Source organism: Neobacillus muris, from assembly GCF_943193175.1.
Classification (GTDB): Bacteria; Bacillota; Bacilli; order Bacillales; family Cytobacillaceae; genus Neobacillus; species Neobacillus muris.
Genome location: NZ_CALPDF010000018.1, coordinates 1 through 57,671, shown reverse-complemented (window position 1 = coordinate 57,671; position 57,671 = coordinate 1). Strand labels below are relative to the sequence as shown.

Annotated in this window: 43 protein-coding genes, 2 pseudogenes and 2 riboswitches (1 of these 47 running past the window's edge); all 45 genes and pseudogenes read left to right on the top strand. The window is 42.5% G+C overall.

Going from position 1 to position 57,671, the window contains the following annotated elements; translation table 11 throughout:
- Positions 1–596, top strand: the 3' portion of a protein-coding gene (locus tag NFS43_RS13225; protein WP_251552145.1) for a dimethyl sulfoxide reductase anchor subunit family protein. Its footprint begins 238 nt before the window's first position; only the last 596 of its 834 coding nucleotides appear in the window; its start codon lies beyond the left edge, outside the window; the stop codon is at positions 594–596.
- 31 nt (positions 597–627) lie between these two features.
- Entirely contained in the window at positions 628–1,548 is a 921-nt protein-coding gene (locus tag NFS43_RS13220; RefSeq protein ID WP_251552144.1) for a 4Fe-4S dicluster domain-containing protein, read from the top strand.
- A 151-nt stretch (positions 1,549–1,699) separates the two neighbouring features.
- Complete coding sequence (locus NFS43_RS13215; protein WP_251552143.1) at positions 1,700–2,941, top strand: molybdopterin molybdotransferase MoeA; 1,242 nt, start codon at positions 1,700–1,702, stop codon at positions 2,939–2,941.
- 549 nt (positions 2,942–3,490) lie between these two features.
- The gene (locus NFS43_RS13210) at positions 3,491–5,458 is read left to right on the top strand and encodes an oxidoreductase (RefSeq protein ID WP_251552142.1); all 1,968 of its coding nucleotides are present in this window, start codon (positions 3,491–3,493) and stop codon (positions 5,456–5,458) included.
- A 26-nt stretch (positions 5,459–5,484) separates the two neighbouring features.
- Entirely contained in the window at positions 5,485–6,627 is a 1,143-nt protein-coding gene (locus NFS43_RS13205; protein ID WP_251552141.1) for an iron-containing alcohol dehydrogenase, read from the top strand.
- 109 nt (positions 6,628–6,736) lie between these two features.
- Positions 6,737–7,663, top strand: coding sequence for a LysR family transcriptional regulator (locus NFS43_RS13200; RefSeq protein ID WP_251552140.1), 927 nt, complete (start codon positions 6,737–6,739; stop codon positions 7,661–7,663).
- Between the two features lie 82 nt (positions 7,664–7,745).
- Positions 7,746–8,117, top strand: coding sequence for a DUF956 family protein (locus tag NFS43_RS13195; protein ID WP_251552139.1), 372 nt, complete (start codon positions 7,746–7,748; stop codon positions 8,115–8,117).
- Positions 8,118–8,545: 428 nt separating this feature from the next.
- Positions 8,546–9,517, top strand: a complete 972-nt coding sequence (locus NFS43_RS13190; RefSeq protein WP_251552138.1) for a mannose/fructose/sorbose PTS transporter subunit IIA — start codon at positions 8,546–8,548, stop codon at positions 9,515–9,517.
- A 28-nt stretch (positions 9,518–9,545) separates the two neighbouring features.
- A complete protein-coding gene (locus NFS43_RS13185; RefSeq protein ID WP_251552137.1) occupies positions 9,546–10,352 on the top strand; it encodes a PTS mannose/fructose/sorbose transporter subunit IIC in 807 nt (268 codons plus the stop codon).
- 18 nt (positions 10,353–10,370) lie between these two features.
- Complete coding sequence (locus NFS43_RS13180; protein ID WP_251552136.1) at positions 10,371–11,282, top strand: PTS system mannose/fructose/sorbose family transporter subunit IID; 912 nt, start codon at positions 10,371–10,373, stop codon at positions 11,280–11,282.
- An 87-nt stretch (positions 11,283–11,369) separates the two neighbouring features.
- Positions 11,370–12,386, top strand: a complete 1,017-nt coding sequence (locus tag NFS43_RS13175; RefSeq protein ID WP_251552135.1) for an oxidoreductase — start codon at positions 11,370–11,372, stop codon at positions 12,384–12,386.
- A 596-nt stretch (positions 12,387–12,982) separates the two neighbouring features.
- Complete coding sequence (locus NFS43_RS24395; protein ID WP_277613942.1) at positions 12,983–19,912, top strand: 5'-nucleotidase C-terminal domain-containing protein; 6,930 nt, start codon at positions 12,983–12,985, stop codon at positions 19,910–19,912.
- Positions 19,913–20,176: 264 nt separating this feature from the next.
- Positions 20,177–20,524, top strand: a complete 348-nt coding sequence (locus NFS43_RS13160; protein WP_251552134.1) for an ArsR/SmtB family transcription factor — start codon at positions 20,177–20,179, stop codon at positions 20,522–20,524.
- Between the two features lie 26 nt (positions 20,525–20,550).
- Positions 20,551–21,606 (top strand): ACR3 family arsenite efflux transporter, encoded by a 1,056-nt coding sequence (gene arsB, locus NFS43_RS13155; RefSeq protein WP_251552133.1) that lies wholly within the window; start codon positions 20,551–20,553, stop codon positions 21,604–21,606.
- A gap of 27 nt (positions 21,607–21,633) precedes the next feature.
- The gene (gene arsC / locus NFS43_RS13150; RefSeq protein ID WP_251552132.1) at positions 21,634–22,056 is read left to right on the top strand and encodes an arsenate reductase (thioredoxin); all 423 of its coding nucleotides are present in this window, start codon (positions 21,634–21,636) and stop codon (positions 22,054–22,056) included.
- A gap of 72 nt (positions 22,057–22,128) precedes the next feature.
- Positions 22,129–22,245: pseudogene (locus NFS43_RS13145) on the top strand (SulP family inorganic anion transporter); the annotation flags it as partial.
- Positions 22,244–22,485, top strand: a pseudogene (locus NFS43_RS13140) (SulP family inorganic anion transporter); the annotation flags it as partial. The pseudogenes NFS43_RS13145 and NFS43_RS13140, both read left to right, overlap by 2 nt.
- A 542-nt stretch (positions 22,486–23,027) precedes the next feature.
- Complete coding sequence (locus NFS43_RS13135; RefSeq protein WP_251552130.1) at positions 23,028–23,447, top strand: MarR family winged helix-turn-helix transcriptional regulator; 420 nt, start codon at positions 23,028–23,030, stop codon at positions 23,445–23,447.
- 12 nt (positions 23,448–23,459) lie between these two features.
- A complete protein-coding gene (locus tag NFS43_RS13130; protein ID WP_251552129.1) occupies positions 23,460–24,659 on the top strand; it encodes an MFS transporter in 1,200 nt (399 codons plus the stop codon).
- A 332-nt stretch (positions 24,660–24,991) separates the two neighbouring features.
- Positions 24,992–26,323: a sigma 54-interacting transcriptional regulator gene (locus tag NFS43_RS13125; RefSeq protein WP_251552128.1), complete on the top strand. Its 1,332-nt coding sequence runs from the start codon at positions 24,992–24,994 to the stop codon at positions 26,321–26,323.
- Positions 26,324–26,411: 88 nt separating this feature from the next.
- Positions 26,412–27,767: an FAD-binding oxidoreductase gene (locus NFS43_RS13120; protein WP_251552127.1), complete on the top strand. Its 1,356-nt coding sequence runs from the start codon at positions 26,412–26,414 to the stop codon at positions 27,765–27,767.
- Positions 27,768–28,061: 294 nt separating this feature from the next.
- Positions 28,062–29,366, top strand: coding sequence for an aspartate aminotransferase family protein (locus tag NFS43_RS13115; RefSeq protein ID WP_251552126.1), 1,305 nt, complete (start codon positions 28,062–28,064; stop codon positions 29,364–29,366).
- Between the two features lie 62 nt (positions 29,367–29,428).
- Positions 29,429–31,003 carry an ABC transporter substrate-binding protein gene (locus NFS43_RS13110; RefSeq protein ID WP_251552125.1) on the top strand — a complete coding sequence of 525 codons (1,575 nt, stop codon included), beginning with the start codon at positions 29,429–29,431 and terminating at the stop codon, positions 31,001–31,003.
- Between the two features lie 80 nt (positions 31,004–31,083).
- Entirely contained in the window at positions 31,084–32,025 is a 942-nt protein-coding gene (locus NFS43_RS13105; RefSeq protein ID WP_251552124.1) for an ABC transporter permease, read from the top strand.
- Between the two features lie 21 nt (positions 32,026–32,046).
- Positions 32,047–32,940, top strand: coding sequence for an ABC transporter permease (locus NFS43_RS13100; protein ID WP_251552123.1), 894 nt, complete (start codon positions 32,047–32,049; stop codon positions 32,938–32,940).
- 42 nt (positions 32,941–32,982) lie between these two features.
- Positions 32,983–33,999, top strand: coding sequence for an ABC transporter ATP-binding protein (locus NFS43_RS13095; protein ID WP_251552122.1), 1,017 nt, complete (start codon positions 32,983–32,985; stop codon positions 33,997–33,999).
- Positions 33,980–34,960 carry an ABC transporter ATP-binding protein gene (locus NFS43_RS13090; RefSeq protein ID WP_251552121.1) on the top strand — a complete coding sequence of 327 codons (981 nt, stop codon included), beginning with the start codon at positions 33,980–33,982 and terminating at the stop codon, positions 34,958–34,960. Before NFS43_RS13095 ends, NFS43_RS13090 begins: the two co-directional genes overlap by 20 nt.
- Before the next feature lie 28 nt (positions 34,961–34,988).
- Positions 34,989–36,401 carry a dipeptidase PepV gene (gene pepV, locus NFS43_RS13085; protein WP_251552120.1) on the top strand — a complete coding sequence of 471 codons (1,413 nt, stop codon included), beginning with the start codon at positions 34,989–34,991 and terminating at the stop codon, positions 36,399–36,401.
- A gap of 204 nt (positions 36,402–36,605) precedes the next feature.
- Positions 36,606–38,456 carry a CocE/NonD family hydrolase gene (locus NFS43_RS13080; protein ID WP_251552119.1) on the top strand — a complete coding sequence of 617 codons (1,851 nt, stop codon included), beginning with the start codon at positions 36,606–36,608 and terminating at the stop codon, positions 38,454–38,456.
- Between the two features lie 129 nt (positions 38,457–38,585).
- On the top strand, positions 38,586–39,785 hold the full coding sequence (locus NFS43_RS13075) for a CynX/NimT family MFS transporter (protein ID WP_251552118.1): 1,200 nt from the start codon (positions 38,586–38,588) through the stop codon (positions 39,783–39,785).
- Between the two features lie 140 nt (positions 39,786–39,925).
- Positions 39,926–40,753, top strand: coding sequence for a globin domain-containing protein (locus NFS43_RS13070; RefSeq protein ID WP_338150609.1), 828 nt, complete (start codon positions 39,926–39,928; stop codon positions 40,751–40,753).
- A 58-nt stretch (positions 40,754–40,811) separates the two neighbouring features.
- A complete protein-coding gene (locus tag NFS43_RS13065) occupies positions 40,812–41,240 on the top strand; it encodes an RrF2 family transcriptional regulator (RefSeq protein ID WP_251552117.1) in 429 nt (142 codons plus the stop codon).
- A 114-nt stretch (positions 41,241–41,354) separates the two neighbouring features.
- Complete coding sequence (locus tag NFS43_RS13060; protein WP_251552116.1) at positions 41,355–41,753, top strand: IDEAL domain-containing protein; 399 nt, start codon at positions 41,355–41,357, stop codon at positions 41,751–41,753.
- An 80-nt stretch (positions 41,754–41,833) separates the two neighbouring features.
- Positions 41,834–42,238 (top strand): transcriptional regulator SpxA, encoded by a 405-nt coding sequence (spxA, locus tag NFS43_RS13055; protein ID WP_251552115.1) that lies wholly within the window; start codon positions 41,834–41,836, stop codon positions 42,236–42,238.
- A gap of 28 nt (positions 42,239–42,266) precedes the next feature.
- Complete coding sequence (locus NFS43_RS13050) at positions 42,267–42,401, top strand: BA3454 family stress response protein (RefSeq protein WP_251552114.1); 135 nt, start codon at positions 42,267–42,269, stop codon at positions 42,399–42,401.
- Between the two features lie 346 nt (positions 42,402–42,747).
- On the top strand, positions 42,748–43,689 hold the full coding sequence (locus NFS43_RS13045) for an AAA family ATPase (protein ID WP_251552166.1): 942 nt from the start codon (positions 42,748–42,750) through the stop codon (positions 43,687–43,689).
- Positions 43,690–44,907, top strand: coding sequence for a DUF58 domain-containing protein (locus tag NFS43_RS13040; RefSeq protein ID WP_251552113.1), 1,218 nt, complete (start codon positions 43,690–43,692; stop codon positions 44,905–44,907).
- Positions 44,904–47,108 (top strand): transglutaminase TgpA family protein, encoded by a 2,205-nt coding sequence (locus NFS43_RS13035; RefSeq protein ID WP_251552112.1) that lies wholly within the window; start codon positions 44,904–44,906, stop codon positions 47,106–47,108. The genes NFS43_RS13040 and NFS43_RS13035 overlap by 4 nt, the downstream gene beginning before the upstream one ends.
- Positions 47,109–47,147: 39 nt before the next feature.
- A riboswitch (purine riboswitch) is annotated at positions 47,148–47,249 on the top strand.
- Positions 47,250–47,386: 137 nt separating this feature from the next.
- Positions 47,387–48,907, top strand: coding sequence for a glutamine-hydrolyzing GMP synthase (gene guaA, locus NFS43_RS13030; protein ID WP_251552111.1), 1,521 nt, complete (start codon positions 47,387–47,389; stop codon positions 48,905–48,907).
- Positions 48,908–49,130: 223 nt separating this feature from the next.
- Positions 49,131–49,232: riboswitch (purine riboswitch) on the top strand.
- Positions 49,233–49,333: 101 nt separating this feature from the next.
- Positions 49,334–50,662, top strand: coding sequence for an NCS2 family permease (locus NFS43_RS13025; RefSeq protein WP_251552110.1), 1,329 nt, complete (start codon positions 49,334–49,336; stop codon positions 50,660–50,662).
- A gap of 143 nt (positions 50,663–50,805) precedes the next feature.
- Positions 50,806–51,756 carry an ABC transporter ATP-binding protein gene (locus NFS43_RS13020; RefSeq protein ID WP_251552109.1) on the top strand — a complete coding sequence of 317 codons (951 nt, stop codon included), beginning with the start codon at positions 50,806–50,808 and terminating at the stop codon, positions 51,754–51,756.
- A gap of 11 nt (positions 51,757–51,767) precedes the next feature.
- A complete protein-coding gene (locus tag NFS43_RS13015) occupies positions 51,768–52,964 on the top strand; it encodes an ABC transporter permease (RefSeq protein WP_251552108.1) in 1,197 nt (398 codons plus the stop codon).
- Positions 52,957–54,084, top strand: coding sequence for an ABC-2 transporter permease (locus tag NFS43_RS13010; RefSeq protein ID WP_251552107.1), 1,128 nt, complete (start codon positions 52,957–52,959; stop codon positions 54,082–54,084). The genes NFS43_RS13015 and NFS43_RS13010 overlap by 8 nt, the downstream gene beginning before the upstream one ends.
- Before the next feature lie 103 nt (positions 54,085–54,187).
- Complete coding sequence (gene glcT, locus NFS43_RS13005) at positions 54,188–55,030, top strand: glucose PTS transporter transcription antiterminator GlcT (RefSeq protein WP_251552106.1); 843 nt, start codon at positions 54,188–54,190, stop codon at positions 55,028–55,030.
- Between the two features lie 177 nt (positions 55,031–55,207).
- Positions 55,208–57,283, top strand: a complete 2,076-nt coding sequence (ptsG, locus tag NFS43_RS13000) for a glucose-specific PTS transporter subunit IIBC (RefSeq protein WP_251552105.1) — start codon at positions 55,208–55,210, stop codon at positions 57,281–57,283.
- Positions 57,284–57,671 lie beyond the last annotated feature (388 nt).

The following is a 57,671-nucleotide window of genomic DNA, read 5'->3' as shown; positions in this document are numbered from 1 at the left end:
GGATGAGTAATGAAATTGTTGTTACCGGTGCTTTCATTGCACTCATTTGTTTGACGGCCGGCTTGATGATGATTCAAAAGAAAGTAACGCCCATTTTGTTGGTTTTGACCGGAGTGATTGGGCTAGTTGACATTTACTGTATGGCAACCGCCTATGCGGTAACCCGAGTAAATGGCTGGCATCATATCAATACCTATGTGGTATTTTACGGAACTGCGTTTGCATTAGGACCTATCTTAGGTACAAGCTTAATCTTGCCGAAGGTTAAAGGGGACCAGATTAATAGTATTGTAAAAAGGGCCTTCTCCATGGTCTTGTTCGGAGTCGCGATTCAAATAATTGGTTCGTCCATGCTGGCTGGTTATAATCCGGAAGTCCAAATGATAGAGGGGCAGACTGCAATTAATAAGCTGGCTCCCTATAACAGCTTGATTGGAATCCGATGGGTAATCGAATTATTGGGTCTCAGTATCTTAGGGTATATGTCAATGACAACCAATAAGAAGATCAGTTATTCACTTGTTTACGCCGCATTGCTTGTTTTTGCTGCAGCAGAGGGAATGAGCAGATATGTATTCTACGTGTTAGGATCCTAAGCTTAATAGATTTTGAAAGAGGTGGAGAAAAATGGGGTTCCTTGGAAAATGGGTTGAGAGTTTGGATTACCAATATAACATTACCGATGCATGCCTTATGCATCGTAGTCCAAGGGCCTCCTGCACCGCCTGTGTCGAATCGTGCAACTATGATGCTCTTACATTTAAAAATCAAAAACCTGTTATTAATAGCGAAAAATGTGTGGAGTGTGGTCATTGTATTGCAGCTTGTCCGGTTCAGGCGATTGAGGGGATTATTCCGAAAAGAAACCTATCCGGCAACAGGTTAGCTGCAGATGATGCGAGCGTACCAAGCTTAAAGGAACTCCTGGTGTATCATGCAAAAGGAATAACCTCCATTATTGCTAGTAAAGGAGAATTATCTCAAGCTTGGAAAGATCAAGTTTGTACCGTTAATTCGATGCTGCAGCAACTAGACAAGAATCCTTTCCAAGTAAAAGTAGAGGAAGGTTTTTCGGAAGAAATGAGTTCTTGCACCAGAAGGGATTTATTTTCACTATTGGGGAAAGAAGGGACATCGCTTGTTAAACAAGTGACTCCTGCTAAATGGAGATTTAATCATAAAAGTTTAGATTTATCCGCCTATTACCCTGAGTATCAATTCTATGAACTTGATGTCAAATTGGAAAAATGCTCCATGTGCAAGGCTTGTGAAACCTTATGTCCTAAGCAGTGTTTTCAGATAACAGCACAATCCTTTAGAATTGAATCCCAGACATGCTCTGGCTGTCAGCTTTGCAGCAGGATTTGTCCTGAGAATGCCATTACTGTAACGGATCACATATCAAGGGCCGTTACACAGACATTTGATGTTTACACAAAAGTTTGTAAGGTTTGTAAAAGTTCCTATCAAACGTGTAAGCCGAACTATGAAAGATGTCCAGTATGTGCAAGGAGAAAGAGTGGATATTTGGATAGTAATGTGTGTTAAACAATAACTAATTCCAAAATGGAATTGTGAGAGCCCATTTCTTCGGGCTTTTTTTCATAATCAGCTTTATGCGCTTTAGGGATGAGATAAAAGAATTCATTCTGTAATCGTGTTTTTTGCTGGTTGCAGTAACAAAATGAGGTGAGTATAAATGTTGGAAAAGAGAACACCCTTACAGATAAATCAAGCTGTTGAAAAAATAATGGAACAAGAAATGATTGGGAAAACGGAGATTATTTCAATTAACGACTGTGACAACCGCTATCTTGGTGAAGACATTTTAGCAACAAATGATGTCCCTTTATTTACCCGTTCAGGATTTGATGGCTATGCACTTCGATCAAAGGATACTGAAGACGTATCATCAGAAAATCCTCTTAAACTAAAAATAGTAGAAGAGCTTGGTGCTGGCATGGTAGCCTCAAAGGAGATTGGGTGTTATGAAGCATCGAGAATCATGACAGGAGCAATGGTCCCAGAGGGCTGTGATGCCATTATTATGCTTGAGGCAGTGAAGGAAATTGAGGAAAATGCCGAAAAATATATTGTCATTAAACGTAAAGTAAATAAAGGAGAACATATTTCCTGCCAAGGTGAAGAAGCCAAAAAAGGAGATGTCATACTTAAAAAGGGGACGAAGATCAATCCTGGTGTTATGGCCGTTTTAGCAACCTTCGGTTATAACGAGGTTCGGGTTGCCGTTAAACCTAAAGTAGGAATAGTCGCAACAGGTTCTGAATTAGTAGATGTTCATGAACCATTAGAAAATGGGAAAATCAGAAATAGCAACTCCTTTATGTTATCAACGCAAATTAAAAGAGCTGGCGGAGAACCTGTCTATCTAGGCAAAATACCGGATGCTTTAGATGCATGTACAGATGCCATTGGGGAGGCGATAAAGAAGGTAGATATGCTGATAACCACTGGTGGGGTTTCGGTAGGAGACTATGATTTAATGCCAGCTGTATATAAAGAGCTTAATTGCAAGGTTTTATTTAATAAAGTGGCTATGCGTCCTGGAAGTGTCTCAACCGTTGCAGTTTTAGATGGTAAATTTCTTTTTGGTCTCTCTGGAAACCCATCTGCCTGTTATGTGGGCTTCGAGTTGTTTACTAGACCAGTAATTAGGAAAATGCTTTCCTGCGAGAATGCACATCTTAAGGCTGGGATTGCAAAGTTTGCGGTTGACTTTCCAAAAGCGAATCCTCTAACAAGATTTATACGAAGTAAACTATATGTAGAAAATGGAGAACTAATAGCGGAGCCTGCTGGTATGGACAAATCCAATGCCGTTCTTAGTTTAGCTCTTACAGATTCACTTGCTGTATTACCGGGTGGGAATAGTAGTTTTAAAAGAGGAGATCGTGTACAAGTACTTTTTCTCGAAAACTAGATTAAATGGATGAAATTGAAGCAGAGGGACGGTTCTTCTGCTTCACTCGGGAGAATGTTTTATTGATGTCAATTTGATTGTACTGGCTGCGTGAGAAATGTTTCAACGGGTGCAGTTTAGTTTCAGTGTGATATTCACAATCTGTATATTTATTGGTACGGATGAATTACAATTTTCCTAGTGAAAGAAATTAGGAAAAACATTACATCCTTTGACACAGGACTTATATCCATGCATTGCCAAAGCGAAAGGCTTTGATACTGTTCCGATGAGCCGTCTTAATAAATTACGGAATAACAAAAAGATCTCCCCGAAGTTCGAGGAGATCTTTTTATTTTAAGGGCTACGATCCATGTTACTACAAATAGTTGTACCTCATACAAAGGAAAAGTGTTTTTTTATTCCTATAGAAGATTTTATTATAAAAGGAGAATCCCTAATGCCGATCAAGATATCTATTAAATGGATAAAGGGAAATATTTTTTTCATATATTATGTGAAATAATTCACAAACCTGCTTAGGTTATTCAAAAAGAGGTGGTTATGGGTATGTTAACACATTTATTTTCACCAGGAAAAATTGGAACAATGGTCCCCAAAAACAGAATTGTCATGACGGCTATGGGAAACTATTTAGCCAATACAGACGGTAGCGTTTCCGAGAAGGATCTTGCTTTTTACGGCGCAAGAGCCAAAGGCGGCGTCGGGACCATTATTACCGAATGCGCATCGGTCGATTGGGAGAGAGGAAAAGGAAATACTCATCAAATATCCGTATCGGATGACAAACACATCCCAGGACTTAAACGCCTGGCAGACGAAGTCCATCAATATGATGGAAAAATCGTTGTCCAAATCTATCATCCAGGAAGACAAGGAATAAGCGTTATCAACGGTAACCTGCCGATGATGGCACCGAGTGCGGTGGAATGTCCTGCCGTGCATCAGCCGGCAGCTGCCATGACAGAAGAAGAGATTAGCGAAATGGCAGAAAAGTTTATTAGAGCTGCTGTCAGACTGAAAAAAGCTGGGATCGATGGTGTCGAGGTACATGCTGCCCATGGATATTTAGTACATGAGTTTTTAAGCCCGCGCGCAAACAAGAGAACAGACCAATACGGCGGAAGCTTAGAAAATAGAATGAGATTTTTAGAAGAAATCGTCACAGGCATCAGGGAACAGTGTGGAAAAGAGTATCCCTTGCTCGTCCGTCTATCGGTGGAGGAATTCGCAGATACAGTTGGACATCCTGAAGATGGTCTCAAGCTTCCTGAAGGTGTGGAGATTGCCAAACGCCTCGAAGAATTAGGCGTAGATGCCATCGACGTAAGTTCAGGAACCTATGAAACCATGAATACAGCGTGGGAGCCTGCCTCTTTTGAGCAGGGCTGGAAGGTTCGCCTGTCGGAGGCTGTAAAAAAAGCAGTCAAGATCCCAGTCATTGGGGTGGCGGTCATTCGAGACCCTGAGTTTGCTGACCAAGTCATTGCCGAAGGGAAGATGGACTTCGCAGGTTCAGCCAGGCAGCATTTTGCCGATGCAGAATGGTCGAATAAAGCGAAAGAGGGCCGGTTTGACGAAATCCGAAAATGCATTTCTTGTCTTTACTGCATGGAGACGCTGATGGGAGCCGATCAGTCTCCAACCCCTTGCCAATGCGGCATCAACATCGAGGCTGGAAGAGAGCTTGAATTTAGCAGCCTAAAGGAAGACGGGGAAGGACGTACGGTTGCTGTGATCGGAGCTGGTCCAGCAGGACTTGAGGCTGCGAGAATATTAGCAATGCGCAAGTTTAAGCCAGTCATTTTTGAAAAAAGCGATCGGATCGGCGGCCAGTTATACTTTGCCAGCCAGCCGCCGAATAAAGGAAAAATCACGTGGCTGATTGATTATTTAAAGGGACAGATAGAAAAATTGGCCATCGAAGTGCGGCTGAATACAGTCCCGACATTGGAAGCTTTAAAAGAGTTAAATCCGTATGCGGTCTTTGTGGCACAAGGCTCCTCACCTGTTATCCCGCGTTCTATACCAGGCTCTGATGGGGCAGAAGTACTGACGCCGATTGATATATTAAGTGGAAAAATAAAGCTGGAAAATAAAAAAGTAGGCGTTGTCGGATCCGGAATGACAGGTATAGAAGTAGCTCATTTATTAGCAGAAGAAGGAAATGAGGTCAGCTTATTTGAAATGGGTGATCAGATAGGATCTGGCATCTTTTTTCAAAATCTGATTGATGTGATGACCCATATGGGACCATTGCATGTTCCTATGTATACAAAGTATCGGTTAATGGGTCTAGATAACGGAAAAGCAAGCTTTGAAGCACTGGAGACTGGGGAAAGAAAAGAATTTATGTTTGATTATGTCATCCTTTCCCTTGGAACAGCCTCTAACAAAGATTTCATAGAGGAAATTCAATCAACCTTTAAGATGGTGAAGATTCTTGGAGATGCGGCAAAGCCAGGAAGAATCAGAGATGCTATGGAATCAGGCTATTTAACTGCCTATAATCTATAAAATTTGGTGGATAAGGAGTAGATAGTATGGAAAGATATGCGCAATTAAGCCCGATTATATTTGGAAGTGGCTCCATTAGGGTAGTAGGTGAGGAAGTAAAAAACCTTGGTTGTACCAAGGTGATGCTTGTATCGGATGAAACGATTTCTAAATTAGATGCTTATAAGAATTGTAAAAAAAGTTTAATCGATCAAGGGATGGAAATAGTGCCATTTAATAAAGTGGTTGCAGACCCGCCAGATTATATGATCAATCAAGGCGGGGAGCTCGCAAAGGCGGAAAAAATTGATGGTATTGTGGCTCTTGGCGGAGGAAGCGTGATGGATGCGGCCAAAGCCATCAATGTTCTAGTGAACAATCCTCTTCCAGTAAATCAGTATTTAGGAAACCCTGTTTACAACCCAGGCGTTCCAGTTGTCGTCATCCCAACAACAGCGGGAACAGGCAGTGAGGTTACGATCATGGGTGTCATTACCGATACAGTGAATCATATAAAAAGTGCTGTCCTTTGCCCGGCAACACTAGGGGTGTTGGATCCGGAGGTTACTATCGATGTCCCGCCTAGTGTCACAGCCTATACGGGTATGGATGCATTCGCCCATGCGGCGGAAGCCATTACGACGAAATTTCCCAATCCTAAATCTGAGGTTTTAGCCTTAGAGGCGATCAAGAAAGTGAGCAGCTATCTTCCGATTGCCGTTTCTGATGGGAAAAATATCAAAGCGCGAGAAGAACTTTTGTTGGCCAGCAATTTTGCCGGTATGGCTTTTAATGATGCCTTAGTTCACCTTGGGCATGCCATCTCTCATACGGCAGGGGCTGCATTCCACAAAGCACATGGAATCGTTTGTGCGCTTGCCTTGCCAGAAGTCATGAAATATTCAGCTAGTGCCAGGGCGGATAAAGTGCAACTAATCGGAGCAGCGATGGGTGTAAGCTTTGCTGGAGATGAATCCTCGGAAGAAATAGGTGAAAAGGTAGCGGAAGCTATCCGCCAATTAATCAAGAAAATAGGAATTCCATCTGTAAATGAGCTGGGACTTTCGAAAGAGGAGTTTACTGGTTTAGCCAGCAAAGTCATGGAGGACGTTTGTTATCAATATGTACCAAGGGAGCTATCATTAGAAGAGGTAACGGGCATTCTTGAAGCCATCTATGAAAATTATTAGTTTCAAAGCTGTAATTGTTGTTTAATGTTCACGATTCACTAGCTATTCTCTTTTTTTAGAGCTTGTATAATAGAGATACAAGCTCTTATTTATGTTTGAGGTGGCACACATGGAAATTGCGGAGTTAAAGTGCTTTAGCAAGGTATGTCAAACAAAAAATTTAACAAAGGCAGCCAAGGAGCTTTTTATCACACAGCAGGCCCTTAGCAGAACGATCAATAATTTAGAAAAGCAAATGGGAACAAAGCTTTTTTATCGGAATTCACGCGGAGTGACCCTAACCGATTTTGGCGAATATTTTTACAAAAAGGCAGAAGAGCTGCTTAAAGAATTTGATGCGTTTAACGCGGACATCTCTCATAAGGTAGAAGGAGAAAAGAAAAAACTGAAAATAGGTTTTTCTCCAGGAACCTTAAGAATACTAGGCGGTAAGGATGTTTTAGAGCTTGCGAAGAATCATCTAGGAATCGATATCGAAATTTTTGAATATGCGGATAAAGTGTGCGAAGCAAATGTTTTGGATGAAACCCTTGACATGGCCGTAACCGTTAACCCGAAGAATGAATCGAATTTTTCCTATTATCCTTTGATGAAACATCACCTGGTAGCAGTAGTCAATAAAGAGAATCCTATTTCTCATAATGAGAGCCTGACGTTTATTGATTTGAAGGACGAAAAGCTCATTTTAATAGATGACACATTTCGAATGCCGCAAGTTGTCCTTAAACATTTTCAAGATGAGGGAATTACCCCCAATATTTATAGCAAACTCAGCCATGATCTAAATCTTGCTTATGAGTTTGTTACCTTAAATAAAGGGGTATTTATTTTTATCGGCAGCTTAACGGATATAACCGCATACAATGACATCGTCAGTATTCCGATCCATGTCCCAACTGCTGCATGGGAAGTTGGATTTATTATTAAAAAGGATATAAAAATAAATCAGACCATGATTTCATTTATGAACTTGATACTTTCATTCTATAAATCCCTGGATATAAGGGGCTTGGATTCTGTTTTAGTAAAAAAATAAACCTGTATATAGTATTTTTTGCTTAAAGTGAAAAAAATAGTATAATAATGATTCATTAAAAGAAAGAAATGGAGTAAATCAAATGGTCCAATCAATCAATACAAAAGTCGATTTAGTGATCGATGCTACCTCACATATGGGAATTGCAGAATATGGAAAAATTATGATCGGAGACAAAGGATTTGAATTCTACAATAGCCGTGATGCCCGGAAGTTTATTCAAATTCCTTGGGAAGAAGTTGATCACGTAATCGCTTCTATCATGTTCAAAGGGAAATGGATTCCACGATATGCGATCAAAACGAAGCGGAATGGGAATTTTACATTCTCTTCTAAGGATCCAAAGAGAGTTTTGCGAGCCATACGTGAGTACGTTGATCCGAATCATATGGTCCAATCGTTAAGTTTCTTTGATGTCATCAAACGCGGCTTGAAGAGTATAATTAAAAAGTAATATTTACTTAACCTTGTCTTTTTTTGTCGAAATTAATCTAGATTTGTTAAATTCCCTCTTGTCAGAGTAATATCATGGTGCTATAATCCTAATGTAAGCTCATTAAAGTGATGCAGCAAGCATTGAAAAGGCTTTTATTTGATTAAGAAGCTGTTTACTTAAATCCATTAATAGCGTTTGCAAAATAAATTTAACTAGCCATTATTTTTTACGTGTTACTGATTCGATCAGGCATGAGTGAAAAGTATTGATTGAAATGAAGAATAAGGGGCACTCTATACCCATATCTTCATTTAATCGACTTTTTGCTCATGCCTTTTTTATTGTTTTTTGTTGAAACTGTAACCGCTTTAGATGGGCTGAAAGAATACTTTAGGAGTTTACCATGTTAATTTAAGCCGCACCATTAATATATAGGAGGTAAAAAGATGGTAGGAATTATCATTGCTAGTCACGGTGAATTTGCCAATGGTATCTTGCAATCTGGAGAGATGATCTTTGGAAAACAAGAAAATGTAAAAGCTGTTACATTGATGCCGAGCGAAGGACCTGAAAATGTAAAGGCCAAAATGCAAGAAGCAATCGCCTCTTTCGACAACCAAGACGAAGTATTATTCTTAGTTGATCTTTGGGGTGGAACTCCTTTCAACCAAGCCAACAGCTTGTTTGAAGAACACAAAGACAAATGGGCAATCGTTGCTGGTATGAACTTGCCAATGCTGATTGAAGCTTTTGCATCGCGCTTCTCCATGAACACAGCGCGTGAAATTGCCGCGAATATTTTGGGTTCAGCTAAAGATGGGGTTAAAGTAAAACCTGAAGAATTAGAACCAGAAGCACCTGCCACTGCAGCAGCAGCCGGGCCATCAAATGCAGGGGCGCCTGGCAAATTTGAATACGTATTAGCACGTATTGACTCACGACTTCTTCACGGACAGGTAGCGACAGCTTGGACAAAAACTACACAGCCTACACGCATCATCGTAGTATCGGATACGGTAGCTAAGGACGATCTTCGTAAGAAGTTGATCCAACAAGCGGCTCCTCCGGGTGTAAAGGCACACGTTGTTCCGATCAAAAAAATGATCGAACTTGCTAAAGATGATCAACATTTCGGCGGCCAGCGCGCGCTGCTTCTATTCGAAAACCCGCAAGATGCGCTTAGAGCGGTTGAAGGAGGCGTTCCACTTACGACCATCAACGTTGGTTCTATGGCACACTCACCTGGTAAAGTTCAGCCGAATAAAGTGCTGGCCTTCAGCCAAGAGGATATTGATACTTTTAAAAAGTTAAAAGAAGCTGGCTTGAACTTCGATGTACGTAAAGTGCCGAACGATTCAAAAGGCGACATGGACGAAATTATCAAGAAGGCTCAAGAAGAGTTAAACAAACAAAAATAAATCCAGAGAAAACGGAGGATTAATAAACATGGATTTGAATGTGATTCAAATAATATTAGTCTTTATCGTAGCATTTTTAGCTGGTATGGAAGGGATTCTGGATGAATTCCAATTCCATCAGCCGCTTATTGCTTGTACGTTAATTGGCTTGGTTACAGGAAACTTAGTGCCGTGTCTTATCTTAGGCGGTACTCTTCAACTAATCGCATTAGGTTGGGCAAACATTGGAGCTGCTGTAGCACCGGATGCTGCGTTAGCCTCAGTTGCCTCTGCCATTATTTTAGTTTTAAGTGGACAAGGTAAAGCTGGTGTGGCTTCTGCGATTGCGATTGCTGTTCCGCTTGCAGTTGCTGGACTTTTATTAACTATCATCGTTCGTACACTTGCAACAGCAATCGTTCACTTTATGGATGCTGCAGCTCAAGAAGGAAACATGAAAAAAGTTGAACTATGGCACATCATTGCAATCTGCTTGCAAGGATTACGTATTGCCATCCCAGCTGCTTTAATTGTAGCAGTTGGTGCAGGTCCGGTTAGAGATTTACTTACATCTATGCCAACTTGGCTGACAGAAGGTTTAGCAATCGGCGGTGGAATGGTCGTAGCCGTTGGTTATGCAATGGTTATTAACATGATGGCTACAAAAGAAGTATGGCCATTTTTCGCGATTGGTTTCGTATTAGCGACTGTTTCACAAATCACACTTATCGGTCTAGGTGCTATCGGTGTGGCTCTTGCACTTATCTACTTAGCGCTTTCTAAACAAGGCGGTTCAGGTAATGGCGGAAGCGGTAATACTGGTGATCCACTAGGCGATATTATTGATAGTTACTAAGAAGGAGGGCGCATAAAAATGGCAAATGAATTAAGATTATCAAAAAAAGATCGTATTTCTGTTTGGTGGCGTTCCACTTTCCTTCAAGGTTCTTGGAACTATGAACGTATGCAAAACGGCGGTTGGGCATATACGATGATTCCGGCCATCAAAAAATTATATAAATCAAAAGAAGATCGTTCGGCTGCACTAAAGCGTCATTTAGAATTCTTCAATACTCACCCATATGTAGCTTCGCCTATTATTGGTGTAACGTTAGCGCTTGAAGAAGAACGGGCAAATGGTGCGCCGGTTGACGATACAGCCATTCAAGGGGTTAAAGTTGGGATGATGGGACCTTTAGCAGGAATCGGAGATCCAGTTTTCTGGTTCACGGTTCGCCCGATCCTTGGTGCATTAGGTGCTTCTCTCGCTTTGACAGGAAACATCCTTGGGCCGATTATTTTCTTCGTTTTATGGAACCTTATTCGAATGGGATTCACGTGGTATACACAGGAATTTGGTTACAAAGCGGGCTCTAAAATTACGGACGACTTATCTGGCGGATTACTTCAAGATATTACAAAGGGAGCATCCATTCTAGGAATGTTCATCCTTGGTTCACTCGTTAACCGTTGGGTTTCTGTAAAATTTACACCAGTTGTATCAGAAGTTGATCTTTCCAAAGGTGCTTATATTGACTGGGATAATTTGCCTGCTGGAGCAGAGGGGATTAAAACTGCCTTACAACAGCAAGCTGCTGGTCTTTCATTAGAACCTGTTAAAGTCACTACTTTACAAGCCAACTTAGACAGCTTGATTCCTGGTTTAGCTGGACTCTTAATCACACTCCTTTGCATGTGGCTGCTTAAGAAAAAAGTTTCTCCAATCATTATGATTCTTGGATTGTTCGTGGTAGGTATCGTCTTCCACTTAATCCACTTAATGTAATAAATAGACGCGAGGGCACCTATCTCTGACTTGAACATGGATAGGTGCTCTTTGTATTAAAAAATACATACATTTTAGGAGGCTGCTATGCTTACTATTGGCTATATTGGAAATGGAAAAAGCACGAACCGATACCATCTGCCGTTCGTACTGCAAAGAGAGAATATAAAGGTAAAAACTATTTATCAAAGAAATCCCAAGCGTGAAAGCTGGGATCGAATTGCAGGCGTAAATTATACTTCTGATTTAGATGAACTATTAAATGATAAGGATATTCAACTGATTGTGGTTTGCACAAGAACGGACAGCCACTTTGAATACGCAAAATCAGTATTAGAACATAATAAACACTGTTTGGTTGAAAAGCCTTTTATGGAAACCTCAGACCAGGCAAAAGAAATATTTGCAATCGCAAGAGAAAAAGGATTAATCGTTCAAGCCTATCAAAACAGACGTTTTGATAGTGATTTCTTAACCGTTCAAAAGGTCATTGCAGAAGGGAAACTAGGGGACTTGCTGGAAGTGGAAATGCATTATGACTATTATCGTCCCGAAGTGCCAGAGTCTGTCCATTCTTTTGATCCTGCTTCGTCATTTTTATATGGACATGGCTGCCATACATTGGATCAGGTCATCAGCTATTTTGGCAAGCCGGATCATATCCATTATGATGTAAGGCAATTATTAGGACAAGGAAGAATGAATGATTATTTTGATTTAGATTTATATTACGGCGGGTTAAAAGTATCTGTAAAATCCAGTTATTTTAGGCTTAAAGAAAGACCAAGCTTCGTCGTTTATGGCAAAAAAGGATGTTTTGTAAAAGAAACCAAAGATCGTCAGGAAGAACATTTAAAGTTATTTTATATGCCTGATAACAAAGATTTTGGTATCGATACAATCAAACATTATGGTTTACTGACCTATATGGATGAAGAGGGTACCATCCACGAAGAAACAGTGAAATCTGTTAATGGTGATTATGGACGCGTATATGATGATTTATATGAAGCCATCATAAACGGTAAAGAAAAAACCATTACAGATGAACAAACCTTGCTGCAAATGGAAATACTAGAAACGGGAGTTAAAAACCTAAAATAATATTTGAGGAGGCCTTTCATCAGTTCGTTACTGCTGGAAGGCTTTTTTTTTAATTAAGCAAACTATTATGGTTAGCAGCAAAAGGTGAAGGCAGTATCAACAATGAAAATTTATGTAAGAAAATTTGACATTTGAGAAGAAATATTCAAAAAACATTTGCAATTCTACAATTTTTTACATTAAATTAATAGTAGGTTAATAGTAGGACCATATAATTTTATCGGGGAAGCGTTTGCTGAATACATAAAATGGGTGGACCAAGATTTTGTGATTTTTACAGTAAAAGGTTTACTAACTCCGTAGAGATGTGCCTCATTAACACAAATATTAAATAGAAAGGAGATTAGGATAAAAATAGACTTGTTTATTTAGAAAAGCCATTCCGTATGTGTAAACTCTAGTATTCTATGGTGAATAGAAAAACCGTTCCTCTGACCCATCACTGTTCCTGCAACAAATCCATCCAAAAAATGTGAATTCAAGTATTAATGGTTATCACTTCCTTGTTTTGTCCTGCGAGAACCTAGGAGAAACACGCAAATCATTCCAAACGCTACTCTACATCTGTGCCTATTAACTCAAAATGGAGGGGAAATATGAAAAAGAGACATAAGAAGAGCCTGAATATGGTCACGCTGGCTGTCTTGTTAATCAGCTTACTTTCGCCAGTGGCTAATAGCAATGTCAAGGCAGAAGCTCCTGTAGCGGCAGATTTGATTATCTCAGAATATATAGAGGGTTCCAGTTTTAATAAGGCGATTGAGCTTTATAACGGAACCGGTGCAGATGTTGACTTGACCCAGTACAGCCTTGAACTTCACACCAATGGTGCTGTCGACGCTGCAAACAAGGTGGCCTTAACAGGTACATTAAAAAGCGGTGACACGTACGTTGTATACCATAAACAAGCTGTTGCAGATATCAAAAACAAAGGTCAGCTTGAAAATTCAACTGTCATAAATTTCAATGGGAACGACCCTGTTGTTCTAAAAAAGGGAGAAACAGTCATTGATTCCATCGGCCAAGTTGGAACAGATGTAACTGTTCTCGCTGATGTAACTCTTGTTCGAAATGGTAATGTTACAACAGGAGATACGATTATTGATGATGCTTTTGATAAAAATAAGGAATGGACGAACCTAGGTAAGGATGTTTTCACAAATATTGGCACACATACCTTTGGAAGCACCGATCCTGGAGAGCCGGAAACACCAGTCCCAGCTATCTCCATTGCTGATGCCCGCGAAAAGGCTGTTGGTGAAACCGTAACGATTGAAGGGGTTGCAACAACTAATTCAGGTCTTTGGGGCAGCGAAACCTTCTATATGCAAGATGATACTGCTGGGATGTTTGTCTATAGCAGCCCAAAATCAGTAAAATCGGGAGATAAAGTCAAACTGACTGGAAAATTGCAGACATATAACGGCGAACTGGAAATGAAACCAGATAGTCTTGACATCGTTTCCTCCGGTAATGACCTTCCGGCGGCACAGGTTGTGACAGAAGTAACCGATGCTGCCCAAGGTGAGCTTCTCAAATTAGAGAATGTTACCATCACGGATATGAGTAAAGATAGCTATGGAACTGCTACATTCCAGGCTGTATTTGAAAGCGGAGCAAAAGTAAGGGTGGTCCACGATAATCGTACAGGCTCTAATTATGATGAACTCATTAAGCATTATAAAGAGGGCGATAAGGTTCATATCACCGGAATTGGATCTGTGGATGGAACGGGGTTCCATTTAAAAACGACTGGTCTTAATAGCTATGATTTGGTTAACAAACCAGCCGTTTATGCCACTCAGACAACTGGTGTTGTACCAGCTGGAACAGAAATCGAGTTGAAATCAGGCCTTGAGGGTGCAGACATCTATTACACAACTGATGGTGCAACTCCTACAGTTGAGAGCACAAAATATGCTTCACCAATTGCCTTAGAAATGGGTGAAACCACTATTAAAGCCATTGCTGTTAAGGATGGAAAGGCAAGTGAAGTATTTAGCTTTACGTATAAGATCCTAAATACGGAAGGCATCGCGATCCATGATATCCAAGGGAAAGGTCATATTTCCGACTATACCGGATCTTCCGTTACAAACATCACGGGCGTTGTCACTCATGTGTGGGGGACTACCAGCTTTGTCATGCAGGATGTGGATGGTGCAGATGCAGACCCTGCCACATCAGAAGCCATTGAAGTATACAAACCGACTCATGGCGTTGCAGTTGGTGATAAGGTATCCGTGGACGGGACAGTGACAGAATATGGCGGCGGGGCTGACCTGTCGAGAACACAAATCACTGGAACCTCTGTAACGAAAATCGGAACGGCAGCATTGCCTGAACCGCTAGTAGTCGGTGAAGATATCATCCCGCCAAACAAAATTATCGATAATGATGAAATGAAAACATTTGATCCAGAGGAGGATGGGATTGATTTCTGGGAATCTGTTGAATACATGCGTGTTTCATTCCCAGATGCCCTTGTCGTTGGGCCGCCATATTCCAATGACGTGCCGATCATTGTTAAAAGCACAACCAATAATAAGCTAAATAACCAGGGCGGACTAAATATCGCAAAGGACGATTACAACCCTGAAAAAATCTTCCTGGACAATGTCGGCAGTGACTTCCAGCCGGGCGACCAGTTCGATGGCGATGTAGTTGGTGTCCTTACTTATGCGAGCGCTGGCTATCAGCTCGTGACAGACAAGACGAAGCTGCCAGCTGTCATCAAATCGAACTTAAAACAAGAAGTGACTCATATTGTACCTGCAGAAGATAAATTGACTGTCGCATCCTACAATGTAGAAAACTTCTCGAACAATACGGCCAACACACCAGATGAGAAAGTAGCCAGAATTGCAAAGTCATTTGTAGAAAATATGAAATCTCCTGATATCATTACTCTGATTGAGGTTCAGGATAATGACGGCGAAACCAATTCTGGGAATACCGATGCCACACAAAGCTATGAACGCCTAATTGCAGCCATCAAAGCGGCGGGGGGCCCAACGTATAAATGGACAGATGTGGCGCCTATTAACAACGATAACGGCGGTGCACCTGGCGGTAATATCCGTGTCGGGTACCTCTATAATCCCGACCGCGTAACCTTGGTGAAAGGAACGAAAGGGACAGGAACGCAAGCAAACGCTTGGACAGAAGAGGGAAACCTTACACTGAACCCAGGTGTGATTAATCCTGAAAAGTTCGCTGGAACACGAAAACCAATCGCAGCCGAATTTGAGTTCAAAGGCCAGCGTGTTGTCGTGATTGGAAATCATTTGAATTCGAAAGGCGGTGATGAATCCCTATGGGGCTCGAGCCAGCCGCCTAAATTGGGTTCAGAAGCTGAACGCCTTAAATTAGCACAAGAGGTAAATAACTTCATTGATGCAGGTCTAGCGAAGAATCCTGACCTGAATGTAGTTGTTACGGGAGATATGAATGATTTTGAATTCACTCCTGTCCTTGAAACAGTTAAAGGCAATGTTTTAACCAATATGGTTGAAAAAGTTCCTGCTGAAGATCGGTTCTCTTATTTCTTCCAAGGAAACAACCAGGTATTAGACCATATTTTAGTGACGAATAATTTAGTAAATAAAGCTGAAGCGGATATGATTCACATCAATGCAAACTTTACCGAAGCACAGGGACAAGCATCTGATCATGATCCTGTATTGGTTCAGTTAGATTTTCCTGATTTAACCATCGTCCATACCAATGATGTGCATGCTGCTTTAGACAATATGCCGAAGACAGTGACAGCCTTGAAGGATGTTAGAGGCACAGCTCCTGGATCCCTTCTTCTTCATGCAGGGGATGAATTTACAGGAACCTTGTACTTCAATGAGTTCCAAGGTAAAGCAGACTTAGCTATGCTGAACCTAATGGGCTTTGATGCCATGACATTCGGAAACCATGAATTTGACCTGGGTTCTTCTCCAGAAGGCCACCAGGCATTGGCTGACTTTGTTAAGGGTGCTGAATTCCCATTTGTGAGTGCAAACGTTGATTTTTCAAAGGACGCTAAATTTGCTGGAATCTTTAACGAATCGATTAAAGTAGATTATGAAAATGGCGAGATTTACAATGGGATCATTAAAGAGGTTAACGGGGAGAAAGTCGGTATCTTCGGTTTAACAACTGCAGAAACAGCTGATATTTCCAGCCCGGGCTCCATAACATTCGAGAACTATCTTGCAGAAGCTGAAAAGTCGGTAAAATCATTGGAAGCACAAGGTGTCGACCGAATTGTCGCCTTGACCCATATTGGTTTTGACGACAATGCTGCAATCGATAATGACCTGACCCTGGCCGAAAAAGTCGAAGGCATTGACGTGATTGTCGGCGGGCATAGCCATACTACATTGAGCCAGCCAGTGGTAGTGGATAAAGATAAGACACCTACTGTCATTGTCCAAACAGGCAATTCGAACGGTAACCTTGGTGTTTTAAATGTTGAATTCGATGAAAAGGGCGTAGTGGAAGCTTATGATGGCCATTTAATTGCAATCGGTGCCCAAACGGCTGACCCAGAAGCTGCAGCAGTATTGGCACCATACAAGGAACGAATTGATGCGGTAGCTAAAGAAGAAATCGGGGTATCCACTCCAATTGCTTTGGAAAGCCCGCGTACGAATGGCGACAATACAAAACCAAGTGTACGGAAAAACGAAACGATCCTAGGCAACTTGATTACAGACGGCATGCTTGAAAAAGCCAAATCATTTACAGGGAAAAATGTCATCATGGCCTTGCAAAACGGCGGCGGTATCCGTGCATCCATCAATGCTGGCCCGATTACTGTTGGTGAAGTCATCACGGTATTGCCATTCAATAACACACTGGCAACCATGGATGTGACAGGTGCAGAGCTAAAAGCAGCATTCGAAACCAGCTTCAGCCAATATCCTGGAGAAAATGGCGGCTTCTTGCATGTATCCGGCGGCAAAGTAGAATTTGATTCTACAAAACCAGCAGGAGAACGTGTCGTATCCGTCTCGTATTTAAATGAAAATGGTGAGTATACAGACGTTCAAGATGATACGATGTACACAATTGCCACAAATGCTTTTACAGCAAAAGGCGGAGACGGCTATAGCATGTTTGCGAAAGCCTATGAAGAAGGGCGTGTAACAGACCTTGGCCTATCTGATTGGGAAAACTTCCGTGATCATTTAGTCAGCATCGGCAGTGAGGGAATTCCAACTGAAGTGGAAGACAGAATCGTGGATGCAGCGGGGCAATTCGACTTAACGGTTATGCATACCAATGATGTCCACGCTGCCTTGGACAACCTGCCGAAGACAGTCACTGCTGTAAAAGAGGTACGAGCAGCTCATCCTAATTCACTGATGCTTCATGCAGGAGACGAATTTACAGGTACTTTGTATTTTAATGAATTCCATGGTAAAGCAGATTTGGCCATGCTGAAATTGCTGGGCATTGATGCCATGACATTCGGGAACCATGAATTCGATCTCGGTTCCTCACCAGAAGGTCATCAAGCATTGGCTGACTTTATTAAGGGAGCGAACTTCCCATTTGTGAGTGCCAACGTTGATTTTTCAAAAGATGCTAAATTTGATGGAATCTTCAACGATTCTTTTGCGGACGATTATCAAAATGGCGAGATTTACAATGGGATTATCAAAGAAGTGAACGGGGAGAAAGTCGGGATCTTCGGTTTGACAACGGCGGAAACAGCTGACATTTCCAGTCCAGGATCCATAGTATTCGAAAACTATCTTGAAGAGGCTCAACAAGCAGTCGACTATTTTGAAGAACAAGGTATTAACAAAATCATTGCCTTGACACATATTGGCTTCGACGACAATGCTGCAATTGATAATGACCTGACCCTCGCTGAAAAAGTGGAAGGTATTGACGTGATTGTCGGCGGACATAGCCATACCACATTAAGCGAGCCAGTCGTTGTGGCAAAAGATGCGACTCCTACTGTCATTGTCCAAACAGGCAATTCGAATAGCAACTTAGGGGTATTGGACGTTGAGTTCGATAAAAATGGCGTTGTTATGGACAGTGATGGCCGTTTAATTGCCATCGGCACCCAAACAGATGATAAAGAAGCAGCAGAAGTATTGGCACCATACAAAGCCAAGATTGATGAAGTAGCGAAGGAAGAAATCGGGGTATCCACCCCAATTGCATTGGAAAGCCCGCGTACAAATGGCGACAATACAAAACCAAGTGTACGGAAAAACGAAACGATCCTAGGCAACTTGATTACAGACGGCATGCTTGAAAAAGCCAAATCATTTACAGGGAAAAATGTCATCATGGCCTTGCAAAACGGCGGCGGTATCCGGGCTACTATCGATGCTGGACCGATCACTGTTGGGGAAATCATCACGGTATTGCCATTCAATAACACGCTGGCAACCATGGATGTGACAGGTGCAGAGCTAAAAGCAGCATTCGAAACTAGTTTCGGTCAATACCCTGGAGAAAATGGCGGCTTCTTGCATGTATCCGGCGGCAAAGTAGAATTTGATTCGTCGAAGCCAGCAGGAGAACGTGTCGTATCCGTATCGTATTTGAATGAAAAGGGTGAGTACGTAGAAGTCCAAGATGACACGATGTACACGATTGCCACAAACGCCTTTACAGCAAAAGGCGGAGATGGCTATACCATGTTCGCGAAAGCCTATGAGGAAGGCCGTGTAACAGATTTAGGGCTTTCTGATTGGGAAAACTTCCGTGATCATTTAGTCAGTCTTGGCAGTGAAGGAATCCCAACTGAAGTGGAAGGCCGAATTGTTGATGTAAGTTTGGAACCGGGTGAAGAGCCAGGAGAAGAACCGGGTGAGGAGCCTGGCAATAATCCGGGACAAGAGATTAAACCGCCTGTGGTTAAAGAAGGCAATAAGTATAAACTTAGTGAAGCTGCACTTCAAAACCTTCCAGAAAAAGCAATTGTAGTTGTTCAAGTGGATGACAAAGTAAATGCAACATTGACACTTACCAAAGAACAAATCCAGGCTCTAAAAGATGCCAACGCTACACTTGTGATAAGTAATGGAAATGTAGAGGTGCAAATTCCTGCCTCCATCCTTCCGGCAGCCCAAAATCTGGACATTAAAGTGAAGAAGATGGAAGTTAAGGGTTCACTAGGAGCTTATGACTTTACAATGGAAGCTGATGGTAAATTGTATCATAAGTTTAATGAAAAAGTTAAACTTACATTCAAAGTTGATCCAAAACTAATTAACAATCCTAATCATGTGAAAGTTTATTATTGGAATGAAGAAGCTAAAAAATGGGAGCTTATTGGTGGAGAATACAAAAATGGGGAAGTCTCAGCTTATACCGATCATTTCAGTACATTTGGAGTATTCGAAGGTGAACCAGTTTCTTCTAAGAATCCAACACAAACTGGCCAGGCCGAACTACCAAATACAGCAACAAATAACTTTAACATTTTATTAACAGGATTATTATTAGTTGCAGCTGGCGGAGTCTTATACCTTATTAAGAGAAGACGCATAAATATCCAATGATTATAGTAGTTTGAATGTGAAACTACACCTAGAATGACCATGGAGTGTTGTAAAACCAAAAAGAAAGCTGAAAGACCCCAACTGCCTTAGGCAGTTGGGGTCTTTCAAATCTATTAGGACCGTATGAAATGGATTGATAGCATCGGTTATCAGTCTTTTTCTTTACAGTAACTTTACAGTTAAATCATTGATATCCATTGTTTTTTCTTCTAATATATAAGTAAATAATTATTTAATTATAAAAGGAAATAGGAGATGTAAGCCATGCAAAAATCACTAGTTGAAGTAGAGCGTGCTGCCAATGTTTTAAAGCTACTAGGCGATAAAACCCGCTTGACCATGATCGCTATGTTAAAGCTACGGGAATGTTGTGTTTGTGAATTTCAAGAGATTTTTGAGATGAGCCAGCCATCGATAAGCCAGCATCTTCGTAAATTAAAAGATGCAGGGATGGTAAAGGAAGAACGAAGAGGCCAATGGATTTACTATTCACTAAATCAGCAAAGTGAGCTTTATGGACTTTTGGAAGATATTCTGGATCATATACCAGAGCAGATTGAGAAGATAAAATTGATTGAAAAAAGTAACCCTGCGCTTCGGTGCGGTTGTTAGCTTGATTGGAAATGGGAGTGAGAATAATGAGTACTGCAAATAAGAAACGCTTATCGTTCCTGGACCGATATTTAACGCTTTGGATTTTTCTTGCCATGGCAATTGGTATTGGGCTCGGTTTCTTTATTCCTGGATTCGTCAAAGGAATGAACAGTCTGCAGGTTGGAACCACATCAATTCCGCTTGCTATAGGATTAATTTTAATGATGTATCCACCGTTGGCCAAAGTTCGATATGAAGAAATTGGGCGAGTCTTTAAAGACGTAAAAGTCCTTGCCTTATCACTAGTGCAAAACTGGATCATTGGCCCCATTCTTATGTTTTTATTAGCCATTATCTTCTTGCCTGATAAGCCGGAATATATGGTGGGTTTGATCATGATCGGCTTAGCCCGGTGCATTGCCATGGTTATTGTATGGAATGACCTGGCTAAAGGGGATACCGAATATGCAGCGGGTTTAGTGGCATTTAACTCGATTTTCCAAATGCTTTTCTTCTCCGTTTATGCGTATGTGTTTGTGACCGTCATTCCTAAATGGATCGGAATCCAAGGGGCCGTCGTCAACATTACCATGCTGGAAGTGGCAAAATCCGTTTTCATCTATCTAGGAATCCCGTTTATCGCTGGAATGATCACACGCTTTACAATGGTGATGGCCAAGGGCAGACAGTGGTATGAGAAAGTGTTTATCCCTAAGATCAGCCCGATTACATTAGTGGCCCTGCTTTTTACGATTATTATCATGTTCTCTTTAAAAGGAGATACCATAGTCAGCTTGCCGCTAGACGTTATTCGAGTAGCCATTCCTTTGTTAATATATTTTATTTTAATGTTCTTTGTTTCTTTCTTCCTTGGCAGAAGGATTGGAGCAAACTATCCAGTAACGACCACCCTGGCTTTTACTGCAGGAAGCAATAACTTTGAATTGGCGATTGCGGTGGCGGTGGGTGTCTTTGGCATCCATTCAGGTGCGGCTTTTGCGGCCGTCATTGGACCGCTTGTAGAAGTGCCGGTCATGATTGCATTAGTAAACGTGGCATTGTGGTTGAAACGAAAATATTTTAAAGAACAGGCAGCTTAAAATCTAATCTTAAAGGTGGAATTCAACATGGAAAATAAAAAGAAAATTTACTTCTTATGTACAGGAAACTCTTGCCGCAGCCAAATGGCCGAAGGCTGGGCAAAAAAGTATTTAGGTGATGAATGGGAAGTCCGCAGCGCCGGCATCGAAACGCATGGATTGAACCCGAATGCGGTAAAAGCGATGAAGGAAGCAGGAATTGATATTTCCAGCCAAACATCGGACCTTATCGACATAGACTATTTAAACAGTGCTGATTTAGTGGTAACTCTCTGTGGAGATGCAGCAGATAAATGCCCGGTTACACCGCCAGCTGTAAAACGTGTTCACTGGGGATTTGACGACCCGGCAAAAGCACAAGGAACGGACGAAGAAAAATGGGCATTCTTCCAACGTGTCCGTGATGAAATCGGCGGCCGGATTAAATGCTTTGCGGAAACTGGCGAGTAAGAAAATTGAGAGTAGTTAGCTAATGAATGATTAACTGCTCATTTTTATTCTGTTGCCCTACTATTATCAGGGATTGTGGTGGCGCTTGCTTTAATTCCAGAAGCGATTGCCTTTTCACTAATTGCGGGTGTCGATCCGATGATAGGGTTATATGCTTCGTTTTGTATTGCTGTTACCATTTCGTTGCTGTGCGATGATTGGCCAATCCGTCATCAATGTTAAATCTGGCGGTAAGGACGGCTATCAACATTTGTTGCTGGCGCCTTTTTATTAACGCTGATTGTCTCCTTGCAAGGGATACTCGTGCAAATTCCAATGGCTGCATTAGTCCGTGTCATGTTTATGGTTTCAATTGGCACATTTGATTGGTCCAGCCTAAAATCATTTAAAAAGGTCCCTGTTACAGATACGATTGTAATCATAACAAGCCAGGCGGGCTCGAGAAAGCTGCTAATCATTAAATAGCCAACACCACTTCCTTTAAAGGGGAGTGTTTTTTTATCATTAGTCTCTATTATAACTGAACGTTGATTTACTGTGCTTGAAAAATAAACGGAAAAATTCCGCTTAAATTGGGAAATATGGGTATTTCCTTAAAAATAAGAGTATTTTTTCCCTTTATTGTATCCAAATCAATGAATTTTGGCATATTTAGAGCCGTTAAGTGGAATTTCTCCTCTTATATCGGCTTCCTAAGGGCCCGCAATCTACAATAGCGGGAAATTCTCCGCTTATTCATACTCATACCATACCTACACGAAAAACAACAATGAATCCTAACAGAGCCTATCATTAAAAACGTCTATTCATTTTTTGAGGCTAAAGAGGCTCCATCGTGGCATTCAAAATGGATTCCAACTATTTTTTATCCATATTCACGATATTGACACATGTAAGGGATTCTGGTAACTTAATAAAGTTACCTTTGATAACTGTTACCATTGATAACTATTTTTAGGCGGTGACCACAAATGAAGAATTCGCAAAAATTCTTTCATCAACTTTTAATGCTGTATCGCCCTTTCGAAAAGATGTTAAATGTAGAACTGAGCCGGCATGATTTGCACAGGGCACAATGGACCATCATTTATTATTTGGAAAACTTCGGTTCGGCAACACTGGTGGAGCTTTCAAATTACCAGGGGGTTGAGAAACCAACAATTACTAGGACCGTGAGCCAATTAGAAGAATTGGGCTATGTCGAACAGGTCCCTGAAAAGGATAAACGCAAAAAGCAAATGCAGCTGACCAAGTCTGGTAAACAGTTATATCAAAAGGTCCGAATGACAGTTGATGAATACGAAGAAAATATATTAAGGGGAATTTCAGAAGAAGATCAGCTAACCGCCATCCGCGTGATGGATGAAATAAGGAAAAATATTATTCAATAGGAGATGGAGAAGTTGGAACAAGCAAGACCTAAATTGTGGACGAAGGATTTTATCATCATTTCGGCTGCAAACTTTTTCTTATACTTAATCTTTTATTTATTATTGGTGACCATCTCGGTTTATGCCGTCAATCACTATCATGCCAGTGAAAGCCAAGCGGGTCTCGCGACCGGGATTTTCATAATTGGGACTTTAATTGGCCGTCTCGTCATCGGCCGTATCATCGAATCGGTCAGCACCAGAAAAACTATGTTTTTCGGCCTTATCTTTTGCATTTTGGCATCAGGCTTATACTTCATCGATTTAGGGACGAACTTTTTGCTGTTTACTCGATTTGTGCATGGTTTAGCTTTAGGGGTAGCTAGTACCGCTACAGGCACCATCGTTGCATTAATTATCCCGGCTGTACGGAAAGGTGAGGGGATTGGCTACTACAGCATGAGTACCACATTGGCCACCGCCATCGGCCCTTTCATCGGCATATACATGAGTCAGCATGCCAGCTACGCAGCCATATTTAGCTTTTGTTTAGCTTTGGGAGTAATCAGTTTCATCATTGCTCTTTTTATGAAAGTGCCGGAAATGAAACCAGCTGCTAAAGCGGCGGAGCCAAAAGGATTCAAGCTTTCTGGCTTTATTGAGCCAAAAGCGCTGCCGATTGCATTGGTTACCTTAATTGTTGGCTTGGGTTACTCTAGTGTCTTGTCTTTTATTAATTTTTATGCAATAGAAATTGACCTTGTAAATGTGGCAAGCTTCTTCTTTATTGTATATGCAGTGGCAATCTTGGTATCACGTCCATTTACGGGAAGATTAATGGACATAAAAGGCGCCAGCTATGTGATGTATCCCGCTTTTGTACTATTTGCAGCAGGGTTATTCTTATTAAGCTCAGCCAGTCATGGCATAAGCTTATTAATTGCCGGTGTCTTGATTGGATTTGGATTTGGAAATATGCAATCCTGCACACAGGCGATTGCCGTAAAGGTGACGCCGCGTGAGCGAATGGGATTGGCGACCTCTACGTTCTTTATTGCTCTAGATGCTGGTCTGGGTTTCGGTCCCTATGTTTTAGGATTCATCATCCCATTAACCGGTTATCGCCAGCTATACCTTATCATGGCCATTGTCGTTTTAGCCAGCACGGCACTTTATTACTTCATGCATGGAAAAAGAGAAGCTGGTACTGAATTCAAAATGGATGCTGCCTGATTTGACAAGGCATCTAAATGAATAAAACCCTATAAAATATTTAAAAATGAATAAGCAGCATGTAATTAGTGCTTTAAGAGGTCTTCCATCAGTTTATAAAATTGGCGGGAGACCTTTTCTTTCTATTTGGGTCTCAGACAGCTTGGGGTAATTGTTATCTTGTTTCTTTCTGAAGATATGAATAAACTTGAATATTCGGAAAATCGGCTGTAAACTTAATATACAAAAATAAATAATTATTTAATTAAGTTAATAATTATTAATAAACTGGAATGGTATGATGCTGGAGGACAGTCTAAAAATCTAAAGAAAACCTTATAAGGAGGGGTGTTATGGATGGTTTATATCTCCTTCCAAATGCTGAGGAGGAAATCATAGATTCATATGACGAGGATATTATTGTTACGAATAGAGAGGGGAAAATCATCAAAGTTACCCATATTAGCGGGAGGCAATATGGGATATCCTCAAGGGATTTGCTGGGGCAGTCTGTTTATGATTTGGAAACGAGAGGCATCTTTTCTCCTGCCATCACTCCTCAAGTGTTACGGCAAAAAAAGAAGATTGTCGTCATTCAGACCACTTTGGATAAGCGGAAAATCCTTGTTACAGGGATTCCGTTATTCAACGAACACAATGAAGTAGAGTACGTTTTAAGTTATTCCTACGAAGTATCGGAACTGCTTGTCATACAAGAATACTTAAATGAACTTGAAGGTGAGATGACCAAGGTAAAGGAAGAGCTTGAACTATTGCGGGAGAAAACCTTAAGTGTGAACGGTATTATTGCTGAAAGCAAACATATGAAACAAGTATTAAGGACCATCGCTAAGGTCTCCCCTCTCCAAGTATCGGTAGTCCTGCATGGGGAAAATGGAGTCGGTAAATCCTTGCTCGCAAAATTGATCCATAAACAAAGCCGATGGTCTGACGGTCCATTTATCGAGGTGAATTGTGGAACGATACCCGAGGCGATTTTTGAATATGAACTGCTGGGAGGCTCCAAATCAGATCCCGCGAAAAGGATTGGTTATCTCCAAATGGCTCAAAATGGAACCCTGTATTTGCAAGGAATAGATGAATTATCATTAGCGTCCCAAACCATCTTAGTAAAAGCCCTCAGACAACAAAAGGAGAGGTTTCGCATCATTAGCTCAACGGAAAAATCCTTGGAAGAATTAATGGGCAGGAAGCAGTTGAGAGAGGATTTGTTTTACCTCATTCATGTCGTCCCAATACATATCAAGCCCTTGCGTGAGCGGATGGAGGATTTAACGGAGGTCATTCATCAGTACTTTAGAAAATTTTGCGATAAGTATCATGTACAAAAAGAATTATCGAACGATTTATTTCATGAATTGATGCATATGGAATGGAGCGGCAACCATTTGGAGGTGAAAAATGTGATCGAGAGGCTTGTTGTCCAAAGCGAAGGATCTATCCTTACAAAGGATGACCTGCCAATCGAGTACCAAAAGGAGCCTTCCCAAATAGAAGGACTTGAAATTGAGGGACGGACGCTTCAAATCATCCTAGATCAAGTTGAAAAACGAGTCCTCCGCAGCGCGCAAAAGCAATACAAAACGACAACAGAAATGGCAAAAGCTCTGGGGGTCAGCCAGCCTTCCATTGTTCGGAAAATGAAGAAGTATTTTAATAACTAAATTCTAAAGCAGGGCTTCTTAAAGTCTCTGCTCTGCAGAGTACGAGGAATTCCAGCTTGAACTAACATAATGGTAAGGTGGTACTAATATGTATATTCAGCAGCTCATTGCAAAACTAGGAAGGGAGAAGGTCAGTCAGAATGAAACACAATTGTATCGTCATAGTCATGACGAATCACCACATGCTCCGGTAGAACCAGATGTAGTCTGTTTCCCTGAGTGTCCAGAGGATGTTGAAACAATTTTAGAGATTGCCAGAAAATATCATGTGCCCGTTACTGCATTTGGGGCTGGATCGGGCTTGGAAGGTCAAGCCATCCCAGTGGAAAAAGGCATTTCCTTAAATTTCGAAAACATGAATAAGGTACTGGACTTTTCACCTGAAGATTTGCTGATTACTGTACAGCCTGGAATGACCCGGATGCAGCTGAACAAAATTGTGAATCCCCATGGGCTTATGTTTCCAATTGACCCTGGGGCTGATGCAACGATTGGCGGGATGGCCGCAACAAATGCCAGCGGAACCACTGCCGTCCGCTACGGGGCAATGAGAGACCAGCTGCTGGATTTAGAGGTCGTTTTAGTGGACGGGACTGTGATACATACGGGTACAAGAGCAAAAAAGTCATCTTCTGGTTATCATTTAACAGGACTATTTGCAGGATCAGAAGGGACTCTGGGGATTATGACGGAAATCACACTGCGACTCCATGGGATTCCTGAGTATTCGATGATGGCGGCTTGTACATTCGATTCGCTCGAGCTTTGTGGACAAGCTGCCTACCACATGCTGCATAGCGGGATTCCTGTTATGCGAATGGAACTCATTGATGCTGCAAGCATTCGTGAAATCAATCGCGTTAATCATTTTGATTTTCCAATAAATCATTCATTGTTTATCGAATTCGCAGGTGCGAAAAGTGCGGTTGAGGAGGAAGTCGTATTAACGGAAGAAATAATGAAAGATCTTGGGGCGGAAAATTGGCAGGCAGCAAGTAATCCTGCTAAGCAAAGGGAGATTTGGAAGGCTAGACATGAATTATCATATGCATTTATGCATCAAAGCGGGGTTGACGAAGTGGGTGCAGACGTTTGTGTTCCCATATCAAAGCTGCCAAAGCTTTTGGAATATGCCCGTAAGCTTATAGACGAAAGCGGGTTAAAAGGGGGAGTTTGGGGCCATGTTGGAGATGGCAATTTTCACACGTTAATTGTATTTGATCCGAAAGCTGAAGGGGAACGCGAGAAGGCGGAACGAATAAATGATTCATTGGCATTGCGTGCCATTGCAGAAGGGGGCACTTGTACGGGGGAGCACGGTGTAGGTCTTGGAAAAATAAAATTTCAAGAAGCAGAGCATGGTACCGCCTTTACTGTCATGAAAAATATGAAACAACTATTGGATCCGATGGGAATCTTAAACCCGGGAAAGATCTTCTCATAACCAAGAAGAACATAGGCAGAAAACGATTGAACCACTCTATTTACATAAAAATACCCTGATATTTCATTGGAGACCGTTGTATAACGGACTCCTTTTTATATTCATTTTTAAAGATGAATAAAAATAAATCACAGAAAATTTAAAATTAGTGTTGTTAATTTATTCTTTTTGTCGTATAATGGCTATACAATTTTGTATAATTATTCAATTATGAATAGTCTTGTAGTTTTTATTTTTCAATAAATTTGCTAGCTATAACAAAATCATGATGTTTCATCAAAGGGGTCTTCAAAAATGGAAAAGCTAGAACCAGATTGGGTGGAGTTGGTAGATTCGATTGGGAATTTTCTTGCTCCAAGTATGGCGAAGGATCATCCCAATTTGCCGGTTGTGAAAGCAGAAGGTTGCTATTATTACGGAGCTGACGGGGTTCAATATCTTGATTTTACATCAGGAATTGCGGTTGAAAATGTCGGTCACAGACATCCGAAAGTCGTACAGGCCATTAAAGACAGTGTAGACCATTTGGTCCATGGCCCTTCGGGAGTTATTATCTATGAATCTATTTTAAAATTGGCCCAAGAGCTGCAAACAATACTGCCGCCAAAGCTTGATAATTTCTTCTTTGCTAACAGCGGCACGGAGGCCATCGAAGGGGCAATGAAATTAGCTAAATATGTGACAAAACGGCAATATGTTGTTTCGTTCACTGGGTGTTTTCACGGCCGTTCCATCGGTTCATTGAGTGTTTCTACTTCTAAAAGCAAGTATCGAAAATACCAGCAGCCATCCTGGCTTACCTATCAATTGCCATATGCCCATCCAGACTATTTGCCTGACGGGGCGGATCCGGAAGTGTTTTTTCCAGAGAAGCTCGAAAGGGACGCCGCTACCTTATTTAAGCATCAGGTAGATCCTGAGGAGGTTGCCTGCATGATTGTGGAACCGATTCTAGGTGAAGGAGGATATATCATTCCTCCAAAGGCATGGCTGAAAAAGGTTAGGGAAATTTGTGACCGCCATGGCATTCTGCTTATTTTCGATGAGGTACAAACGGGGTTTGGCCGAACTGGAAACTGGTTTGCCGCGCAAACATTTGATGTAAAGCCTGATATTATGGCGATTGCAAAAGGAATTGCAGCAGGGCTTCCATTAAGTGCAACCGTTGCCTCAAAGGAACTGATGTCGCAGTGGCCATTAGGCTCTCATGGAACCACATTCGGAGGGAACCCAATTGCTTGTGCAGCGGCAAGAGCTTCACTGGCTGTCATTCAAGAGGAAAAATTGTTGGAGAATACACAGGATATGGGGGCATACGCACTTCAACGGCTAAACGAATTGAAACAGAAGTTTCCCGTTATTGCAGATGTCCGAGGTATTGGCTTAATGATAGGAATTGCCCTTCAAGATGTTGAAACGGGTAAACCAAGCGGTGCCAAGGTGATGGAAGTGCTAAATAAATGCCTTGAAAAAGGAGTTCTATTCTACTTATGCGGTAACTCAGGTGAGGTCATTCGCATGATTCCGCCGTTAACTATTACAAAGGAACAAATTGACCACGGGCTTGATGTGCTGGAAGAGGTACTAGAAACGGTATAACACAGGAATACGGCAGCTTTGCCAAAAATAAATGACATGGAATACATAAAGGGGGATTTTACGTGAAGTTAAAAAATAAGTTTTTGATGCTTATTATGTTCGTTTTGCTTTTTGCGGTTTCTGCCTGCAGTAAAGGTGAAACAGCTGGAAGTTCAGAGGGGTCCAAAGAGGGCACTAAAGGGAAAAGTGAGTTAAAGCTGACATTGTCTGCACAGCCGCCAACGCTTGATACAGTGGCAACAAACTCCGTTGACTCAGCAACAGTGGCAAGAAATATTTTTGAAACGTTAGTAACACCAAACTCAAACTTTCAGCCAACGCCCATGCTGGCAAAATCAGTAGATATTAGTGAGGATGGAAAAACCTATACTTTTGTTTTAAGACAGGGCGTTAAATTCCACAATGGCAAGGAAATGACATCAGAAGATGTAGTGGCTTCCATGAACCGCTGGAAAGAAGCGTCTGTCGTGGCTAAGGATGTTCTTGGTGACGCGGTATTTGAAGCGAAAGATGATTACACCGTTACATTGCAGCTCCAACAGCCATCTTCAGGCTTATTAAATATTTTAGCATCCACCAAGCAGTTCCCAGCCATTATGCCTAAGGAAATCGTTGAAAAAGCAACTCCTGAAGGCGTGACAGAATTTATTGGCACTGGTCCATTTAAGGTGGAAGAGGTCAAACAAAATCAATATATTCATTTAACAAAAAATGACGACTATCAACCAGTAGATGGAAAGGCTGACGGATTGGCAGGTAAAAGAGAAGCACTTGTTGATGACGTGTATTTCTACATTGTAAAAGACGCGGCCACTCGTTTATCAGCTATCCAAACGGGTGAGTACGATATCAATACCGATGTTTATTTTGAGCAATATGACACGGTGAAAAAAGATAAAAATATTCAGACCTACCCAGACCAGTATGGCAATTTGATGGCGGTTTATAACAAGAAAAGCGGCTTATTCACTAATCAAAAAATGAGACAGGCCATCAATGCTGCTATTAATACAGAAGATATTATGTTAGCAACCTTTTCACATGAAGAATTATTTAACTTAGATCATGGGTATATGAGCAAGGACCAAAAAGATTGGTATACCAAAAAAGGACTTGAATCTTATAACCAAGCAGATACAAAAAAGGCAAAAGAATTATTAAAAGAAGCGGGCTATAATGGCGAGGAAATTAAACTCATTGCAACAAGCGATTACAGTGAACACTATGATTCTGCAGTTGTGCTGGAAGGGCAATTACGCGAGCTCGGTGTAAATGTGAAGCTGGAAACATTTGATTGGCCGACATTGCTAGAGAAGCGCAAGGACCCGGCGGCATGGGATATTTTAGTGACAGGTTACTCAACGGTTACAACGCCGGCACAAATTTTATACTTAAATCCAAATGACCATGGCTGGACAGATGACGCCAAGATTGCTGATTTATTAGCGAAAATCAACGCCGCTCCTTCAACTGCTGAAGCACAGCCTCTATGGGCAGAATTGCAAGAGTATGCTTCAAACGAATATGTTCCAGTCACTACATTTGGAACATATAGCCTCGTTGCAGCTGCAAGAAGTAACGTAAAAGGCTTTGAGATCTTCCAAGGTCCAGTGGTTTGGAATACATCCGTTCAATAATTGATGCTGCCCTCCCGATGCATTTGCACGGGAGGGTGTTATATAGTTGCAATGAAAGTTAAGTGTAGAGGGGGAAGAGCATGTATTTTTACATATTAAAACGTATTTTATCTCTTGTTCCCGTTTTATTCGTGGTCTCGATTGTCGCCTTTCTGCTTATCTATCTAACACCAGGTGATCCTGTTTCCGTTATGCTGGGGCAAGAAGCGTCAGCAGAGCAAATCGAAGCATTACGTGAACAAATGGGATTTAATGATCCGTTATATATTCAATATTTTCATTGGCTGCTGGGTGTGGTTCAGGGGAATTTAGGAGATTCCTATTTTATGCATATGCCAGTCGCAACTGCGATTGTTGAACATTTAGGTCCCACCCTTTCCATTGCTGTTTTTGCAGAAATCATTGCCATTATCATTGCGCTGCCGGTTGGCATTTTAGCAGCTAAGCACCGGGGGTCCTTGATGGACCAATTCGTGATGGGCTTTACATTAACAGGAATGGCGATCCCCAGTTTTATATTTGGTTTAATCCTCATGCTTGTATTGGGTGTGAAGCTCGGCTGGCTCCCTGTAGCGGGGTATCAGCCCCTGAGCAGCGGCTTTTGGAATTATCTGCAGTACTTGCTCATGCCGGGACTTGCCCTTGGAATTATTCAATCTGCTCTGATTGCACGTATGACTAGATCCTCGATGCTGGAGGTACTAAATGCCGATTTTATTAAAACGGCCCGTTCGAAAGGTGTAAAGGAACGTTCAATTATTTATGTTCATGCGTTACGGAATGCCTTGCTTCCAATCATAACAGTGGTTGGCCAGACATTTGGACTCTTGTTAGCGGGAGCGGTCGTTATTGAAACCATTTTTAATATTCCTGGAATCGGCCAATTAGTCTTAAATTCGATCCAAAGCAGGGACTATGCTGTGATCCAAGGTGTGATTTTAATGGTGGCATTCTTTTATGTATTGATCAACTTAGTGATTGATTTGCTATATATGCTCATCGATCCTCGAGTAGGATATTAGGAACATAAGGGGTGATAAGACATGAATGCTGTTGAGGTAAATGCGAATCCGAAAAGAGTGAAGCATGATCTAAAAAGACAGGAACGAGCACTTTGGCTGCGTCGTTTTTTTTCAAATAAATGGATGGTGACAGGCAGCATCATTATAGTTTTGCTGCTTCTGCTTGCCATTCTTGGTCCAAAATTAACTCCTTATGATCCTTATAAAATGGTGGTAAAGGAGCGTCTGGAAGCACCCAGCGCCCATCATTTGCTTGGAACGGATAACTTTGGCCGTGACTTGTTAACACGAATTATTTATGGAGCGAAGGTATCCATGTGGGTCGGTTTTGCATCTGCTCTTTTGTCATCCATTATTGGGTTGGCGATTGGGTTGACAGCCAGCTATTTTCGTTATTTAGACAATATTTTGATGCGGATTTGTGATGGATTGCTCGCATTTCCAGCCATTTTGTTCGCCATTGCCTTAATGGCGGTCCTCGGTGCAAAAACTGAAAATGTCATAATTGCCTTAACCATTGTATTTTCTCCGGAAGTGGCCAGAATTGTCCGTTCCCGGGCACTAGTTGTCAGGGAGGAAACCTATATAGAGGCCATTCGGAGCCAGGGGGCAAGCGCTGCAAGGATTATTTGGAAGCATATCGCGCCAAATACGATTTCACCATTGCTTGTCAAAGCGACATTTGTTTTTTCTGAAGCCGTAATCGTTGAGGCAACTTTGAGCTTTTTAGGGGCCGGAGTACCTGCTCCTGACCCAAGCTGGGGCAATATTTTATCCGATGGAAAAGATGTGATCTATACCGGCTGGTGGATGACCGTTTTTCCAGCTGCGTTTATTATTTTATCCGTGCTCGGTTTGAATTTGCTTGGGGATGGATTACGGGACTTAATTGACCCGCAATCTACTTCGAAATAATGGCCGGCAGTGATTCCATGAAGAAAATAGGGGGAAATAGGTATGGGTCAACCTCTTCTTGAAATTAATAATTTACAAACTCATTTTAATACAGAGCGCGGTCGAGTCACTGCAGTGGATGGAATTTCATTTTCTGTTGAAAAAGGAGAAATCCTCGGAGTCGTGGGAGAGTCTGGATGCGGGAAAAGTGTAACCGCTCAATCCATACTAAGGCTGTTTGATGAAAAATACACGGCCAGCTATGATGGTGAAATCAAGCTGCAAGGGGAAGATTTGCTAAAGCTATCAAAAGCCAATATGGAAAAAATTCGCGGCAATGAAGTTTCGATGATTTTTCAGGATCCGTTAAGCTCCTTGAACCCGGTTTTTACCATTGGGTTTCAATTAACAGAAACGATTAGAATCCATCAAAAACATACAAAACAAGAAGCGTATCAAATGGCAATTGAGCTGCTTCGGATGACGGGAATTCCTTCACCTGAAAAGCGTATTGATGAATATCCCCATCAGCTCTCAGGAGGGATGAGACAGCGCGTAATGATTGCAATGGCGCTGGCATGCAAGCCTAAGCTTTTGATAGCAGATGAACCAACAACAGCTTTAGATGTAACGATTCAAGCACAAATATTGGATCTCATTTTGGAACTGAATGAGGAGCTTGGAATGGCAGTTGTTTTTATCACCCATGATTTAGGGGTTGTCGCCGAGATTTGTACACGCGTCGTGGTCATGTACCTTGGGCAGGTGGTCGAGGAAGCGAATGTCGAAGACTTGTTTACAAATCCATTGCATCCCTACACAAAAGGATTGATGAAATCCATTCCTCAAATAGAAGGGAATCGATCTGAAAAGCTGAATGTCATTGGAGGAACGGTACCAGCGTTAACTGACATCCCAAAAGGGTGCCGATTTGCCACACGGTGCGAATATGCCAATGACTTATGTAAGGAAAAAGCTCCTGACCTCCAATTGCATGAAGGACATCATAAGGTAAGATGCTGGCATTATGCAGACATTGCCAGAAAGGAGGCAGTCGAACATGCCATACCAACAAGCTGAACCGATTTTAGAGGTACAAGGATTAAAAAAATACTATTCTGTAAAAGGAATGAGAAGAGAATTTAAAAATCAACAAGTGAAGGCTGTCGATGACGTCTCTTTTACACTAAATAAAGGTGAAACGTTAGGATTAGTCGGGGAGTCTGGCTGTGGAAAAAGTACAACCGGGAGAGCGATATTACGATTAATTGAGCCTTCTGCCGGAAAGGTTTTGTACAACCATGAGGACATATTAAAAAAGCCGGCGCGTGAGTTTCGCAAGATTCAAAAAGACATGCAAATGGTGTTCCAGGATCCGTTTTCTTCATTAAATCCGAGAATCCGGATTGGCGAGAGCATAAAGGAATCATTAACGATCCACTCGATTGGGAACAGGAACGAACGGGAAGAAATGGTGATGGATATTCTCGGAAAAGTTGGTCTGCGGCCTGATCACTATTTCAGATTCCCGCATGAATTTTCTGGCGGGCAGAGACAGCGGATTGGCTTGGCAAGAGCGTTAGTGGCCAACCCTAGTATCCTCATTTTAGACGAGCCAGTATCAGGACTGGATGTATCGATCCAATCGCAAATATTAAACTTATTGCAGGACCTGCAGGATGAATTTAAACTGTCTTCCTTATTTATTTCTCATGATATGAGTGTCGTCCGTCATATTTCGGACCGGGTTGGAGTCATGTACTTAGGGAAACTGATGGAAGAGGCCGATACGGATACGTTATTTTCAAATCCTGTCCACCCCTATACAAAATCCTTGCTCTCAGCTGTTCCGATTGCAAAAGTCGGAAGAAAGCGAGAAAGAATCGTATTGAAAGGTGAAATCCCGTCCCCTTTAAATCCTCCTTCTGGCTGCATCTTCCATACGAGATGTCCGTATGCAATGGATGTTTGTAAGCAAGTGGTGCCGGAAAAAATACAGATTCAAGACCGTCATACGGTTGCATGCCATTTGTATAACTAGGAAAGATGAAAGGGAGAAGATGATCAACATGAATTGGAAAAAAGAAGCCGAACGTCAAAAGGACGCGTACTTGGCTAGCACAATTGAATTTTTAAAGATTCCAAGTGTATTGGATGAAACCACTATTGGGGAAAATGCTCCATTTGGACGCCCGATTGCAGAGGCACTGGAGTATATTTTAGATTTTTGTAAAGAGTTAGGGTTTACTGTCCATAATGAACAAGGGTATGCAGGGCATGCCGATTATGGCACGGGAGATGAATTTATCGGCATTCTATGTCATGTTGATGTTGTCCCGGCCGGAAATGATTGGACTTCCCCTCCGTTTCAGCCGGAAGTGCGGGAAGGAAGATTGTATGCTCGCGGGTCCAATGATGACAAAGGGCCCACAATGGCAGCTGTCTATGCAGTCAAAATCATTAAGGAATTGGGTCTTCCATTGAGGAAGAAAATACGCCTCATTTTCGGAACAGATGAGGAAAATGGCGAATGGCTGGGGATTCAAAAATATTTTGAACAGCAGCCCGTGCCGGCAATGGGTTTTGCCCCTGATGCTTATTTTCCCATCGTTTCAACTGAAAAAGGGATATTATCCTGTCATTTTACCCAACCCTATAAGACTATAAGTGAAAAGTGTACCGGCTGGAAGCTTGAGTCCTTTGTATGCGGCGACCGTGTGAATATGGTTCCTGATCAAGTGAAGGTGGTCCTTGCTGGAGGAGAAGATGCAACGGCTGTGGAAGCGGCATTTGCTTCATTTTTACAGGATCACCGTATCCAAGGAACGGCTGACGTGGAGAGCGGCAAGGTTTTATTAAGCTTAGAAGGGATCTCTCATCATGCAATGGAGCCGGATAAAGGATTAAATGCAGGCTTGGCAATGGCCAGATTCCTTAAAGCGATCGAGTTAGATGAAAGAGGACAGAAATTCATTTCACTATTATGCAATCACTTTGTAGACGGATTTTTTGGAGATAAACTAGGCATTTCTGTAGAGGATGAGATTAGTGGAAGGTTAACGGTAAACCCTGGCACTTTCTACTATGTCGCTGAAGGAGATGCCCAAGTCGGACTGAGCATCCGCTATCCTGTGACGACCGACTTTGCTGCGGTTATGAATCGGCTGCAGGAGGCGGCAGGGTTATATGATTATCATATTTCACCTGATTTTGTTAACAAACCGCCGCACCATATCGGTAAGGACCATGAATTAATCAAAACGCTGCAAAAGGTCTACGAGGAACAAACGGGCGAACCTGCGGAGCTGCTAGCCATTAGCGGCGGCACCTATGGCCGTGCGATGAAAAGTGGTGTAGCGTTTGGTCCATTTTTCCCTGGCGAAGTGGACACGGCTCACCAAAAGGATGAATACATCGACTTAGAAAACATGAACCGGGCAATAGCGATTTATGCTCAAGCTATATATGAATTAGCAAAATAATAAAAGGGTCTTTCACTAGTTTTCTAAACGGGTGGGAGGCTTTTTTATTCCTCTTTCTAATATACTGCCAAATAGGTTGGTTTACGCTTCATCCTACTACTTTCGCTCTACAAAATTAGGTATTTGTGCGGATTTTAATAAACTGTAAATATTTGTAAAATTTCAATAGTACGATTGCGTACACCATTAAAAAGGAGGAATTCTATGTTTAGGAGGAAGCTTCGAACGGGATTAATCGTGTTGCTTATGTCACTGACCATTCTATCTCCACATGCATCCAAAGCAGCTGCAGCTAATTCTTCATCTGTACCACAGACAGCTTTCATGGCTCCATCAACCACCACCCAGTCAGCCCAAAAGTGGGACAACACGATGTATGACCGTTTCGAACAATATGCTAGTTATACAACCATGAAGGATGTTAAGATTACCATGCGGGATGGAATCGTCCTATATGCGGACATCCATATACCAGACGGCGATGGTCCGTTTCCTGTCATTCTGACGCAAACCCCTTACAACAAAAACACCCCAGTGAACTTTCATAAAAACGAATACTTGATTAAACGCGGCTATGTCCATGTGGCTGTCGATGTCCGTGGTACAGGAGCCTCTCAAGGTACATGGGATTCATTTGGTCTCGCTGAACAGCAGGATGGCAAGGAATTGGTCGAGTGGGCCGCAAGCCAGCCGTGGAGCAATGGAAAAGTAGGACTGTATGGCCCTTCCTACATGGGCATCAACCAGTTTTTCACTGCTGCCCAGCATCCGAAAGGCTTAAAGGCAATTTTCCCGATTGTCCCAATGGCGGATGAATACCGCGATATCGTGATGTCAGGCGGACTTGTCAATACGGGCTTTATCCCATTATGGATGGGTCTTGTCGCAGGGATGGGTTTGCAGCCGCCAAGCTATACATGGCAGAATCCGCTTGGCGCTGTGTCTGTTTTGCTTAGCCATACTGGGGGAGTCACAAATTTTCCGGCATCGGCGATTACCTCCGCTCTTAGCGGCGGCGACTTCGCTTATGATGGACCGGCAGCCTGGATGCGTTCACCGTATTATATGGCTGACCAAGTAGACGTGCCGGCCTTCATATCTGGCGGTTTGCATGACTTATTCCAGCGCGGAGAACCGCTTTTATACGAAAAACTGAAAGCTAGAGGTGTCACGGCTAAGCTGCTGATGGGTCCTTGGACACATGGCGATTTTGGAAGCGGTTTACCGGTGGATAACGTTCCAAGTTTGGATCAAATGGCGCTTAGATGGTTTGACCAGTATTTAAAAAATATCAACACGCATATCGAGCAGATTCCGGATGTAACACAATACGTGCTTGGGGATGGACACTACGAAGTGCAGCCAGGCTGGCCCCATGCAAAAGCTGATGCGCAAAAGTTCTATCTGCGGGGGAATAAGACTTTAACAAAGGAAGCTCCTGCAAAGGGTGAGGCATCAAAAATTATGCTCCAGCAGCCGGTTAACGGGATCTGTTCACAAAGTACATCCCAATGGACAGCAGGGCAGCTCGCTGTCATTCCGTGTACAAAGGATAATCGGCTGACGGAATTAACAGAAGTGACCTATACTACTCCGCCGATGTCAAAAGACTTTAAGATTTCCGGGCCAATTGCCGCGAATATTTTTGCTAAAACAACGGCAAGGGAATTAGTGTTATCCGTCCGAATTACCGATGTGGCGCCTGATGGGTCGTCTACAGAACTAACGGCAGGCTGGCTTGCAGCTTCGCACCGGGCAGTCGACTCGTCGAAAAGCAGGTTCTTAAATGGAGAAAATGTCCAGCCGTGGCATCCATTCACAAAAGAAGCACAGCAAACCGTTCAACCGAACGAAGTAATGGAATTGAACGTGGAGATTTTCCCAACCAATGCAGAGATCAAAGAAGGGCACAGTTTGCGGGTCGCCATTGGACCAAGTGATTTTCCACATACAGTGGCGCCGCTGCCATCGTTATTGAATGGCCTGGTTGGTGTTGCGACCATCTTATCCGATAAAGCCCACCCATCATCGGTTGTTCTCCCTGTGGTAGAATAAATAGAAAAAGAACATGGAAGTGATCTTTCCATGTTCTTTTTCTATTGTCTCTGATAAGCACGGTTCTGAGTATAATCCGCCATTATGTTATAATTTATAATGTTTGTGCATTAGAAAGGAGCAGCGGAAATGGAATTATTAAATGCAAAGACTCAAACTAAATCTACCTATACATATATGCTCATAATGGGCATCATCTTGATTGCCTTTAATCTGCGCCCGTCGATTACTTCGCTGGGACCGTTAGTAGGGATGATACAAAAAGATATGGGGCTGGCTCATTGGAGTGCCGGTTTATTGATGAGCCTTCCATTAGTCGTTTTTGCCGTCATGTCTCCTCTTGTCCCAAAAGTTGCCAGCCGTTTATCGAACGAGAGGACATTGCTTATAGGTTTAACATTTCTTTTTATCGGGATTGCCATCCGGTCGATACCAATGACGTTTTTTCTTTTCACTGGTACACTTTTAGCCGGTCTTGGCATTGCCATAGGAAATGTTCTCCTGCCCGCAGTTGTGAAGGATAAATTCCCACAAAGGTTTGGATTAATGACCAGTGTTTATTCCACTTCCATGGGATTAATTGCATCGTTGGCATCTGGAATCAGTGTGCCTTTGGCAGAGGGGTTACATCTCGGATGGAAGGGTGCTCAGAGCGTGTGGGCAATACCTGCGGTCATAGCCATCGTAGTGTGGGCTTTTCTGCTCAAATCCAGTCCAAGCCATAAGACGAATGAAAACAGGGTTGTCTTTGGATCCAACCGGATGTGGCGTACTCCGCTGGCATGGCAAATTGCCTTCTTTATGGGGTTTCAGTCGTTTCTATTCTATGTGACCATTTCATGGCTGCCTGAAATCTTGCACAGTCATGGGATTAGTTTGGGTGCGGCAGGGTGGCTGCTGTCGTTTATGCAGCTTGTAGGGCTGCCAGCCAGTTTCTTTATTCCCGTTCTTGCTGCGCGCGCTCATTCACAGGTATGGGTTTCCTTCCTATTAAGTTTGTCTGCTGTTCTGGGCTATAGTGGATTATTATTGGGCAACTCGTATCCAATCTTAATCATTAGCATTATCTTAATTGGGATTGCACTGGGAGGGATCTTTCCACTGTCTCTAAGCCTTATGGGACTCCGTACCCGGAATGCCCGGCAGGCAGCTGAACTTTCCGGGATGGCGCAATCTACAGGCTATATTCCTGCAGCAGTCGGTCCGTTATTTATCGGTTATTTGTTTGATATGACAGCTTCATGGACTCTTCCGCTTATTACGCTGATTCTTATCTCATTCATCGTGATGCTATTTGGAATGCTGGCAGGGCGCAATCGATATGTATAATGTCAGAGGTTTTATATTCAGGACTGCTTCTTAACGAGGTGGTCTTTTCTTTTTAAAACAGGGAATTAACAATATAATACTTCTCAATTTAGGGAAAAGTATAACAGGATTTTAATTCTTATGGTATTGGAGGAAGAATCGTGGAATCAAGGTATGTGTGGGAAGATGTTTTAAAAACGGTAAAGCAATTGGATCCCAAAAAGCTAGAAATAGTCAAAGCTACCTTGCCAATCGTTAAGGAGCATGGTGAGGCGATTACAACAAGGTTTTACAAGCGAATGTTTGAAAAGCATCCAGAATTAAAGAACATTTTTAACATGACCCACCAAAAGACCGGGCACCAGCCGAGGGCTTTAGCAAACGCTGTGTACGGTGCCGCAGCCAATATTGAAGATATGAGCACCATCATGCCTGTGCTCGAGCGGATTGGCCAAAAACACCGCAGCCTGCAGATAAAGCCGGAACATTACCCGATTGTCGGGGAAAATCTACTAGCAGCCATTAAAGAAACATTAGGAGATGCCGCAACTGATGAAATCATTGATGCCTGGGCGGACGCCTACGAGGTGATTTCGGATGTGTTTATCCAGATGGAAGACAAACTGTATAAAACAACTGAGGCACAGCCGGGCGGCTGGGCAGGCTTTAAGGAATTTATCGTTGACCGGAAAGTGCAGGAAAGTGATGTGATTACATCCTTTTATTTGAAACCAAAGGACGGTGCGTCGCTGCCGAGATTTATTCCAGGTCAATATATCACTGTGAAAATTGATATACCTCAGGAAGAATACATCCAGCTTCGGCAGTATAGTTTATCGGACAAGCCAGGCCGGGATTATTTTCGCATCAGCGTAAAAAGGGAGGACCCGGTTGGAGAGGGATATCCTCCAGGAGTGGTATCCAATGACTTGCACAAGTTTTTTAATGAAGGCGATATGATCCCATTTTTTATGGCACCTAACCATTGACTTTTTGAACTGTATATATTAAATTTACAGTAGTACTCCCAGGGAAGGAATGAGTGAAATGAACAGTGATTTTGTCATCGCGTCCCATAGCCTGGTTTTATTAGCCAACCTGCCTGATCACATGGCAAATAGCGAAACGATTGCGGAAAATGTCTGCACCAATCCAGCGAGGATTCGAAAAATCATGAGTACTTTAAAGAAACACGGAATGGTCAAAACAAAAGAGGGAATCGGTGGAGGATATATTTTAAGCTGTGACCCTGAGCATACAACGTTATCGCAGATCTATTTGGCCGTCTCAACCGGCTCATTAAAACCCCACTGGTGTACAGGGGACCCCGAGCGGGAATGTGTCATTTCATCTAATACCCAAAGTGTCATGGACGAAATTTTTTCTGAAGCAGAGAGACATATGCAATCCTTTTTAAATCAAATAACGATTAGCAGCGTTCTTGAAAGAATAAAGCATTGTGAAGCAAACGAATAATTTTATTTGGAACTAAACTGTATATTTTTTAATAACATATAAATAATAGCTAAAGATTTGTTCGGCCTAAACTGTATATTTTTTAAAAACAATTAATAAAGTAGGTGAGAAGCGGTGATCAATGAGAAGTATAATTTCGAAGTCGGCGATTGGGTAAAGGGAGAGACAAGGGACGGTGCTTTCATCCATGGTTTTATTGAAGTGATTAACTCATTATACGGGACGGTTAAAGTAAAGGTGGTCGCCAGTGATAACGAAAAAAACATTGGAAAGTCTCTTGAGGTTGTGAACAGGGTCGAACGGCTGCCGGTTTCTGATTCCATAGCGGAAGGTGAACTTCGCGGCCTGATTGATGTGGCATTGTTGACCAAGGACCAGCAATGGTTCAACGAATTATCGGAAAAGTTAGCGGCCATCACCAAAAAGACCCATCCTAACTCGGTTTCCAAAACAGTAAAACCCAATGCTGAAAATAAAGCAGAGACATCGGAGAAAGAGAGTGAGCGAGGGTAATCCTCTAACTTTTGATGAATATCTCGATTTCGTAATAAAGCAATTTGAAATTATAAATGTTCTTAGGGAGTGTGTTGAAAATGATTAACCTGTATACGACCCCAAGCTGTACTTCTTGCCGGAAAGCAAAGGCTTGGCTGGAAGAACATCAAATTGATTTTAAAGAAAGAAATATCTTATCCGATCCGCTGACGGAGCAGGAAATTAAATCGATTTTGCTGATGACGGAGGAAGGGACCGATGAGATTATTTCCACCAATTCCAAGGCGTTTCAAGAACTAAAAGGGAACATTGAAAATATTGATTCTTTGCCGCTTCATGAATTATATAAGTTGATTATAAAAAATCCAAAAATGCTGCGCCGGCCGATTATTCAAGATGAAAAACGGCTGCAGGTGGGCTATAACGAGGAAGAGATCCGCAGTTTCCTGCCGCGCCCGCTCCGAGCTTGTTTAAGAACAGAATTGCAAAAAATGGCGAATTAGGTTTAGGGATGAAAGGAGGTCCTGAACGATGATGGAAGTTATGGTTACTGTCAGGTTTAAGGATAGAAATTATAATACGAATGTCCTTGTTCATAAAGGAATGACGGACGAAGAGATTAAACGTTTGGCAGAAGAACAAGTGATTAGACAATGGAATCTATAAGACAGGACTGCTTCCGGGCTTGGGGAGGCAGTCTTTTTATTTTTCATTCAAAAGCAAAATGAAAGCCCAATTTTAGATTATCCCCAAAGAAACTGGTTATTCATAGCCAAAACAAAGATAACTAGGATTCAACCGATTCTAAATTTGTAACCCTTATTTTCATCTCCGTGGAAAGTCTATAAAGACGAGAATGCTTGTAATATATTCTGCCATAAGTGTCGAATTTTTTCCGAGTATCGAATAATATCTGGCTTTGATACAGGAATTTATTTTGCAAAAATAGAATAGATAGGTAGGTAATATTGGTTTGAATCACAGAGGAGGAATCAACTTGGCAGCCGAACAAATGAACCCCAAGATAGATAAGATACTGGCTAACATTGAAAAAGTCATGATTGGAAAAAGGAATGTCGCGGAACTAAGCCTGACCGCCCTGCTTGCTGGCGGACACGTATTATTAGAAGACGTACCGGGTGTCGGAAAAACGATGATGGTACGGGCACTGGCCAAATCCGTGAATGCGAACTTTCGAAGAATCCAGTTTACCCCTGACCTGCTGCCCTCAGATGTCACGGGGGTATCCATCTATAATCCAAAAGAAATGGAATTCCAATTCCGCCCAGGTCCGCTTATGGGCAACATTATTCTTGCTGATGAAATTAACCGTACTTCCCCAAAGACCCAATCCGCGCTGTTAGAAGGGATGGAGGAAGCCAGCGTCACAATTGACGGCGTCACCCATAAACTGAACAAACCGTTTTTTGTCATGGCTACCCAAAATCCAATCGAATATGAAGGAACCTATCCGCTGCCAGAAGCGCAGCTCGACCGGTTTCTATTAAAAATGAAAATGGGCTATCCAGACATTGACGAGGAAATCGAAGTCCTGGACCGCGCCCAAAAGGTTCCGCCCATTGAGGACTTGCAGCCAGTGATTGGGCTTGAAGGATTACTAGTCCTGCAAAAGGAAGTAAAAGAGGTATACGTCGATGACACGATTAAGCGATATATCGTTGATATTGTCCAACGTACACGGGAGTATGGCAGTGTCTATCTAGGAGCGAGCCCTAGGGGATCGATTTCCTTAATGAAAGCAGCGCAAGCTTACTCTTACATGCATGGACGGGATTATGTTCTCCCAGACGATGTGCAATATTTGACCCCATTTGTGTTATCCCATCGGATTATTTTAAAATCTGAGGCCAAGTTTGAAGGTATTTCAGCCGAAGAAGTCGTGAACCGGGTGGTTGCCAGAGTGCCTGTGCCGGTCCGGAGGTTAGTGAAATAAATGGATAAGACTCGGACTATGCTGAAAAAGGCTTGGAAATTCATATTATTATTTGCGCTGATTCTCTTAAGCTTTTCCTATGCCATGTTCCAAGGGGGATTTGTCAGCTGGTTTTTATTTTACAGCTTTCTCCCCTTCGCCATCTATTGCCTGGCATTATCCGTCTATTCTTTACATGATTTGGAGGTAGTCCGAGAGCTTCCAAAAACCGATTATAACGCGGGTGAGTCATTGAAGGTTTTGGTCACGATAAAACGCAAAAAGGCTTTTCCATTGTTCTATCTGTTCATCGAAGATCACATACAGGACTCGTTGAAATATGCACGCCAGGACAGGGGGGCGAAAGCCCTGCTATTTCCTGGCATGAAAAAAGTATTTTCGTATGAATATCGGATTGAGGAACTGCCGCGCGGCGAGCATTTTTTTGAATCGGTCACGCTAAAAGTTGGAGATCCGCTTGGCTTATTTGAAAAGGAAAAAATTTATTCGGGCAAAGACCGAATAGTGGTCTATCCAGCGTTTGCCGAAATATTTTATCAGCCGCTTGAGAACCAGTATGATCAAGGTCTGACAGCATCCAGAGAGCGGGTCCAGCGCGATACCACCATGGCAGTCGGCGTAAGGGACTACCAGCCGGGGGACCGGTTCTCCTGGATCAACTGGAAAGCGACCGCTAAACGGAATGAGATTATGACAAAGGAGTTTGAGCAAAGGCAATCCCACGATGTATTTGTCGCCATGGATTGTGTCCCGGACAAAAACTTTGAACATATTGTATCCTTTACAGCTTCCCTGCTGCGGGCAATCCTGAAAAAGGGGGCCCAATCCGGTTTATTAACCGTAAGCAGCGAAAGGACATCGTTTCCCATTTGGGGCGGAGATCAGCATTTGCAGCAGCTATTTTACCATCTTGCCAAAATCGAAGCAAAAAGCGTTTTGCCACTTGATAAGGTCATTGAAACGGATGGTTTGTTCGTGCAGCAAACTGTTTCGGCTATGCTGGTCACAGGGCAATTGACGAAACCATTAATTGAAAAAGCCAGCTTTCTTGTACAGAGAAAAGGAAGGATCACGATTTTTCTGGTCAAGGGAAAAAAAGAGCCAGCCGCCACAGAGGAACTGTCTCTGATTAGCATCGCCAATGCCCGTGGTGTACGCGTAATCATCGTACATGAGGGCGATTTTTCTGCAGCCTTTTCGGGGGTGAATATACGTTGACGAGACGGGATTTTCCGACATTGTTACTTTATGGACTTGGATTTTTGCTGTTGTGGGAATGGCTGCGGCCGATTGAGCAGCTGACAAACACCAGTCATGTCGAAACGTTTATCATTTTCCTGCTTATCTCGTTTGCTTTGTCTTTCCTAAAAGTCAAAAGGGTTTGGCAGGCCGTCATTCAGATACTGTTTATCTTGGCGGCGATAAATCGATTCCATTATCATGAGCCATTGCATCATTTATCCTGGCTCCTATCATTTCTAGGGGATATCTTGAACAATCTGGGGTTGATTCTTTCGCGGGACTGGACAGGATTATCCAATCAGTTTCGCACGTTATTGCTGTTTATCCTGTTATCGCTGATGGTATATTTATTGCATTATTGGCTGCTGAGGCGGCAGCGGATCTTCCTCTTTTTCTTTATGACCCTGATTTATATTACGATATTAGATACATTTACGGTTTATGATGCAGGTGCGGCCATCGTTCGGACGGCCGCAGCGGGTTTCGCGGTTATGGGGATACTGACTTATTTTCGCCTCATGCATCACGATCGCATGATTCGCCATTCCTCCTTTCTAAAAAAATGGCTGGCGCCGCTTGCCGCTATGATTGCCCTCAGTGTCCTGATTGGGATAGCAGCTCCAAAGGCGGCGCCGCTTTGGCCAGACCCGGTTCCTTATTTGAAAACTGCAGCCAATAAAGGCGGCGATGATGGCGGCAATGGCGGAATCAGCCAGATCGGGTATGGAGAAAATGACGACCGGTTAGGCGGCCCGTTCATTGGAAATGACAATCCTGTCTTTCAGTATGAGGGATATGGGAAAACGTATTGGAAGGTAGAGACTAAGGATGTCTACACTGGAAAGGGGTGGGTCCCTGCTGGATCAACGCCGATTACCTTTACTGAGAATGACCTCGTTCCTGTTTATTCGATTCCAGATACTGTTGAAACCTCAGAGGAAACAGCGAAGGTTCAGTTTTTTCCTAATTACACCAATGCGGGTTTTTTGGTGTATCCTGCAGGAATACAGAGAATCAGCCCAATCCAGCCGCAAAGGGAAGATGAAAATATCTTCAAAATCGACACAACAAAGGAGAAAATCACTCCTGATAAGGAAATCAGTTCCTATACGGTACAATTTAACAACCCTAAATATAAAGTGACTGATTTAAGAAAAACAACGGCCTATCAATCTTCTGAAATGGATGAGGATTTTTATAACCGGTATACGCAGCTGCCAGAGGAGCTGCCGCCGCGAATTAAACAGCTGACGGAAGAAATCACGGCGGGGAAGACCAATTGGTTTGATAAGGCAAAGGCTGTCGAGCAATATTTTGGCAAGGCGGAATATATCTATGACCAAAAAAACGTGGCGCTTCCTGGAAAAGATGACGACTACGTTGATCAGTTTTTGTTTGAAACTAAAACAGGCTATTGTGATAATTTCTCCTCCTCTATGGCTGTTATGCTGCGAACCATCGGGATTCCAACCCGCTGGATAAAGGGATTCACCGGCGGGGACTTTATCCAATACAGCGAAGGGGAAAGCGTGATGCAGCTGTATCAGGTGTCCAATAACAATGCTCACTCGTGGGTAGAGGTTTATTTGCCTGGACAAGGCTGGGTGCCGTTTGAACCGACAAAAGGCTTTTCGAATGGTCTTAGTATTGATTATTCCACTGGACAAACGTCCTCCAGCAGCCAGACGCCAGCCACGCCTCCGGCTGAAAAGCCGAATCAGCAGCAAGTCGATGACACGGAGGATCAGGAGCAGGAGGCCTCATTTGATTGGAGCACGGTTTGGATACAGGTCCAGTTGTTCTTTGCCGACCATTGGCTGGGCTTGGCACTAGCAGTTATTTTTATCAGTTTGCTGGTGATGCTGCTTTATCGAATTCGCGGCAAGTGGTTCCCGTATGTATTGATGTTCAGGTATCGATTTAAGAAAAAGGATGAGACGATCAGTGCAGCGTACATAAGCTTGCTCGGCCAGCTTGAGCGCTATGGATTAAATCGCAAGGAGCATCAAACACTGCGAAATTATGCCGATTATGTGGATTCGCACTTCTCAACCCGGGAAATGACAAAGTTAACCAATTGTTATGAACGATATTTGTACCAGCAGCATCTTCCTGAAGGAAGCTGGGAGGGCACTCGTGAATTGTGGGAAAATTTAATTAAAAAGACAATTGCTTGACCAGTAAAACATCCTATTGTTAAAATAACCTTATTTGAATAGGGTGCGTTACTTGTTCTTCATATATCCTCGAAAATAAGGTTCGAGAGTCTCTACCGGGCTGCCGTAAATAGCCTGACTATGAAGGCGGAATTTTTTCAAGCGATAGATTGCAAGAAAACTAGAATTCTGCCTTCCTGGTCTATGGGGAGAGAATTCTAGTTTTTTTTTGTGTTTTTAGTAAAGAATAAATTTAACTTTAACAGATTGAGGTGGCCGTTTTGACGGGAAAGCAGGATATGATTGTTGTATTAGACTTTGGGAGTCAATATAATCAGCTGATTACACGCCGGATTCGTGAGTTTGGGGTGTATAGTGAGCTGCATCCGCATACGATTACAGCGGAGGAAATCCGCGGCATGAATCCAAAAGGGATCATTTTCTCAGGTGGTCCGAACAGTGTGTACGATGAAAATTCCTTCCGCTGTGATGAAGCGATTTTTGATTTAGGCTTGCCGATTCTTGGGATTTGCTACGGCATGCAGTTAATGACTGTAAAATTTGGCGGGAAAGTGGAGCCGGCTAAGCAGCGGGAATATGGAAAAGCTACGATGGCAACGGAACATGAGTCTGCACTATTTGAGGGTCTACCAAACGAGCAGATTGTATGGATGAGCCACGGGGACCTTGTTGTGGAGGTGCCTCAAGGCTTTACAATTGATGCAACCAGCCCATCCTGCCCCATTGCAGCGATGAGCAAGAAGGAACAAAATCTTTACGCGGTACAATTCCATCCGGAGGTTCGCCATTCCGTTTATGGGAATGAGCTGTTAAAGAATTTTGTGTTTAATGTCTGTGATTGCAGCGGCAGCTGGTCGATGGAAAGCTTCATCGAGATGGAAATCGCCAAAATCCGTGAAACGGTAGGGGATAAGAAAGTCCTTTGTGCATTAAGCGGCGGTGTAGATTCCTCTGTTGTAGCGGTCCTGATTCATAAAGCTATTGGCGATCAGTTGACCTGTATTTTTGTTGACCATGGTCTGCTGCGAAAATATGAAGCAGACAGTGTGATGAAGACCTTCTCTGAAGGGTTCAACATGAATGTGATCAAAGTGGACGCAAAAGACCGGTTCCTGAATAAATTAAAGGGCGTTTCCGATCCGGAGCAGAAGCGTAAAATTATTGGGAACGAATTTATATATGTATTTGATGATGAAGCAGCTAAGCTTGAGGGGATTGAGTTCTTGGCACAAGGTACGCTTTATACCGATGTAATCGAAAGCGGCACAGCTACAGCGCAAACGATCAAGTCGCATCACAATGTGGGCGGGCTGCCAGAGGATATGCAATTTACATTAATTGAACCGCTCAATACGCTGTTCAAGGATGAGGTCCGTGCGCTTGGAACCGAGCTTGGCATTCCGGATGAAATTGTTTGGCGGCAGCCATTCCCAGGACCAGGGCTTGGAATTCGTGTTCTTGGCGAAATTTCCGATGATAAACTGGATATAGTCCGCGAATCCGATTGGATATTGCGTGAGGAGATCAAAAAGGCTGGATTAGATCGTGATATCTGGCAATACTTTACCGTCCTGCCGAATATCCGCAGTGTAGGTGTTATGGGCGATGCCAGAACATATGATTATACAATTGGCATTCGCGCGGTTACGTCTATCGATGGAATGACCTCTGACTGGGCCCGCATTCCATGGGAGGTGCTTGAAGTGATTTCAACACGGATAGTAAATGAAGTGCCACATGTGAACCGAGTAGTCTATGATATCACCAGCAAGCCGCCAGCTACGATTGAGTGGGAATAGAAACAACGGAAGCAACTAACGGCTGGCCATTTCTCATTGACACAAAAGGTTGACCTAATAGGGGGTCAGCCTTTTGTGTATGGGAATCTCGATCCCATTTTTCCGCGCTGATCGGCTTTCTGCAGTTTCTTTAGTTTTTACGAACGATGTTAAAAATATATTTAAAAATGTTCGTATTTTATATTGACGGACCGGTTCTTCCTTGATATTATAATAGTGTATTGAATAAGATGTCGAATTACGTCGTATAATATTGGGAATAAGGCCCAAAAGTTTCTACCAAGCCACCGTAAATGGCTTGACTACGAGGTAAGTGTTGATATATAAGGCAACATTGCCTTTTAACACACATTACCCTAGTCAACGTTCTGGTAGATAAACCGGAACGTTTTTTATTTTAAAAAGAAAAATAGGGGGAAAAGAAACATGCAAAAGTACTTTGAATTTGAGAAGTACGGTACCAATTATCGCCGGGAGTTTATTGGCGGCTTCACTACCTTCTTAGCAATGGCTTATATATTGGTGGTTAACCCGCTCACTTTGTCGCTGGCCTCTATAAAAGACTATCCAGATGCCTTAAGAATGGACCATGGTGCCGTGTTTGTTGCAACCGCGCTAGCGTCGGCTATCGGATCCATTGTCATGGGACTTCTAGGCAAATATCCGCTGGCATTAGCACCAGGTATGGGGTTAAATGCGTTCTTTGCCTACACTGTTGTTTTAGGAAGCGGAATTCCTTGGCAGCATGCACTTGGAGCGGTACTGATTTCAGGTATTTTCTTCTTTATACTTACCTTGACCGGTCTTCGTGAAAAGCTGATAAATGCGATTCCAATTGAGCTAAAGTATGCGGTTAGTGCCGGGATTGGTTTGTTCATTACGTTTGTCGGCTTGCAAAATGCCAAAATCATTGTTAATGATGATGCGACACTTGTAGGTTTAGGAGACATGTCGGATGGAAATGTCCTGCTGACCGTTTTTGGAATTTTCGTAACAGTTATTATGATGACGAGGAAAATAAAAGGCGCTGTTTTCTACGGAATGGTCATTACGGTTATCGCCGGCATGATCTTTGGATTGATTAAGGTGCCGACTCAGATCGTTGGCGCTGTTCCTAGTTTAGAGCCTACCTTCGGTGCAGCTTTCTCATCCTTTGGGGACAGTTCATTCTACACTACTGCCATGCTGGGGATTGTGTTAACTTTCTTGTTTGTCGACTTCTTTGACAATGCCGGCACATTGGTGGCTGTAGCCAGTCAGGCTGGAATTATGAAAGATAATAAACTTCCTCGTGCAGGGAGAGCGTTGATTGCTGATTCCATCGCATCCAGTGTGGGAGCCGTACTTGGAACGTCAACTACAACATCGTACATTGAGTCGACTGCAGGGGTTGCATCTGGTGCAAGAACTGGATTCGCGGCGTTAGTTACAGCAGGATTCTTTATCCTATCCATCTTTTTCTTCCCGCTCTTATCGGTTGTAACTTCTGCCGTTACCGCTCCAGCTTTAATCATTGTTGGGGTATTAATGGTATCATCTCTAGGAAAAATTGATTGGACCAAATTTGAAATTGCGGTTCCTGCATTCTTAACGATTATTGCCATGCCGCTATCATACAGCATTGCAACGGGGATTGCGATGGGCTTTATCTTCTACCCAATTACCATGATTGTAAAAGGGCGCGCAAAAGAAATTAATCCGATCATGTACTTATTCTTTATCATCTTTTTACTATATTTCATTTTCTTAAAATAAAAAACCTTATTGAAAAAGAGCTGCGGAGATTATCCTCCTCAGCTCTTTTTTTTATTTCTGTGAATTTTAAAAATTTATATTTTTTTCCATGGGACTTTTGTATGATAGAGAGGGAAGTTAGACACGGATTGGGAGTGGTGAACGTGAATTTATTGGCAGTGCAGGATTTGCGCAAAAATTTTGGGCAGTTTGAGGCGGTCAAGGGCTTATCGTTTACTGTTGAAAAAGGGGAATCGTTCGGATTGCTTGGTCCAAATGGTGCAGGGAAATCGACCGCTATTAATATGATAACAGGACTTTTTCCCCCGACTTCTGGCGAAATCAGATTAAGAGATATAGATATCGTTAGAAGACCCAAACAAGCCCAAAAAACGATTGGCGTCGTCCCGCAGGAAATTGCCCTGTATCAGGAAATGTCAGCCAAGGAAAATTTAAAATTCTGGGGCAGGATGTATAACCTGAGCGGTAAGAAACTGGAGATAAGTGTCGACGGAGTCCTTGAAATGATTGGCCTGACGGACAGGGCTAGAGATAAAGTGGCTGACTTTTCTGGAGGCATGAAACGTCGGGTGAACATTGGGGCGGCGATTCTGCATCAGCCGGAACTGTTAATTATGGACGAGCCCACGGTGGGGATTGACCCGCAATCGCGCAATCATATTTTAGAAACCGTCAAACGGTTAAACCATGAGGGAATGACGATTATTTATACTAGTCACTATATGGAAGAAGTCGAGTATCTATGTGAACGGGTCGGCATTATAGACCATGGCCAGGTGATTGCCATAGGTACATTACGGGATTTGCGTGAGTCAATTGGCGACCGTTCCAGAATCATGATTATGCTTGATGGTGAAACTTTCAATCAACAAGAAATCATCAACCATTTAGAGGGGTCGGGGCTTTCGGTTGATAAAGATATACTCTTCAAAGAGAACCTTCTAACCGCATTCCATAAAGAGCCGCAAAACATCTTAGGCGGCCTGATTCAGTATCTTACCAGAGATGGCATAAAAATCTCTTCTGTAGAAATTGTGGAACCGAACCTGGAAAGCATTTTTCTTCAGCTGACAGGCCGGAGCCTGCGGGATTAAGGGGGGTTATCATGAGTTTTTGGTGGCTTGCCTGGAAGGATTTAAAGATGATAGCCCGCGATAAGAAAGCTCTGTTAACACTTATCCTAATGCCTCTGATTCTTATTGCCATTTTAGGGTCTGCTTTTGGAAACGTGATGAAGCAGGATGACGATAGCGTCCTTGAAAAATTTAGTATGGGAATCGTTAATTTAGATAAAGGGCCTCTTAGTAAAGTTTTAGTAGAGGAAGTCTTTGAAAACCAAATGAAAGATCAAATCGAAATCAAGTCTCTTCATGAATCGGAACTTAGAAAAAAGATAACCGAACATCATTTACCGGTGGGGCTGATTATTGAACCTGGGTTTTCGGACTCCTTAATGACAGGGGAACAGGCGAAAGTAAAGCTGTTGACTGTACCGGATCCGGGGCTAAAAGCGGTGGTGGTTCAGAAAGTGGTCGAACAATTTGCGGATTCGGTGCCAATTGAAGCGGCAGCCGCACAAAAAGCGAGTCTGGTTCAAACAGGAACAGATGGTGAGAAAAAGACTCTTCAAGAGATGGATCTGTCAAAGGTTTCTCTCCTCAATGAAACGACTGTAAGTGCCAAAACAAAAATGGTCGGTTCTTTTCAATATTACGCAGCAGCCATGGGTGTCATGTTTCTATTAATGACAGTGGTGCAAGGGGTTTCCAACATGATCCTGGAAAGGGAACAAGAAGTGTATAATCGATTGCTCCTTACCCATTTAACCTACACCTACTATCTTTTGGGGAAATTGCTGGGGCTGGTTGTGATTTGTTTGGCCCAGGCTGCTGTCATTTTAATGGGGACAGGCTTGATTTTTGGTGTGGACTGGGGAGACTCGGCCAGCGGGGTTTTGGTTATGACCATGGCCTTCATCATAAATGCGTGCGGACTGGGTGTGCTGGCGGGATCATTTGTGAAAACAGAAAAGGCTTTTTCGGTTGCCGGTATGTTCGGAACGCAAATCATGGCCGTCCTAGGGGGGAGTATGGTCCCCATGTACCTCTTTCCGGACTGGGTAAATTCGGCAGTGAAGTTTTTGCCCAATGCCTTGGCTTTGCAAAACTATTTAAAACTGATGACGGGTGCGGGGCTGGCTGATATTCTGCCTGCTGTGCTAGGGGCTTTGGGACTCGGCATCCTGTTTTTTGTGATTGGATTAATCCGCCTTTCAATGGGAAGGAGAGGGCGTTATGCGTAAAATCATGACCATTGTTGGACAGCAGCTAAAAATGTTTTTTAAATCGCCTGGAACCATCGTGTTAATGTTTGTTATGCCGGCTCTGTTCAGCTTTATCTTTGGGGGAGTTGCGGCCAATCCAGATTCAGCTAAACCGGTTGTGAACGTGGTAGCCGGTGAAGGGAAAGCAACGGATGAGATCATGAAACTGCTAAAGAAAAACGATGATTTTTCCTGGCGGCAGGTATCTCTAAAAGCGGCAAAAAGCAACGTCTCCGAACAGGATAGTATTGCTGCGGTGGTGATTCCAAATGATATTGAGCAGCGAATGGCAGAAAATGGGCCGATTTTTGACGTAATGATCGAAAGGAAGACGGAGTCCTATTATAGTCTTGAGCCGCTGCTCCAGGGTACGGCAAGTCTGATTGCCCGCTCTTACCAGGCTGTTGATCCGTCAGATTCCTCAGGATTTCCCCAGCTATTGGAGATGATTGCTGGGAATCAAGGAGTGTCTGTTGATCAACAGGTTATTCAGAAGGAGCGAACGAAACAAACGGATATGAACCTGATGTTTGTCGGGTTTTCCATTATGTTCATGATGTTTGGGCTCTCCGGTGCCGCATCCGCCATTTTAGACGAAAGGGCTGGCGGAACTTGGGGAAGACTGCTGGTCAGCCCGGCAGCCAAGCTGCAAATTATTTTTGGATACTTATTGTCTTATTTTGTTATGGGTGCTATCCAATTTGTTATGTTAATGACAGCAATGTCGCTATTATTTGATGTGACATGGGGTAATCTGTCCTATCTGCTTCCGTTTGCCTCATTAGTAATTCTTTCTGTGGTTGGTTTTGGGCTAATGATTGCCGCGCTTGTTAAAACCAAACAGCAAGCCGCTGCTTTAAGTGCAGTCTTAGTGGTCAGCACTTGTATGCTGGGCGGGGTTTATTGGTCATTGGATCTAGTGCCGGATGTCATGCAGAAGATCGCTCTTGCCGTTCCGCAAAGCTGGGCTATGTCTGGATTTAAAGAGATAATCAGCGGAAGTCTGCATATGGGAACCTTAGGAAAAGATGTGCTTGCGCTAGTTTTATTTACTATCTTATTTTTCGCTGTAGGGATAAGGGGGATCCGCTTTGAATAGGTTTCCGAAATTTTACAGGTGATTGGCGAACATTGTCGTTGACTTTCCTATCTGCCTCTTTTACCATGATATTGCGGACGAAGTGATGAAGAGGGGAAAAAGTATGGCAGAATTGCGGATAGATAAGGTGTTAAATAATAATGTACTCATTGCGGAACATCCTTCCTATCAAGAGGTCGTTTTGATTGGGAAAGGAATAGGCTTTAATCGCAAACGTGGGGATCTTATCAACGCGGATGCCGGGGAAAAGCTTTTTGTATTGAAAAATGAGAAGGAACAAGCGAATTATATTCAATTACTTCCATTTATCAATAATGAGCATCATGAGGCGATTATTTCCGCTCTTGAGTTAATCAAAAAGCGGACCAATTCAAATTTAGATGAACATATCCATGTGGCATTGACAGATCACCTGCTATTTGCTCTGTCGCGCGTTGCTAACGGTGTTGAATTAAGAAATCCTATTTTGGCCGAAACGAAAGCGCTCTATAGGTTTGAATATGAAATTGCATCAGAGGTCGTACAGCTGATCCAAGAGAAAACAGGAATCCACCTTCCTAGTGGTGAAATTGGGTTTATTGCCCTTCATATTCATAGTGCCATGTCCAATAAAAATCTCTCGGAAGTCAACCAGCATTCCCAGCTTGTCACTAATTTAGTGAAAATGGTAGAGGAACAGCTGGAGATGGAGATTGATAAAGATAGTGTGGGGTATATGAGACTGGTTCGCCATCTTCGCTTCGCCATAGGGCGAGTGATGAGAGGAGAAAAGGTGGAGGAGCCTGATAAAATTTCTGCTCTCTTGAAGGAAGAATATCCAGTATGCTATAATCTCGCCTGGAAGCTCATTAAAGTGATGCAGCAAACATTAAAGATGAAAGTATTTGATGCAGAAGCGGTGTATTTGACCATGCATCTGCAGCGTCTGCAGAATAAATTTAAATAGCAGTCCTTTATTACGTGTTACTGATTCGATCAGGCATGAGTAACAAAGTATTAATGAATTGGATACGCAGGGGAAGGCTATATCCGCTGCTACAATTATTAAGCTTTTTTCTCATGTCTTTTTTTTTGTTTTATGTAACCGTTTTATCTGCATTAAAATATCCAGGGGGTTTTATATATGTTAAAAAACGCATTCGGCGTCTTACAAAAAGTGGGTAAGGCACTTATGCTTCCAGTTGCCCTTTTGCCGGCTGCTGGTATATTGCTTGCGCTTGGGGCGGCATTAAGAAACCCTGCTTTACTGGACATTGCCCCATACTTAGATAACAGCGGCGTAGATCTAGTGGCAGCTGTTATGCAAAAAGCAGGGGATATTGTATTTGGTAACCTCCCGCTCTTGTTTGCGGTGGGTGTTGCAATCGGTTTGGCAGGAGGAGAAGGAACTGCGGGACTTGCAGCAATTATCGGTTACTTGATCATGAATGTGACAATGGGGACTGTCCTTGGTCTTGAAGCAGAAGATGTAAACGGAACAAACTATGCCAGCGTTCTTGGGATCCCGACTTTACAAACCGGGGTATTTGGAGGAATTATCGCCGGCATTATGGCAGCTTCGCTTTATAATAAATTCTTTGAGATAGAATTGCCATCCTATTTAGGTTTCTTTGCCGGCAAACGCTTTGTTCCAATCATTACAGCTGCAACGGCCATTGTCTTAGGATTGATTATGCTGGTAATTTGGCCGCCAATACAAGCAGGATTAGATGCATTTTCTAATAATATGGTTCATGCGAACTTAACATTATCGGCATTTATCTTTGGAGTTATTGAACGTGCCTTGATTCCATTTGGATTGCATCATATTTTCTATTCGCCATTCTGGTATGAATTCGGTGAGTATGTAACAAAAGCAGGAGAAGTTGTCCGCGGTGATCAGCGGATTTTCATGGCACAGATTTCTGATAACGTGCAAAATCTGACTGCCGGTACGTTTATGACGGGTAAATTCCCATTCATGATGTTTGGTCTTCCAGCGGCAGCTTTAGCAATTTATCATGAAGCTAAGCCAGAAAAGAAACAGTTTGTGGGAGGATTAATGCTATCTGCGGCATTAACTTCCTTCTTAACAGGTATAACAGAACCGATTGAATTCTCATTCTTATTTGTTGCACCTATATTATTTGGTATCCATGCTGTTTTTGCCGGTTTATCTTTTATGGTTATGAACTTATTAGATGTAAAAATCGGTATGACGTTCTCTGGAGGGTTAATTGACTATGTTCTTTTCGGTTTAATTAATCCGCAAACACATGCGTGGATTGTCATCCCAATAGGTCTTGTATTTGCTGTTATTTATTACTTCGGATTCCGCTTCGCCATTCGCAAGTTTGACTTAAAAACACCTGGCCGAGAATTAGACGATGAAGAAAATCAAGCACCAGCAGGAAAAGCCGGCTCAGGGGATTTAGCGGCTAATATCTTAGAAGCGATGGGAGGCAAAGAAAACATCGCGAACTTAGATGCTTGTATTACCCGCCTCCGTGTATCTGTAAATGATATTAAAAATGTAGATAAAGAAGAACTTAAACGTCTTGGTGCATCAGGTGTCCTTGAAGTGGGAAATAATATTCAGGCAATCCTAGGTCCTCGTTCTGAAACAATTAAAGGACAAATGAAGGATATTATGAGAGGAAAACGGCCTCGCAGTCTCGCCGCTGATGAACCGGAAAAAGGGGTACAGCAGCAGATTGAGGAAGTGAACCCGGAAGCGTTGCAAGCTGAGAATGCTGCTGAGGCTGGAAGTGCTTTTGCAGCCCCGATTAAAGGGGAAATAAAAGAAATCACAGAAGTTCCCGATCAAGTATTCGCAGGAAAAATGATGGGTGATGGCTTTGCTATTATTCCATCTGAAGGGTTAGTGGCTTCACCTGTTGATGGCAAGATTATAAACATGTTCTATACTAAGCATGCGATTGGTATCCTTTCTGACAGTGGGCGTGAAATTCTCATACACGTTGGTCTTGATACGGTTAACCTGAAAGGAGAATGCTTTGAGACGTTGGTTTCTGAAAATGACACGGTTAAAAAAGGCCAGCCTTTATTGAATTTTGATATCGAATATATTAAAGAACATGCTAAATCAACGATTTCTCCTATTATTTTCACTAATTTAGGTGAAGGTGAAGAGGTAGTTATAGAAAAGCAAGGCCATGTAAACTGCGGGCAAGAAGGTATAATTAAAATTACAAAATAAATCCGAACGAATCCAGCCTGAATGAAAAGGGCTGGTTTTGTTTTAGAAAGAATTATGGGAAAACTTTTTTATTAAATAAAGGCGTTGACTTCATTTAGTGATGATGATATTATACATAAGCAGTCGTTGATGACAGGCTGACAACTTAAAGATGACGAAAAAAGTTGTTGACTTAGAAAAGACGGCGTGATATATTAATAAAGTCGCTTCTGAAAAGCGAAATTGTTCTTTGAAAACTAAACAAACAAAACGTCAACAAATAATAATCGTGTTTCTTCTATATTAATAGAGAGTACACGAGCCAACGTAACTTTATGAGCTATATCAACTTTCTCGGAGAGTTTGATCCTGGCTCAGGACGAACGCTGGCGGCGTGCCTAATACATGC

Bases quoted from the DNA above. Each gene is read 5' to 3' on its own strand.
- NFS43_RS13215 (WP_251552143.1), top strand. From the start codon at position 1,700: ATGTTGGAAAAGAGAACACCCTTACAGATAAATCAAGCTGTTGAAAAA.
- pepV (WP_251552120.1), top strand. From the start codon at position 34,989: ATGAATTGGAAAAAAGAAGCCGAACGTCAAAAGGACGCGTACTTGGCT.
- NFS43_RS13050 (WP_251552114.1), top strand. From the start codon at position 42,267: ATGATGGAAGTTATGGTTACTGTCAGGTTTAAGGATAGAAATTATAAT.
- NFS43_RS13160 (WP_251552134.1), top strand. From the start codon at position 20,177: ATGCAAAAATCACTAGTTGAAGTAGAGCGTGCTGCCAATGTTTTAAAG.
- NFS43_RS13025 (WP_251552110.1), top strand. From the start codon at position 49,334: ATGCAAAAGTACTTTGAATTTGAGAAGTACGGTACCAATTATCGCCGG.
- NFS43_RS13195 (WP_251552139.1), top strand. From the start codon at position 7,746: ATGGTCCAATCAATCAATACAAAAGTCGATTTAGTGATCGATGCTACC.
- NFS43_RS13220 (WP_251552144.1), top strand. From the start codon at position 628: ATGGGGTTCCTTGGAAAATGGGTTGAGAGTTTGGATTACCAATATAAC.
- glcT (WP_251552106.1), top strand. From the start codon at position 54,188: ATGGCAGAATTGCGGATAGATAAGGTGTTAAATAATAATGTACTCATT.
- NFS43_RS13120 (WP_251552127.1), top strand. From the start codon at position 26,412: ATGTATATTCAGCAGCTCATTGCAAAACTAGGAAGGGAGAAGGTCAGT.
- NFS43_RS13200 (WP_251552140.1), top strand. From the start codon at position 6,737: ATGGAAATTGCGGAGTTAAAGTGCTTTAGCAAGGTATGTCAAACAAAA.
- ptsG (WP_251552105.1), top strand. From the start codon at position 55,208: ATGTTAAAAAACGCATTCGGCGTCTTACAAAAAGTGGGTAAGGCACTT.
- NFS43_RS13080 (WP_251552119.1), top strand. From the start codon at position 36,606: ATGTTTAGGAGGAAGCTTCGAACGGGATTAATCGTGTTGCTTATGTCA.
- NFS43_RS13090 (WP_251552121.1), top strand. From the start codon at position 33,980: ATGCCATACCAACAAGCTGAACCGATTTTAGAGGTACAAGGATTAAAA.
- NFS43_RS13210 (WP_251552142.1), top strand. From the start codon at position 3,491: ATGTTAACACATTTATTTTCACCAGGAAAAATTGGAACAATGGTCCCC.
- NFS43_RS13135 (WP_251552130.1), top strand. From the start codon at position 23,028: ATGAAGAATTCGCAAAAATTCTTTCATCAACTTTTAATGCTGTATCGC.
- NFS43_RS13185 (WP_251552137.1), top strand. From the start codon at position 9,546: ATGGATTTGAATGTGATTCAAATAATATTAGTCTTTATCGTAGCATTT.
- NFS43_RS13125 (WP_251552128.1), top strand. From the start codon at position 24,992: ATGGATGGTTTATATCTCCTTCCAAATGCTGAGGAGGAAATCATAGAT.
- NFS43_RS13040 (WP_251552113.1), top strand. From the start codon at position 43,690: ATGGATAAGACTCGGACTATGCTGAAAAAGGCTTGGAAATTCATATTA.
- NFS43_RS13180 (WP_251552136.1), top strand. From the start codon at position 10,371: ATGGCAAATGAATTAAGATTATCAAAAAAAGATCGTATTTCTGTTTGG.
- NFS43_RS13105 (WP_251552124.1), top strand. From the start codon at position 31,084: ATGTATTTTTACATATTAAAACGTATTTTATCTCTTGTTCCCGTTTTA.
- NFS43_RS13100 (WP_251552123.1), top strand. From the start codon at position 32,047: ATGAATGCTGTTGAGGTAAATGCGAATCCGAAAAGAGTGAAGCATGAT.
- NFS43_RS13115 (WP_251552126.1), top strand. From the start codon at position 28,062: ATGGAAAAGCTAGAACCAGATTGGGTGGAGTTGGTAGATTCGATTGGG.
- NFS43_RS13010 (WP_251552107.1), top strand. From the start codon at position 52,957: ATGCGTAAAATCATGACCATTGTTGGACAGCAGCTAAAAATGTTTTTT.
- NFS43_RS13015 (WP_251552108.1), top strand. From the start codon at position 51,768: ATGAGTTTTTGGTGGCTTGCCTGGAAGGATTTAAAGATGATAGCCCGC.
- guaA (WP_251552111.1), top strand. From the start codon at position 47,387: ATGATTGTTGTATTAGACTTTGGGAGTCAATATAATCAGCTGATTACA.
- spxA (WP_251552115.1), top strand. From the start codon at position 41,834: ATGATTAACCTGTATACGACCCCAAGCTGTACTTCTTGCCGGAAAGCA.
- NFS43_RS13095 (WP_251552122.1), top strand. From the start codon at position 32,983: ATGGGTCAACCTCTTCTTGAAATTAATAATTTACAAACTCATTTTAAT.
- NFS43_RS13065 (WP_251552117.1), top strand. From the start codon at position 40,812: ATGAACAGTGATTTTGTCATCGCGTCCCATAGCCTGGTTTTATTAGCC.
- arsC (WP_251552132.1), top strand. From the start codon at position 21,634: ATGGAAAATAAAAAGAAAATTTACTTCTTATGTACAGGAAACTCTTGC.
- NFS43_RS13190 (WP_251552138.1), top strand. From the start codon at position 8,546: ATGGTAGGAATTATCATTGCTAGTCACGGTGAATTTGCCAATGGTATC.
- NFS43_RS24395 (WP_277613942.1), top strand. From the start codon at position 12,983: ATGAAAAAGAGACATAAGAAGAGCCTGAATATGGTCACGCTGGCTGTC.
- NFS43_RS13045 (WP_251552166.1), top strand. From the start codon at position 42,748: ATGAACCCCAAGATAGATAAGATACTGGCTAACATTGAAAAAGTCATG.
- arsB (WP_251552133.1), top strand. From the start codon at position 20,551: ATGAGTACTGCAAATAAGAAACGCTTATCGTTCCTGGACCGATATTTA.
- NFS43_RS13175 (WP_251552135.1), top strand. From the start codon at position 11,370: ATGCTTACTATTGGCTATATTGGAAATGGAAAAAGCACGAACCGATAC.
- NFS43_RS13205 (WP_251552141.1), top strand. From the start codon at position 5,485: ATGGAAAGATATGCGCAATTAAGCCCGATTATATTTGGAAGTGGCTCC.
- NFS43_RS13075 (WP_251552118.1), top strand. From the start codon at position 38,586: ATGGAATTATTAAATGCAAAGACTCAAACTAAATCTACCTATACATAT.